Origin of the sequence: Methanobrevibacter sp., assembly GCF_017409525.1 — an archaeon.
Taxonomy (GTDB): domain Archaea; phylum Methanobacteriota; class Methanobacteria; order Methanobacteriales; family Methanobacteriaceae; genus Methanocatella.
This window is the reverse complement of sequence record NZ_JAFQSO010000005.1, coordinates 1-49,849: the sequence shown is the minus strand read 5'-3', so window position 1 is coordinate 49,849 and position 49,849 is coordinate 1. Positions and strand designations below refer to the sequence as shown.

Annotated in this window: 22 protein-coding genes; 18 read left to right on the top strand and 4 right to left on the bottom strand. The window is 32.9% G+C overall.

Annotated features, from left to right (window positions below; translation table 11 throughout):
- Positions 1-239 precede the first annotated feature (239 nt).
- Positions 240-872: a DUF1847 domain-containing protein gene (locus IJE64_RS02770; RefSeq protein ID WP_292781712.1), complete on the top strand. Its 633-nt coding sequence runs from the start codon at positions 240-242 to the stop codon at positions 870-872.
- A gap of 9 nt (positions 873-881) precedes the next feature.
- Here the strand turns inward: IJE64_RS02770 and IJE64_RS02765 are convergent, their stop codons facing one another.
- Positions 882-2,312: an MBL fold metallo-hydrolase gene (locus IJE64_RS02765; protein WP_292781710.1), complete on the bottom strand. Its 1,431-nt coding sequence runs from the start codon at positions 2,310-2,312 to the stop codon at positions 882-884.
- A 514-nt stretch (positions 2,313-2,826) separates the two neighbouring features.
- On the opposite strand from IJE64_RS02765, the gene IJE64_RS02760 reads away from it, so the two are divergent.
- The 8 genes from IJE64_RS02760 to IJE64_RS02725 all read left to right on the top strand — a co-directional run bounded on the left by IJE64_RS02760 (position 2,827) and on the right by IJE64_RS02725 (position 24,814).
- Positions 2,827-5,001, top strand: a complete 2,175-nt coding sequence (locus IJE64_RS02760; protein WP_292781707.1) for a right-handed parallel beta-helix repeat-containing protein — start codon at positions 2,827-2,829, stop codon at positions 4,999-5,001.
- Between the two features lie 83 nt (positions 5,002-5,084).
- A complete protein-coding gene (locus tag IJE64_RS02755; RefSeq protein WP_292781704.1) occupies positions 5,085-6,173 on the top strand; it encodes a heparan-alpha-glucosaminide N-acetyltransferase domain-containing protein in 1,089 nt (362 codons plus the stop codon).
- A gap of 397 nt (positions 6,174-6,570) precedes the next feature.
- The gene (locus IJE64_RS02750; RefSeq protein WP_292781702.1) at positions 6,571-7,770 is read left to right on the top strand and encodes an ATP-binding protein; all 1,200 of its coding nucleotides are present in this window, start codon (positions 6,571-6,573) and stop codon (positions 7,768-7,770) included.
- A 134-nt stretch (positions 7,771-7,904) separates the two neighbouring features.
- Complete coding sequence (locus IJE64_RS02745; protein WP_292781700.1) at positions 7,905-8,384, top strand: GNAT family N-acetyltransferase; 480 nt, start codon at positions 7,905-7,907, stop codon at positions 8,382-8,384.
- Between the two features lie 402 nt (positions 8,385-8,786).
- Complete coding sequence (gene dltA / locus IJE64_RS02740) at positions 8,787-22,022, top strand: D-alanine--poly(phosphoribitol) ligase subunit DltA (protein ID WP_292781698.1); 13,236 nt, start codon at positions 8,787-8,789, stop codon at positions 22,020-22,022.
- A gap of 443 nt (positions 22,023-22,465) precedes the next feature.
- A complete protein-coding gene (locus tag IJE64_RS02735) occupies positions 22,466-23,854 on the top strand; it encodes a DHA2 family efflux MFS transporter permease subunit (RefSeq protein ID WP_292781694.1) in 1,389 nt (462 codons plus the stop codon).
- 284 nt (positions 23,855-24,138) lie between these two features.
- Positions 24,139-24,444 (top strand): nucleotidyltransferase domain-containing protein, encoded by a 306-nt coding sequence (locus tag IJE64_RS02730; protein ID WP_149732498.1) that lies wholly within the window; start codon positions 24,139-24,141, stop codon positions 24,442-24,444.
- A complete protein-coding gene (locus IJE64_RS02725) occupies positions 24,437-24,814 on the top strand; it encodes a HEPN domain-containing protein (RefSeq protein ID WP_188118149.1) in 378 nt (125 codons plus the stop codon). The genes IJE64_RS02730 and IJE64_RS02725 overlap by 8 nt, the downstream gene beginning before the upstream one ends.
- Before the next feature lie 33 nt (positions 24,815-24,847).
- Here the strand turns inward: IJE64_RS02725 and IJE64_RS02720 are convergent, their stop codons facing one another.
- On the bottom strand, positions 24,848-25,234 hold the full coding sequence (locus IJE64_RS02720) for a helix-turn-helix domain-containing protein (RefSeq protein WP_149732496.1): 387 nt from the start codon (positions 25,232-25,234) through the stop codon (positions 24,848-24,850).
- Between the two features lie 80 nt (positions 25,235-25,314).
- Between IJE64_RS02720 and IJE64_RS02715 the strand changes: the two genes are divergently transcribed.
- The 3 genes from IJE64_RS02715 (at position 25,315) to IJE64_RS02705 (ending at position 40,953) form a co-directional block, all read left to right on the top strand.
- Positions 25,315-26,160, top strand: coding sequence for a methanogenesis marker 8 protein (locus IJE64_RS02715; RefSeq protein ID WP_292781682.1), 846 nt, complete (start codon positions 25,315-25,317; stop codon positions 26,158-26,160).
- 535 nt (positions 26,161-26,695) lie between these two features.
- Positions 26,696-39,259 (top strand): non-ribosomal peptide synthetase, encoded by a 12,564-nt coding sequence (locus IJE64_RS02710; RefSeq protein ID WP_292781679.1) that lies wholly within the window; start codon positions 26,696-26,698, stop codon positions 39,257-39,259.
- A gap of 11 nt (positions 39,260-39,270) precedes the next feature.
- A complete protein-coding gene (locus IJE64_RS02705) occupies positions 39,271-40,953 on the top strand; it encodes an MATE family efflux transporter (protein ID WP_292781676.1) in 1,683 nt (560 codons plus the stop codon).
- Positions 40,954-41,231: 278 nt separating this feature from the next.
- On the opposite strand, the gene IJE64_RS02700 is transcribed toward IJE64_RS02705, so the two are convergent.
- Both IJE64_RS02700 and IJE64_RS02695 read right to left on the bottom strand, forming a co-directional pair.
- On the bottom strand, positions 41,232-41,825 hold the full coding sequence (locus tag IJE64_RS02700; RefSeq protein ID WP_292781673.1) for a stage II sporulation protein M: 594 nt from the start codon (positions 41,823-41,825) through the stop codon (positions 41,232-41,234).
- Between the two features lie 220 nt (positions 41,826-42,045).
- Positions 42,046-42,342 (bottom strand): STAS domain-containing protein, encoded by a 297-nt coding sequence (locus IJE64_RS02695; RefSeq protein ID WP_292781670.1) that lies wholly within the window; start codon positions 42,340-42,342, stop codon positions 42,046-42,048.
- Between the two features lie 187 nt (positions 42,343-42,529).
- Here IJE64_RS02695 and IJE64_RS02690 point away from each other — a divergent pair, with 187 nt between their 5' ends.
- The 6 genes from IJE64_RS02690 to IJE64_RS02665 all read left to right on the top strand — a co-directional run bounded on the left by IJE64_RS02690 (position 42,530) and on the right by IJE64_RS02665 (position 49,607).
- Positions 42,530-43,306: a hypothetical protein gene (locus IJE64_RS02690; RefSeq protein ID WP_292781667.1), complete on the top strand. Its 777-nt coding sequence runs from the start codon at positions 42,530-42,532 to the stop codon at positions 43,304-43,306.
- 589 nt (positions 43,307-43,895) lie between these two features.
- Positions 43,896-44,285 carry a helix-turn-helix domain-containing protein gene (locus tag IJE64_RS02685; protein WP_292781665.1) on the top strand — a complete coding sequence of 130 codons (390 nt, stop codon included), beginning with the start codon at positions 43,896-43,898 and terminating at the stop codon, positions 44,283-44,285.
- Positions 44,286-44,300: 15 nt separating this feature from the next.
- Positions 44,301-44,738, top strand: coding sequence for a cyclophilin-like fold protein (locus tag IJE64_RS02680; protein ID WP_292781664.1), 438 nt, complete (start codon positions 44,301-44,303; stop codon positions 44,736-44,738).
- Positions 44,739-44,759: 21 nt separating this feature from the next.
- Positions 44,760-45,725, top strand: a complete 966-nt coding sequence (locus IJE64_RS02675; protein ID WP_292781661.1) for an alpha/beta hydrolase — start codon at positions 44,760-44,762, stop codon at positions 45,723-45,725.
- A gap of 99 nt (positions 45,726-45,824) precedes the next feature.
- Positions 45,825-45,947 (top strand): hypothetical protein, encoded by a 123-nt coding sequence (locus tag IJE64_RS02670; RefSeq protein ID WP_292781659.1) that lies wholly within the window; start codon positions 45,825-45,827, stop codon positions 45,945-45,947.
- Positions 45,948-46,097: 150 nt separating this feature from the next.
- Positions 46,098-49,607 carry a C1 family peptidase gene (locus tag IJE64_RS02665; RefSeq protein ID WP_292781656.1) on the top strand — a complete coding sequence of 1,170 codons (3,510 nt, stop codon included), beginning with the start codon at positions 46,098-46,100 and terminating at the stop codon, positions 49,605-49,607.
- Positions 49,608-49,849: the final 242 nt, after the last annotated feature.

Genomic DNA, 49,849 nt, shown 5'->3' with positions numbered 1-49,849 from the left:
TAATATTTATTCTCCATTTTACTATATATAATTATATATTGCTTATTTTTTCTAATCGATGTGAAATTTCAAGTGTAAATCTTAATACAGAATAATTAGACAATTTTAATAGATTATAAGTAAAAATAGAAATAAAAATAAATTTTTAAAAAATTTTTGCAAAAATCAAATAGGATTTCTACAAAGCCGAAAAATTAAAAAAATAATATTGGAAATAGAATAATCATTGAGGAAATATCATGAAAAATTACTCATGTAGCAATTGCGGAATTATAAACTGCAAACACCAAGATTCAGAATATCCTAAATTCTGTCCAACAAAAGAATTAACACGTGATGAAATAATAGAAATTGAAAAACTCTACAATGAAGACAACAACAAAGAGATATCACGGATATCTGCAGAAATTGAAGAGGAGTTCTACTGCAAATACACGAGAGTAGAAGAAATCATAGAATTTGCCAAAAGACTAAAAATGAATAAAATAGGAATAACTGCCTGTGTGGGGCTAATGGAAGAAAGCAGAACATTTGCTAAAATCCTTGACAAACACGATTTTGAAGTGTATTCCGTAGCATGTAAAGTCGGAGCAATGAAAAAAACAGAAATAGCAGGTGTTGATGATAAAAAAACAAATATAACTGGAAATATAATGTGCAACCCGATACTGCAGGCAAAAATACTCAATAATGAAAAAACAGACCTTAATGTAATAATAGGGTTATGTGTAGGTCATGATAGTCTTTTCTATAAATATTCTGATGCCCTATGCACAACACTTGTAACAAAAGACAAAGTGCTCGCACACAATCCTGTGGGAGCGTTATACCAAACAAACACCTATTATAAGAAGCTGATGAAAAGGGATTAGGTCAAATCTTTAATTTGATTCATATGTCCTTTTACTACCATGGCCTCCGAAGATTTGCCATTTTCCAGTGTTTAATTTATTAAATAGATTATTTCTTTCTTCTCGACAAAGGTCAGAATCAAAATCAACAGATGTCATTAAAATTGGAGCATATCTATTATATTCCGCCTGTTTAGGAATCATGTCTTTCATATTTATAAAAATGTCTCCCGTAAATGCAATTTTATGTTCAAAATCAATTAAAACAGATTCGCCAGGAAGATGGCCTCCTTTTCCTTCATAAAGACTAAAATGCAATTCACCAAAATCAAAAACTCCAGTTTGTTCAAGGGATTTTGTTATTGTTCGTTCAGCTCCTACAACTTGAATTTTTTGAGGGGAAACGGGGTTATATGAAGTTAATATATTGCAAATACGAATATATGGTTTGTGGAGTGGATTTTTTTCACGGAAATTGCTTTCATGGTTATATTCTGATTTCAGTGATTCTGCACTTTTGTTGCTGGCATAGATAATGTCAAAAAGGGGCAACAGTCCGCAGTGGTCAACGTCGGCATGGGTTATGAATACTTCTTTTGAAGTATTGTCAAAATCAGGGATGATTTCCTTGATGATTGAAAGCATTTCCGCTTCATAGCAGGCATATCCGGTATCAATGAATAAGTACTTGCCATAGCTTTTTATGATTGCAATGTTGCTTCCGCAGGGAGGTTCGATAAGTGTTATTTCGCTATTTTCGGTTATTTTATGCTTTGTTATTCTTGGTGTGAAATTCTCTCCTTTTGAAGCTGCAATTATTTCTGTAAATCGGCTTATGCTGTCAAAGGTATGGAACGGCAAAACTCCGCTTTCGTTAAGCATTTGCATCACAAGGTTTGTATTGATAATCAGTTCATTTTTGGATTCATCTGAGATATCCATTGTGGAGGATATCTGATTTACAAAGTTGTTGTAAAAAAAGCTATTGTCATAAATCTTATTGGCGTAATCTGAATTAATTACTTTAATTGGACATAATTCGCTTGCTTTTTTGATGAATGTGTTGACATTTTCTTGGTTTTCAACAACGAGACCCATCTTAAAGAACTGGAATTCCTTATCTGTCTGTTGAGAACTGATATATGTAATGTTGAAATTAAAATCACTGATTAGCTCTAAAATTGGTGTAACAGCACCGGGAATATCTTTAAGCTTAAATTCAAGTAGAACTACATCGCGATGATCCAAATCATGGCGGATATAACCTATTGACATTAGTTCCTGAGTCGCTTTTTCAAGACTTTCCGGACTGCCTTCAACATCGATAAATAATAAATGGGAATCCACAGATTTATTATAACTCACACGTGTAATGTTTATTCCCAAATTGGACAAGCATTTGCTTGCTTTTAAAAATGCACCGATATGATTGGGCATTTTTGTAATGAATGTCTTATTCATGTCACCACTGTAAAATATTTTTACTTTTATTTTATATGATTATTAAAAATCTTTTTTACAATAATATGTATTTTAGTTATTATTGTTAATGGTTTGTATGTATTTGTTTAATGTTCATAATGCAATTTCTTTATACGGGCAGTAACATTAGAGGTAGTTTAGATTGGGAAAAATTTCGCGACATTGAAATTCCAATTCTCTCATTAGAAATACAAGAAAAAACTTACTTTTGTATTTCATTAATTGATTTGATTTAATTTTATAATGATGAGAACTAAAGCTAGCGAAAAGCATGTTGCTTTTTGGTTGTTGGCTTAATTCAGATAATGAATATATATCTACAATAAATTTTAAATATTCATTGAATAAAGATATTTCATTATAATGTTGGTGCAGAATAATCTGATGACTTCTGTATACTATTGAATAACAAATCATGTTCAATACATCAAATAAATGAACATTAACTAAAATAAAATGGAGGGTTCTTATACTGACAAAGAATAAACTGCTGATGGGATTTATAGTATTGCTGATATTACTTGTTTTAATAGGTGGTGTAAGTGCTGCAAATAATGCTGCATCAGGTCAAGATGTCCACAATGAAATAAGTCAGGAAGAAATTTCAACTGGAAACGATGATTCTAAGTTAAACGAAATGGAAAACAACGAAATATTAGATACCTCTGTTGGCGGAGATACTTTTGCTGACATTCAAACGGCAATATCTTCTGCAAAAAGTGGAGATACAATTGAACTCGATGGGATTTATAACGGATCAGGAACAGCAATAATAATTGATAAAGACAATTTAACAATCATTGGAAATGATGCGATACTGAATGGGCAGGGACAGTCTAGAATACTCAACATAACCTCAACTGGAATCACATTGAAAAATATAAAATTCATTAATGGTAATGTTACTGATAACGGCGGTGCAGTCTACTGGGGTGGAGATAATGGAACAATAGACAACTGCAGCTTCACAAACAACATAGCAACACAAATGGGGGGTGCAATTTATTGGTTTGGGGCTAATGGAGCAGTAAACAACTCCAACTTCATTAACAATACGGCAACAAAAAAGGGTGGTGGTGCAATCTACTGGATGGGGTCAAATGGAACAGTAAGCAACTCCAGTTTCACTGACAACATTGGAACACAAAAGGGTGGTGCAATCTGCTGGTGTGGAGTCAATGGAACAATAAGCAACTCCAACTTCAAAAATGACTCCTCTTTCGGTCAGGGCGGTGCAATCTTCTGGGACCCTACTGCTAGTAATGGTGCTGTAAATAATAGCAGTTTCATTAACAATACGGGAACAGAGGGTGGTGCAGTCTACTGGTTTGGAGAATATGGGATAATGAACGGCTGCAATTTCACAAGCAACACGGGATCCAATGGTGGTGCACTCAACTGGCAGAAAAAACATGGGTGCGTAAATGGCTGCAACTTCATAAACAACACGGCGCAATCTAATGGTGGTGCAATCTACTGGGAGGGGTCAAATGGAACAGAAAGCAACTGTAATTTCACAGATAATCTCGCAGCAAATGGGGGTGCAGTCTACTGGTACGCAAATAATGGAACAATAAGCAACACTATCTTTTCCAACAACAGGGCAGAATCTAATGGTGGTGCAGTCTACAATGGGGGTAAAACAATCATAAACTGCTCCAATTTCATTGAAAACAATGCAACCGTGGGCAGGGCAGTCGAAACCGCAGCCGATATGATAATCAGCAATTGCGAATTCATGTGCAATGGTGAAAATTGCATTGATGTTGGATCAGGTGCTAAATTAACCTTAAATAATGTTTCAAGTGATGCTCCATTGGTAAATGATTCAATTTCTATGGAAATCCTTGAAGCTGAAGATGTTGTTTACGGCAAGGACGTTAACATTAAAGTTCTAGTGAACAGCAGTGCCATATATCCATTGAACAGTGGCAAGGTGGTTGTTAAGGTTAATAATGTTGTATATGATGCTGATGTAAAAGATGGAATCGCAACACTTATTATTCCTAAATTAAATGCTGGAACTTACAATGCTGATGTTGCATTCATTGACTATAACATGTCAAAAGCAGATATTCCGGTCAGTTTCACTGTAAATAAAAGGAACATCACAATCAATGCTGAAAATGAGGCAGTTGTCATCAACTATGCTAAAACATACAAAGTCAGCTTCAAAAATGTAAATGATGGTGTTAAAGTAGCATTTACACTAAATGGCAAAAAGATTGGAACTTCCACTATCAAAAATGGATTTGCTTCAATAAAGTTAACTGCAAAAATCTTAAAAACTGCAAAAACCGGTAAAAAGAACATGATTATTAAAATTGAAAATAGTAATTACAGTCCAATAAGTAAAACTGTCAAAATTGCCGTCAACAAGGAGAAAACGAAAATAACTGCTAAATCAAAAACATTCAAAAGAACTGCAAAAATCAAAAAATACACAATAATCCTGAAAAACTCTAAAAGTAAAGCAATGAAAAAAGCAAAAGTTTATTTAAAAGTCAATGGTAAAACGTACTCTGCCAAAACCGACTCCAAAGGCAAAGCAACGTTTAAAATTAAAAGATTAACTAAAATAGGCAAACACAAAGCAAGCATTAAATTCAAAGGAAACTCCCTCTACAGGCCAGTTTCCAAAAGCGTAAGGATAACTGTCAGGAATTGAAAATCCTTATCTTTTCAATTCTTTTAAGTGGAATGTTTGTGTAAGATTTAGCTGAGAGCATATGACAACAATTAAGTGATAATATGTATTTTGATAATTTATTTTCTAAGGAAAATGTCAATACTGGTCGGCAGGTTGAATTGGATATTGCTAAGGCATTATCCATTATTTTCATGGTCTTTCTTCACACCATGTGGGTGGTTATGAATTATAATTCTGCCCTTAGTCCAGTTTACGAATTTGTTGTAGGTAATATTTTGGGCAGGCCTTATGCCGCACCTATTTTCATGTTCTGTATGGGTGTGGGCATCGTTTATTCAAGGCACAGCCAAGGGGATGTAATGATAAAAAGAGGGGTAAAATTATACCTCTTGGGCATTTTGGTAAACATATTTGAGTGGTTCATACCTCATTTCCTCTCTGGAACTCTTTTAGGCAATTGGGATGCTTTCCCTATATATGGAGGACTTTTGCTGTTTTGTGTTGATATCCTTGCATTTGCCGGTTTGTCATTCATTGCCATGGGAATCCTGAAGAAATTCGAGGTTTCAAACAAGAAGCTGATAGTCATTGCAGTTGTCATGTCCATAATCGGAACATTATTGAAAGAGACTGATTTGGGCATTCCTGTTTTAAACTTGATTTTCGCTAACTTCATCGGTACTAAAGGAGGATTTAGTGCTTTTCCACTATTCAATTGGTTTATATTTCCGGTTGGAGGATATATTTGGGGACAGTACTTTATAAAGGCTAAGGATAAGGGAGATTTCTTCAAATTCTGGCCAATTTATATAGTAATTGCTTTAATATACTTCTTCGTATCTACAAAGCTATGGGGAGGAATTCTGTCTGATGACATTCACTTATATTACTTCATGAATACTTTGGATGCGACATTCTGTATAATCAATGCCCATGGAGTGATTGGTCTGTGCTATTGGCTGGTTAAATATGTGCCTGATGCAGTTATTAACGTATCTAAAATTTTAAGCAGCAACATCAACAATATTTATATAATTCAATGGTTCTTTGTACCGGTAACAGGAATTCTGATAGCCTACTTCTTCAAGAACCTTGTGATGAATGATTTGTTGAGTTCCGTACTTGCTCTTTGCATGATAGTATTGGCTACGCTGCTTGCCTTGGGCATTAAAAAGTTAAGAACCGTTTAAAGTAACTAAATCAATGTATCCATTGAAAATTTCACTAAAAAGTAGTAGATAATTTATCTACTTTTGATCATTTTTTTCGTATTGTATCGAACAAATTTCACTAAATGTAGTGGATAATTCGATATGTATTATGCAAACGCCAACATGAAGCTGGTCAAAAGGAACAAAAAGTTGCATAATCCTGATTCACCCTTTGCTGATAGGTGATGTTAAAGAGGGGGATGTTGTAAAAGAAGTTAATGAACCTAGCTATATTGATTCTCAACAAAGATTATTTTAATTTATTAACTTATACTACAATAATTTTTATATAATAAAATCAATATTTATATATGTTTATAATTTTTATTTTTAAAAAAACATAAACTTATATGTTAATAATTTCATAAGTATAATTATGGTAAAGAGAGAGTTGTATTTGAATAGGATTTCTTCATTGATTGATAAGGATATCATTAAAATCATTGTTGGCGTAAGGCGATGCGGCAAGTCTTACATGTTTAATTTAATTATAGAAGAACTGCTTGAAAGAGGAATAAGTAAAGATAATATTCTTTTAATTAATTTTGAAAGTGCAAAATACAGGAATGTTTCAAATCCTCGTGAATTGGATCTGCTTGTAAGGGATTTGACAAAAGATATGGATGGTAAAATCTACATGTTTTTTGATGAGATTCAAAATGTTGACGAATGGGAAAAGTCAATCAACAGCTTTCGTGTAGATTATGACTGTGATATATACTTGACAGGTTCCAATTCAAAACTGTTGTCCGGAGAATTGGCCACTCATCTCGCTGGAAGATATATGGAAATCAAAATGTATCCGTTTTCATTTAAGGAATATCTCGACTATAAAAAAATACCCCCTAATAAAAAGGCATTTGCTGATTATTTGATTTATGGAGGATTTCCATTTCTGCTTTCTCTCGAATCTGAAATCGATAAAACAGAATATTTAAATGATATTTTTAATTCAATATTTCTAAAAGACATTATTGAAAGATATAACATTCGAGATACTGGATTGCTTACAAGAATAGTTGATTTTATCCTTGATAATACTGGAAAAATAGTTTCTTCAAAAAGCATTTCCGATTATCTGCGCACAAAAGAGAAGATAAAGGTTTCTCCAAAAACCATATACAATTACTTGGATTATCTTACAAATGCTTGTCTCTTGTGTAAAGTTCAAAGGGAAGATTTGGAAGGTAAAAAAATAATTTCCATTAATGAAAAGTATTATTGTGTCGATCAGGGATTCAACCAGGTGCGCATAGGCAGAAATCAGGTTAATAACAGCAGAATAATGGAAAATATTGTCTATTTTGAACTTTTAAGAAGAGGATATGAAATAACTATCGGTTGTGTTGGAAATTATGAGATTGATTTTGTCTGCAAAAAAATGGGTGAAAGAATCTATGTTCAAGTAACAAGGGAACTGTCACACGAGGAGACAATTGAAAGGGAATTCAGACCCTTGCTTCTGGTTAAGGACAATTATCCGAAATATGTCATATCAACCGATGAATTTGACATGTCCCAAGATGGAATAAAACATATGAATATATTGGATTTCTTATTGGGTGATGAAATTTAGTGAATATTACGTACTATCAGTTGGGGGAATGATATGGAATAATTCTCATCAAATACTTTTCAAAAACAAGTTTCATATTGTAAATAGAGGTTGTTGATGTAAATTTTATATAACATTATTTTTAAATTTACTAAATGATGATTATTAGAGGATTCACCAAGGATGATTTGCCTGAAATGATTTCAATCTGGAATGAAATTGTAGAGGAGGGCAATGCATTTCCACAAGAAGAAGCACTGACATTAAAGACTGGTTTTGCTTTTTTCAACAGTCAAAGTCATGTTGGAGTTGCATTTGACGGTGAAATTCTCGGACTGTACATTCTCCATCCAAATAATGTGGGAAGATGCAGTCATATTGCCAATGCTAGCTATGCAGTGTCTTCAAAAGCAAGAGGAAAACACATTGGCCAAAAATTGGTTTCGGATTCTATTGAAAAAGCAAAAGAACTTGATTTTCTAATTCTTCAGTTCAATGCAGTTGTTGAAGATAATTTATCTGCAAGACACCTGTATGAAAAGTTAGGATTCAAACAACTTGGCGTCATTCCAAAAGGATTAAGATTAGATAATGATGAATTCGCTAATATATGTCCATATTATATTGAATTATAATGTCTTATTTTTTTTGAAATAAATTTAACTAAAAAGTAATAGATTATTCATTTACTTTTTAATTTTTTTATTCGTATTGTATCGAACAAATTTCACTAAAAGTAGTAGATAATTTAAAGTGCGTCACGCCAACAGCAACATGAAGCTGGTTAAAAAGAACCAAAAGTTGCACAATCCAGATTCACCATTGCTGATTGGTGATGTTGTAAAAGAGGTTAATGGACATAACTATATTGATGCACAACAAAAATTATTAAGGATATTTCATCAATGGCAATAAAAATAAGGTAACATGCAAGTTTTTGAAAGGGTCAAATATTCTTTTTAGTAAAAATTTATATGATGATGATGTCAATATTATATTGATAATCCTATTGGAGGGTTCCTTTTTTGAATTATTGTATGATTAAATTTAAATTAGATTATAAGAATAATTTAATAAATGATGTTTTTGATAGAGCTAAATATTTATTGAATTTTCAATTTGATAATGATTCTAATCTGTTTTTCATTAATAATTCTGATGTGAATTATCAAATTAAGGATGTCTCCAATTTAAATTCCGAAAATATTGAAAGCATTATAAATTCTTTTTTTAATTATGAATTTGAAGATACCGTAAATGTCTTTTTATATAAATTCCTTGTTTTAAAGAATAATGAAAAATTTACACTATTGGCAATAATTCACCCGTCAATATTCAATTACTCCTCACTAAATGATTTTTATAATGTTGAAGATGTCCGTGGTGAAAATTATTTAACTTGTTATTATGAATATGTTAAAAATTACTTGAATTCTTCTGATTATGATGAGGATTCTGCATATTGGAGAGACATTGGTTTAAATGCAGGCGATTATGTAAAATTCCATAATTTAAAATCTGGTGATTATAAACGTCACAAAATTGAGATTGATAAAGAATCGGTTTCAAATTTCATTAAAAATCAGGATTGTTCAATATTTAATTTTTATGCCAGCGCCTTTTCACTGTACCTATCACGTATAAACAGACAGAATGGTTGTCTGCTGAAAACGGACATTCCATTAAAAGGATCGAGTTTGAAAACAATTTTAAAAATGGATTTAAACAGCACTGACTCCTTCACTGATTATTTGCATCAATTTAATTCTATTTATGATGGGGCGGTCAGCCATACTAAAGTAAGTATAGAGAATTATGTGGATGAAGATTTGTCTTATTATTCCATTTATGATTTTTCCGACTTAAATGAAAACATATGCATCTATAACGGTTACGATTCCGCCCTGACATTGAATATATATAATAATCATTTGGAAATTGTTTATAATGCAGATTTATTCTCAGACATTTACATTCAGCATATGGCGGATAATATCAAATCCATGATTAATAATGTCGTGGAGTTCCCAAATCGTCTTTTAAAGGATGTGAATATTCTTTCGGAGGCTGAAGAAAAGCTGCTTTCCGATTTCTGCAAAGGTGAAGATGCCGATGTTGATGAGGATTTGCTGATTTCCGGATATTTCCGCCGTCATGCGCTTGAAAATCCCGATGCAATTGCAGTTGATGATGGTGTAAATCAGGTCAGTTATGGAGAACTGGAAAAATCCAGCAATTCCATTGCAAATGATTTGTTTGAAAATTACGATATTTCTTTAAACAGTCATGTAGGTCTGATATTGCCCCGTAATTATCATTTTCCTGAATTGGTTCTTGCTTTAAATAAGCTTGGGGCGGCGTTCATTCCAATAGATACCATATATCCTGTCAATCGTATTGAGCATATGTTGGAGATTTCCGAAGCGGAATGTATAGTTACAACAAAAGACATTGCAGGCAAACTTGATTTAGATTTTGATATAATTTGTATTGAAGATTTAAATTCAGATGATGATGTCGATGTTGAGATAGTAGCTGCCGGCGAGAATCTGTTTTCCATCATGTTCACATCAGGCACCACAGGCCTTCCTAAAGGAGTAAAAGTTACCAATCACCAGCTGGCCGGATTATTCGAGTCCTTTAAAAATATTTTTTCCTTTTCCTATGGTGACCTTATTGGATGTTATTTGAGTTTTAGTTTTATTGCATCTTATGTGATCTTTCTTGCGTTTCTGTTTGGCGGCGGCTGTAGGATATTCAATGAAAATGAGCAGAAAGACATTTTGGCATTGATTAAAGTTCTTAAAGAGAATCCTATGAACAGTCTGTTTTTACCTCCGACCCTTGCTGTTCCGATTATGGAAAATGAGGATATAAAATTGGATTATCTTGTTTTGGCAGGGGGAAAATTAAAGGAATTAAGCAAAAGGCAAAGAAGCACCCAATTAATAAATTTTTATGGTACGACTGAGATTGTATTTGGAGTTACCAAAGTTTATGATTTTGAAGACATTGATGATGATAATTTGCCTATCGGCAGGCCGGTTACAAATACAAATGTCTATATTTTAGATGAACATTCCAATCAAATGCCTATTGGCGTTCCCGGTGAAATTTGCGTTTCAAGTGAGTATATAAGTCCTGGATATTACAATAATCCTCAATTGACAAGTGAAGTTTTTGTAGATAACCCTTATTCTGACGATGAAAATAATAAAATAATGTATCGCACAGGAGACATTGGTTTTTATAATTTTGACGGAGATATTGAAATCATTGGCCGTGAAGACGACCAGCTGTCTGTTAGGGGATTTCGTATTGGATCCGGTGAAATCCTAAATATTGTTAATAGCATTCCCGAAATTGAAAACGTTTATCTGGATGCGGAAAATGATACTCTCTCATTATATTACACAACCAATGCTGAACTCGATATCAATCTTATTAAAGAGAAGTTAAAGGATGAATTGCCTAGTTACATGGTTCCATCACTTTTCATGGAATTGGAAGAAATTCCCCTAAACATGAATGGCAAAATAGACAAGGCAAGATTAAAAAGGATGTCTGCAGTAAACGCTGAAATGGATATTGAAGATGATGTGCTTGCGGGTGTTGTTGGGGCATTCAAAGAGGTTTTGGATAATGATTTGGTTTTAGTTGATGATGGTTTTGTCGAATTGGGTGGAAATTCACTATCAGCAATGAATTTGCAGATTTTATTAAAAGAAAAATTCGGTGTGACCATTTCCTCACAGGAGATGATTGAACTTTCAACACCGAATAATATTGGTGAGTATATTAAATCTAATTTTAAAGGCACGTCGTGTATTAATGAGCTTAAATATACTTTTGATGAAGGATGTCCATTGTCAGAATCTCAATTAAATGTTTATTTGGATGAGATGACTCATGATATGGGAACAAGATATAACAATCCGTTTATAATCGAATTCAAGAAAGGATATTCTGCTGACCAAATCAGAAATGCTTTAAATAAATTGTCTGATGTGCATCCTATTTTAAAAGGAAGAATAATAATTAAAAAAGATGAAATGCCGTCATGCATTTTTGATGCAAAGCCGGAAATCAAAGAAGGGCCTTTAAAGGATATTCAATCTTTTGTAAGGCCTTTTGATTTGGAAAAATGTTTATCCAGATTTTTAATAATTGGTGAGGAGGATTCTACCAGTTTATGCATGGACATTCATCATGTTATTTTCGACGGTTCGTCCATAAATATTCTGTTAAATACTTTATATTCCATATTGGATGGTAAAAATGTTGATTTTGTTGATGATGGAATTTTAAGAGAAATTTCATTTGAGGAAAATCTCTCTTCAGATTATATGGATGAAGCCAAAACTTTCATGTCCAATATGCTGGCTGATAGGGATGAAGTTCAGGAATTACTGCATAGTATTGGCGGGGATGAGGAATCTAATTATATAAATACATTTGACATTGATGAAGATGAATTGACTGGTTTTTTAAAAGATCATTCCATTACCCGTAATCAATTTTTCTCAAGTGTTTTTGCATATACATTGTCCAGATTTACCGGATCTTCAAAAGTCCTTTTTAATATTCTTGAAGATGGTAGGGGCCATATTAATCATTCACAATCTGTCGGGATGTTTGTAAAAACATTGCAGATACTCATGGATTGTAAAAATCAAACTGTTGACTCCTATTTGGAATATTCCGGCAGTTTGGTAAATACCGTAATGAAGAATGATTTATATCCCTTCCGTTTGTTGGCTAATGAATTTGACCTGAAATTTGACATTTCATTCCAATATGCTCACAATCTGTTTTCCACTTTACTGGATAAGGACGAATCCGGATATTGTGTAAATGAGTTGGAACATGACTCCGAAGGTGATTTAACATTCTTTATTTTTGATGTTGGTGAGGACAAGTTAGGAATCAGAATTTTATACTCCGATAAGTTCTCAAACACTTTTATTGAGACGTTTACTAAAACATACATGTTAATTCTACGTGAAATGCTCAATGTTGATAAACTTGGAGAGATTAATTACATTGGAAATGATCATTTAAATATTTTAGATAGTTTTAATCAGACAGAACATGATTTAAAATATGATTGTGTCCTGGATGCTTTCAACAGACAGTTGACTGAGAATCCAGATAATATTTTAACACTAAGTGATTATGCAAGCTACACATATTCCCAAATTGCATATATTGTAAATAGTTTAAATTCATTATTAAAGCAACATGAAGTTAGGGATAATGATATTGTAACAGTTTTTGTCGACCGCAACCATTGGACACTTATAACTGCATTAAGTTGCTTATCCCAAGGTATTACTTATGTTCCAATTGATGAAAATCATCCCGATAAGCGTATTGAGTTCATGATAAGGCAGTCAGAATCAAAAGCAATAATTGTAACGGACACATTCCAAAAACGTGTCGAAAAAATTGATGATGAATCAAATGTGAATTTAAATATAATCAACATTTCCTCTTTATTGGATGATGTAAAAACATCAAATCATGTGGATTATGTTGATTCATCTGTTAATGATGTGGCATGTATTTTTTATACTTCAGGAACAACAGGAAATCCTAAAGCGGTTCAAATGACAACTGTAGGTATCTTAAATCTTATAGAGTATTATGTTGACAGCACTGGATTTGAATCAGATGATGTTTTGGGAATTTTTGTATCTGTTGGTTTTGATGTTTCTTTAGAGCAGTTTGCATCAGTATTTACTGGAGGATCAGTAACATATGTTCCAAATGACATTAGACTAAATATTTTCAAATTAAATGATTATTTTATCAATTATGGAGTGACACATACATTAATTACAACACAAGTGGCCAAATTATTTGTTAATACTGTATCTGAAACTTCATTGAAGTATTTACAAACTGCCGGTGAAAAATTGGGTAGCATAACTCCGCCAAAAAATTATATTATAAGTGATGTATATGGCCCAACGGAAGCGAATTATATTTCTTCAATTGAAGTTCAAAATAAAATTGATGATTCATCAGTCGGTATGCTGAACTGGAACACTAAAGCTTATATTTTAGATAATGAACTGCGAAGAGTTCCATTGGGTGCTGTTGGTGAAATTTATTTATCAGGATATCAGACAACCAAGGGATACTTTAAAAATCCTAAGGAAAACGAAAAGGCATTGTTCCAAAATCCGTTCGATGGTAAAATCGAGGGTTATAATAAAATGTATAAAACTGGAGATTTGGGAAGATATTTACAAGATGGAAGCATTGCCATTATAGGAAGAGCAGATTCCCAGGTAAAAATCAGAGGAAACCGTGTTGAACTATCTGAAATTGAACAAACAATAAGACGCATTGATGAAATTGAGGATGTGACTATTCAAACCGTTAAAAACGGTCCAAATAATGAACTAGTTGCATATGTGGTTGTTCCTGACTTTGAAGGAGACGTCGTCGAATATATTAAAGATTATATGGGTCAATGCAAACCAGAATATATGGTTCCTTCATTCGTTGTTTCAATTGATAAAATTCCTTTAAATGTAAATGGTAAAGTGAATAAACGTTTATTACCTGCAGTTAATGTTGATAATTTAGGAAGCGAATATGTAGCGCCAAGAAATAAGTTAGAAAAAGATATTGTTGAGGCATTTGAAGAAGTGTTTAATCGGGAAAGGATAGGTATTTATGATGATTTCACACAACTTGGGGGAGATTCCTTAACGGCAATTAAATTATTGGCAATACTTGGAGATTACAACCTTTCTGCAGGCGATATCTTAAGTTTAAATACTCCTCAAGCAATTGCAGATAACATTAATGAAAATAATGTTGAATTTGATTTGGATGTTTATTCTATAGATTCAGGATGTCCTCTAAATGAATCCCAATTGAATATTTATCTTGATATTGTTGTAAATGAGAAAGCAGATGCATATCTTCTTCCAATATATATGGAATTTTCAAAGGGTCATAATTTAAATGAAATAACCGATGCATTAAATAAAATGTTTGAAGTCCATCCTATCTTAAACATGTGCATTAGTGATGAATATGATGTTCCATATCTGATAAGAAATTCCAAACCGCAGATTATTGTCGAGTCTGATGTTGATGATGATTTTATTATAGAATTCTTAACCCGATCATTTGACCTGCATGACAGTCTTTGCAGGTTTTTGGTCATTGAAAATGATGGTTCATATGATTTCTACGGTGCATTCCACCATATCATTTGTGATGCAAAATCATGTGCTACATTCAAAGAGAATTTGCGGGCAATACTTAAAGGACAAACCCTTGAAGTTGATGATTCGTTTCTAAAGGTTTCAGCATTTGCACAGAAAATTCAGGAATCTGAACTTTTCCTTAAAGCTCATGATTTTTATGATAATATGCTTGTTGAATGTAATGGGGCAGGAATATTATTGAATAGCATTGGTGCAGACGGAGCGGGCACAGCTCAAATCGACTTGGATTTGGATGGCAGCATATTCTTAAATCAGCCACACATTAATGAAAATATGCTGTTTACAAGTGTTTTTGCTTATACATTATCTCGATTTACAGGCAATGACAAAGCATTATTCAATATTATAGATAACGGAAGGAGCAGGTTTAATAATTACGATGCCATGGGAATGTATGTAAATACACTTCCATTATTGGTAGATTGTAGTAATAGAGATATTTCATCATTTATTGAATACGTGACTTCTTTAGTTTATGATGTCCAGAGTTACAACTATTATCCATTCAGATTACTTGCAAATGAACATGATATTGATGCCAATATTCTATTCCAATTCGTTCCGGAATGGATAGATAATGATGATAATAATGTGCGTGAAGTTTATGAAAAATTAGGTATTTTAAGGAATATGGATGACTTGAATGCTGATTTAACATTCGAAGTCCTTAAAAAAGACAGTGCATACTATTTAAATGTAATCTATTGCGATAAATATTCCTGTGATTTTATCAACCATTTCATACAGTCATATAAATTGATTTTGCATGGAATACTTATTGCAAATAAGCTAAGTGACATTAATTATACTTCTAATGAAGATATTAAATTGCTGGATGATTATAACAATACAGAATATAATCTGGTTTATGATGATGTTTTAGATGCTTTTAATGATAATCTGGCCCAATATCCAGATAGTCCGCTTGTGTCTATGGACAATAATATTTATAGTCATGCTGAGTGTGCTTTTATAGCATTCAAGATTGCTGAATTATTAAAACAAGCTGAAGTTAATGTTGATGACTGTGTTGCCTTTGTATGTGAATGTTCTGAATGGTATTTGTTCAATGTTTTATCAATATTGTCTATTGGTGCCGTTCCTGTTCCTATAGACAATAATCTTCCAGATCAAAGAATTGAGTTCATGATAAAAGATTCAAATTCAAAAGTTATCATTACAGACAATGAGAATTATAATCATTTACATGATTTGTTTAACGATAGGATTTTTGTGAATGTTTCTGGTATTGTTGAAGAGAGTATTGGTACTTTATCATATTTGCCTGTCGTTTATGGCAATTTGGCAGGTATTCTTTATACCAGCGGTACTACAGGTATACCAAAAGGTGTAAAAATCACTAGAAAATCTGTTCTTAATTTAGCTGCTCATTATGTGGATGCTCAAAAATTAACCCATGATGATATTTATGCACTGTATCCGTCAATTGGTTTTGATGCAGGATACAAATCAATATTCAAAGTTTTATATTCTGGTGCTCAATTAGTCATCATACCTGAAGACATAAAATATGATATGGATAGATTAAACGAGTATCTCATTGGAAATAATGTGGGGCATGTATTCATAACTACTCAAGTAAGTAAACTATTCATGCAAAATGTTAATAATAATTCATTGAAGGTTTTATCAGTAGGGGGAGAGAAATTAGGCAAATTCGAAAGTCCAAAAAACTACATTGTAATGGATGACTACGGACCAACAGAAGCATTTGCATTTATCACATCAATAGACATCTCCCAAAAAACTGATGACACATCAATCGGTATTTTAAATTACAACTCCAAAGCTTATATTTTAGATCAGGAATGTAGACGTGTACCCTGTGGTGCAGTAGGAGAATTATACTTGGCAGGCCATCAGATCGCTGATGGATATTTAAACCGTGAAGAGGAAACAGTTAAATCATTTGTTGACAATCCATTTGATGGTGGCATAATGTATCGTACGGGGGATATGGTAAGAATGTTGCCAGATAATACATTAGCTATTGTGGGTCGCCGTGACAGTCAAGTTAAAATCAGAGGAAACCGTGTGGAACTGTCTGAAATTGAAACGTTAATTCGTGAAATAGATTATGTTGAAGATGTGACTGTTCAAGCAATTAAAAATGGGGATAATAATGAATTGGTAGCATATGTTGTAGTATCTGGTGAAACTTATGGCCTTAAAGACAATATCTGCAATTATGTTGGAGAATATAAACCAGATTATATGGTTCCTTCATTTGTTGTTCTATTAGATGAAATTCCTTTGACTATTAACGGTAAAGTGGACAAACGCGCTTTGCCTGAAGTAAATCTGACCAGTTTGCATGCCGAGTATGCGGCTCCAAGAAACATGGTAGAAAAAGATATAGTTGAAGCATTTGAAAATGTATTCAATCATGACAAAATAGGCATTTATGATGATTTTATACTGATTGGAGGGGATTCTCTAACTGCAATCAAATTAGTGTCTGTTATTAAAGATTATAATGTATCAGTAGCGGATATTTTGAGTCTGCGCACCCCTTATGATATTGCAAAAAATATCATCAAATCAGACATGCAGTTTGATTTGGATATTTATTCTGTGGATTCAGGTTGTCCTTTAAATGAATCTCAATTGAATGTTTATTTGGATATAATGGCAAATGATAAGAAAGATTCCTATTTGATTCCATTATCTATGAATATTTCTGAGGAATATGATATTGATGACGTTAAAAATGCTTTGGATGTGATGTTGGAGGTTCATCCAATTTTAGGCATGTGTGTTAGTGATGATTTTGATGTTCCTTATTTAGTTAAAGGATCCAAGCCTTCAATTACAGTTGAATCTAATGTTAGTGATGACTTTATCAATAATTTAGTTGAACCTTTTGATTTGCATGACAGTTTATGCAGGTTCCTGATTGTTGAGAATGATGATGGTTTCAGTTTATTTGCTGTTTTCCACCATATTATTTTTGATGCATTGTCAGATAGCGTATTTAAACAGGATTTGCAGTCTATTCTTGACGGTAATGCTGTTGATTTAGATGTTTCATTCTTAAAAGTTTCTGCTTTTAGTCAACAAATTGTTGAAACCGGTGCTTTTGTTAAAGCTGATGAATTTTATGAGTCCATGCTGGCTGATGTTGATGAAGCTGGTGAGTTATTGGATAGTGTATTGTCTGATGGTCAAGGTTCTGTTTTAATAGATTTGGATTTAGATCAGGATATAATAAATTCATTTTTGGACAAGCATAATGCTAGTCAAAATCTTTTGTTTAGTGGTGCTTTTGCTTATACATTATCCAGATTTGTTGGCAGTGAAAAGGTATTATTCAATATTGTTGAAAACGGTCGTGACAGATTCGCAAATTATGATTCAATAGGTATGTTTGTTAATACATTACCTTTATTGGTAGACTGTAAAAATCAAAATATAGACTCTTTTATGAATCATATGTTTGATAGAGTTTATGGTGTTATGAGATATAATTATTATCCGTTTAGGTTATTGGCTAATAAGTATGATATAAATTCAAATATTCTTTTCCAATTTATCCCCGAATGGATTAAAGATACCAGTAATTTTGAGGATATTTATGATAATGAGCTGTTAAGCAATATGGATGATTTAATTGCTGATTTAACTGTTGAAATTATTCAAAGAGATAATAATTATATTTTAAGCATTCTTTATTCAGATAAATATTCCAGTGATTTTATTAATCATTTTATTGAATCATATAAATTAATTTTGAAATGCATGGTGAATGTTTCTAATTTAAGTGACATTAGTTATATTTCCAGTAGGGATTTGGTTGTTTTAGATGAGATTAATGAAACTAGTCATGATTTATATTATTCTGATATTTTAGATGCTTTTAATGATAATTTATCCAAATATCCGAACAATAATCTTGTTTTAGCCGATAATGTTTCATATACTTATGCTGAAGCAGCTTTCTTAATAGATAAAATTCAAAAATTGTTAATTGATAATAATATTGGATCCAATGATACCGTTTCTGTATTTGTTGAGCGTAATCATTGGGTATTGCTATCTAATCTTGCCGTTTTATCAGTTGGCGCTTCCTATGTCCCAATTGATGAAAACCATCCTATTAACCGTATGAAATATATGGTTGAAAATTCCAACTCAAAAGCAATCATTACTACAAATCATTTCCAAAATCGTGTGGATGAGCTCATTGAGGAATTGGATTCAACCCCAACGGTCATTAATGTTTCATCATTATCTGAGAGTGTGGGAGAATTAAATAGCTTAAATTACCATAATCCAACAGATAATGATGTGGCATGTATTTTATTTACTTCAGGTACAACTGGAAATCCGAAAGCTGTGCAAGTTGGCAGACATTCAATTGCTAATATGGTTTCATACTATCAGCATAATTCCAATTTCACTTCTGATGATGTCTATGGCGTTTTTGCATCAGTCGGTTTTGATATTTCCTTACAACATTATGTTGCTCTTTTAACTGGAGGATCTGTTATTTGGATTCCAAATGATATTAAATTAAATATTAGAAAATTAAATGAATATTTCATTAAGTATGGAGTAACTCATACAATTATTACCACTCAGGTTTCTAAATTGTTCGTTCAAAGTATTGATTATACATCCATCAAGAATTTATGTGCAGTAGGGGAAAAATTAGGTGCCGTAACACCTCCGGAAAATTATGCCTTTATTGATGTCTATGGTCCAACAGAAGCGACATCATCTATGACTTCAATTAATGTTAGAGATAAAATCGATGATTCTTCAGTGGGTGGTCCGGATTGGAATACAAAAATCTACGTTTTGGATTCACATCAAAGAAGAGTTCCTTTCGGTGCAGTAGGAGAATTATATATATCTGGTTATCAGGTAAGTAAAGGATATTTAAACAATCCTGAAGCAAACAGAAAAGCATTCTTCACCAATCCGTTTGATGGTGAAATTCAAGGTTATGAAACAATGTATAAAACAGGTGATGTCGTACGTTTATTGCCTGATGGAACTGTTGGCTTTATTGGAAGAAATGATTCGCAAGTTAAGATTAGGGGAAACCGGGTAGAACTGTCTGAAATAGAATCGACAATTCGTAAAATAGACTATGTCACTGACATTACTGTACAAACAATAAAACACGATGCAAATAATGAAATTGTTGCTTATGTTGTTGTAAACAATGATTTAGATGAAATTGAGTTGAAAAATTCAATTTGCGATCATGTTTCTAAACATAAACCGGAATACATGGTTCCATCATATGTTGTCAAATTAGATGAGATCCCATTAAATGTTAACGGTAAAGTAGATAAGCGTGCTTTGCCCGATGTTGATAGGGATAGCTTATATGCAGAATATGTGGCCCCAAGAGATGAAAATGAAAAAGAAATCGTTAAAGCTTTTGAAAAAGCATTGGATTTAGATAAAATTAGTATATATGATGATTTTATTCGTTTAGGTGGAGATTCATTAATTGCAATAAAGCTGTTAAATTATATTGAATCTGATGATATTACTATAGCAGATATCTTTACTTTCCGAACTCCCGAAGCAATTGCAAGAAATATGTCTGAATTTTCTTTTGATTTGGACATTTATTCTTTGGAAGCGGGTTGTCCATTGAATTCAGCACAAATCAATGTATTTGCTGATGTAAATATTTATAATAAAGTTAATGCTTACCATATGCCCAACTATATTTCTATTTCCAAGAAATATGGTCTTGAAAAAATACTTGATTCTTTAGATAAGTTATTAGATATGCACCCTATTTTAAGCACACATTTAAGTGAGAGATATGAAATAAATGATAACGATATATCCAATTCGGATTTGCTTAAGGATTTAATAACTACAGTTAAGAAATTCGGAATAAAAGAAATCCTGAATATAATTAAGAAATATGGAATAATGGATGTAAAAGGCCTTTATAAAATGATTAAGACAACTGTAAAATTATTTAAAGAGGAATATCCGTATTTGGTAATGGGAGAAAAACCTCCAATTTTAGTGGAATCTAAACTTGATAAAGATATTCTAATTAATTTCTTTGCTGAAAGCTTTGATTTGTATAATTATCTGTCCAAGTTTATGATTGTTGAATCTGAAGAATCATATTACTTATTTTATATGGTTCATCACATAATTTTTGATGCTGTTTCTGCAGGTGTATTCAAACATGATTTCATGACTCTTCTTGATGGAGGCAGCATTGGTTTCGATGATACCTTTTTAAAGACATCGGCTTTCACTCATCAAATCAAAAACACTGAAAAATTCGATGAAGCGGCTGAATTTTATCATCCTATGCTGTCTAATCTTGATGATGTGGGTATTTTGCTAGAAGATGATTCATCAGCTGAAGGATATAACATGTCATCCTATGATTTGGAATTTGATAAGATAGCATTTAAATCATTTTTACGTAATGCGGGAATTAGTGAAAATGTATTGTTCACCAGTGTATTTTCTTATGCTTTATCCCAATTAGTAAACTCCAATAAAGTCATATTTACAATGATTGAAAATGGGCGTGACAGATTCAGTGAAAATTTCATAGGCATGACATCCAATGTAATGCCGATGGTTATAGACTGTAGAGATCAATCCATTAATTCATATGTAGGCGATGTCGCAGACACTGTTTATGGAGTATTGAGGCACAGTTATTATCCGATTTTATTACTTTATCAGAAATATGATTTTGAAGTAAATATATTATTCCAATATGTTCCAAATTGGATTGCTGATGAGTTTATAGAAGATGTAAACAGTATTAAAGATATGGACTCAGAAGAAATTATGAATTATATCCTCAATAACTTCAGCGATTATCTCACAGAGTTATTTGTTCAGGTTTACCAAAACGGTGATGACTATACATTATTTATCACACATTCAAACAAGTTTTCTGATAAACTGGTTGAAGATTTCAAAAACATGTTCATGTCAATTTTATCCAACATTATCAGTGCAGACATGTCTTCCGATTTGAGCGATACTTTAAAATAGTCAAAACATGAAAATATATCTGCCAATTTTCCAAAAAAGACATTAGATGTGATTGTAACATGTAAAAAGTATCTGTTAATTTGGTAATATTGTCCGTATTTTTAGTTATTATGATGTTATTGGAAGTATTGAAATATAATATTTGTAATGTTTTTGATTAAATTTCACAATAAGTGTTTGACAGTTTCATGCCCATGCCAACATAAGTTGGTCAAAAGGAACCAAAAGTTGTATAATCCGGATTCGCCCCTGCTGATTGGGGAAGTTGTAATGGAAGTCAATGAACCTGGCTATATTGACACACAAACTAAACTATTTTAATTTTTTTATTTAATTTATGTGGATAAAATTGATTTAATAACTTTTCTTGTAATTTTTATCAAAAAATTTAAAAATTATAAGATAATGATAAATTATTATCAAGACAACTATGGAAAAATTGTATGAAATTTAAAAATAGCACTGGTTTAATAACTTTAATTATAATTATACTGGCTTCTTCAATTACTTTAATCTCACAAAGTATTGTAACAACAAGTTTGCCTTATTATATGAACGATTTTGCAATATCTTCTGCAACCGCGCAATGGACATATTCCATATTTCTGTTGGTGCTTGGAGTAATGATTCCACCAACTGCATATATTACAAAAAGATTTAAGATTAAAACAATATTGATAACCTCCCTCATATTGTTCATAATGGGATCAGTGATTTGTTTTTTATCAACAGGCATTGAAATGCTGATTGTTGGTAGAATCCTGGAAGCTATGGGAACAGGTATTTTAATGCCAATAGGTCAGATATTAATTTTCAGGATAATGCCTGAGGAAAAATGGGGATTTTTCATGGGCTTAATGGGATTCCTTGTTGGAATTGTGCCGGCAATGGGACCGACAATAGGTGGATTCATTGTCGATTCATATAACTGGAGAGTTATTTTTGAATTCCTGGCAATAATTGCCGTAGCAATCTTAATTTTGTCAATGCTTTTAGTAAACTTCGAGCTTGAAACAGAAAAGTATCCATTGGATGTTCCTTCATTGATATTGTCAATACTGTTTTGCGTGGGGCTGATGATCGGATTTTCAAATGTTGCAGAGTTTGGATTCAGCTTAACTCATGTAATTTTACCAATTGTTGTCGGAGCAATTTCATTAATAATCTTTGTCAATCGTCAAAATAAGATTGAAAAACCGTTGGTCAACTTGAATGTGCTGAAAAATAAGTATTTTGTATACGGGACTGTTTTTGCAGCATTGCTATACTTTATAATGTGCGGAATCAATGTAGTTGTGCCTTTGTTTGTTCAAAACGTGGCATATTACTCTTCAACAGAATCCGGACTCATATTGTTCCCTTCAGCAATCGTTATGATAGTGTTTAACTTTATCGGTCCGATATTGGCAGATAAAATTGGAATAAAGCCTGTTTTAATAGCTTCATCAGTTATAAATATAATTTGTTTTGCTGCCATGATGAATTATAATATGAATTCCTCATTCGAATATCTGTTAATTACTCAGATAATCAGGGGAATCGGCTGCGGACTCGGTCTGTCACCGGCCATTACATGGGCAATGAGTGTTGTAGCAGGTGATGTTGAAGATGCAACGGCAATCAACAATACTGTAAGGCAGGTTATAGGAGCTATAGGTTCATCCATTACAGTCGTGATAATGCAGATATTGGCAAATGGAAAAATTACTCATAATCAGCTTTCCGTCAATTCATTCAGCTTAACTTCCTTAATGATGATAGTAATTACGGTAATATTATTAATAATAACAGTAGTCTTCATAAAAAATAAAAGTGACATTGTAGATGGTTAAGATAATTCAGATTTTGATTTAACATTGTTTGTTGTTGCCAACGTTACTGAATCTATGGGATAATTGAACCTCTACGGTTGTAGGATCCGGAGATTCTTAGACCATGCCTACTGTGACTGATTGGTGATGTTGTAAATGAAGTCAATGAACCAAGCTATATTGATACACAAACTAGATTATTTTAATATTAATTAATCAAGTTTTTCATAAAGTCGCAGTTAGTAAATATTTATTATTGATAAAATTTAAATTAATTATTATCTAATAATCTATGGTGGTTATTAATGTATAATAGAGTTGAGATTGCTCGTGAGTTTGCAAATGCAATTAACAGTGATAAAATTATTAAAATCATATTATTTGGTTCTGTTGCTCGTGGTGATGATCATGAGGAATCAGACATTGATATTCTAATAATTTCCAATCATCGTGAAGATATAGATGATATTATTTCAGAGGAAATTGCATGGATTATGTATGATAAACAAGAACTTATTTCAGCTCATGTAATTAATGAAGACTTATTCAATAAAACTAAAAATTTCTCATTTTTAACTAATGTTTTAAAGGATGGTGTACCAATTGGATAATGAAGAGGTACTTGCTTTTATTGTTAAGGCTGAAACAAAATTAAAACATAGTAAAGCTTTATTTGAAATTGAAGGTTATGCAGATTCAGTTAGTTTATCTTATTATTCAATGTTTTTATGCGCTAAAGCGTTATTGATTAAGAAGGAATGCAATGTCCCTAAAACTCATCAAGGTTTGATTCAGTTGTTCAGTTTAAAATATGTTCATGAAGATGAATTCAGATATAATGTGTATAAATATTTGACTAATGCTCAATCAGACAGGGAAGATGCTGATTATTCTGCAATAGACTCTATTGGGGAAGATTTAGCTAAAAAAAGAATTAATCAGGCAGAAGAATTTTTAAAAGAAACTAAAAAATTTTTATAATTTTCTAATATGTTATGAGAATAGTCGTTAAAATTAATCATTGATTTTAAAAAGGACTTCATACTCATTTAATAATTCTTCTTTTTGTTTTTCAGATAGATTTCCGCTGTTTACTTCATTGAGGCCGTATTCCAGCATATTATAGAGAATTTTGTTTAGATTGAATCCTTTTTGTGTTAGTGAATATTCAGTTTTGATATCATTTTCAAAAACTTGTTTTGTAATTAAATCATTGTCTTCCATAAATTTGAGTGTGTCTGTCAATACTCTGTTGCTCAATGTTTTTTCTTCTAAAAATTCGCTGAATTGCTTTTTTCCTAAGAATATGTCTCTGATGATAAATATCACCCATTTTTTGGATATCAATTTCAATGTATCATCTATGGGGCAATTGTCATCGTAATCTTTAATTTTTTTCATCTTTTTGACCTATTGTGAGTTTTTCCTTACAAAATCTATTTAAAAAGCATTGTATATAACATTTGTTATCTGGTGATTGTATGAATGACAGACATGTAATTGAAGCATTAGGAAAAGCTGAAGTCGTAATAGAAAACGGAAAAATAACCTACATTGGAGAACCGGTAGTTGATTACTGTTCCATATTTGACAATGGTCAGCATAATGGTGATTTGACAAAAGAATTCATCAAATCCAACATTAACAAAAGAATAGATGAATTTGGAATGTGCACTCCACAAAGGTCAATTGATGTTGAAGACACAATGAGCTTTGGAACCAGCGAAACATTAAAAACCAACATGATCAATGGCAATGTTGATTGTGTGGTTGGAGCATGTGAGGGAGTAGGGACATTGCTGATTGATGACGCTGAGCTTGTTCAGGGAGTTGGAGGAAGAGTTTCCGCATTGATAAGCACCACTCCAATTGATGAGGTAATGGATAAAGTTGGAAGAGAAAATGTTTTAAATCCTGAAACTGCAGAGTTAAATCCATTAAAAGGTCTTGAAATGGCAATTGAAAGAGGATATAAAAACATTGCAATAACAATTATCCCAACAGAAATGGTTAGAGATTTAAGGCAACATCCAAAACCTGATGATGTCAAAATTTTTATTTTCGTAGCACATACAACCAACGTTTCCAAAAAAGAGGCGGAGATGTTATTTGATTATGCTGATGTGATTTCAGGATGCTCTTCCATAAACATACGGGAAATTGCTGAAGAAAGAAAACCATATTATGCTGGAAAAAAAGTTCCATTGTATGCAGTAACCGAAAATGGAAAAAGATTGCTCAATGAAAGATTGGAATATATTGGATATGAGTTATGTGAAAAAAAGTATCCTCAGGATTTCACTCAAAGTCCTAAGCCATTAATCTAATTTTTTAATTTTTTTCATTTATCAATTTGAAGTACTTCATTTAGATGTAGTTAATACTGTTACTTCAAATAAATGAAGTATTATTTAAAAATGAAGGATAAACTTTAACTTCAGATTAAATGATAAATTTGCTTGTCAATTGATGGAACTGGGTTGATTTACTTATGAAACAAAATTCATTAAAATAGTAGTAGATAATTCACCTACTTTTCAAGCATTATTCGTTCGTAATGAATGAAATAAAAATCGAAAAAGTAGTAGATAATTTCTATACTGTTATGCCAACAGCAACATGAAGTTGGTTAAAATGAATCAGAAGTTGCATAATCCGGACTCACCATTGTTAATCGAGGATGTTAAAGATGGTGAAACCGTAAAGGAAATTTCAGAGCCAAGCTATATTGATACTCAAACTAGATTATTTAGATTAATAGTTTTATCTAATGCTATCTTTCACGGAATAATAATTTTTTTTGATAAATTATTTATTATCTTGTTTAGATATTATTTATTAGTTATAATTTGAAGGTTTGATATGATGGAGGATAAAACTAGCGATTTTTTCAGTGAATATTTGTCAGGATTGTGTTGGGATTTTGATGAATCAACTTTAATTTCTCCGAATGTGAATGGTGAAAAAGAAAAGGGCATAATCGAAAAATCTGAATATGAAATTAAGAAAGAGAGTTTAGTTGGATTTGCTGAATCCAATTCGATTTCAATCAATGAGCTTTTATTGGCAAGTTTGATTTTAACACTCAATAAATTCAATTTTTCAAATGAAACCTTAATTTTCAATCAGAATAATGTCCCATTTGCCACAAAATTTGAAAACAGACAAATTTCCATTAGGGAATTTCTAGAAACTATTCATGAGAATTATATTAAAGTGTTGGAATTTGATGAATATTTCAATAATGATGATCTTCTTTTAAAGCCGGAATTCTATTATACGTTTGATGAATATTTAAAATCAGATGCAGAGTATTCCAATTATCTAAGCATTGTTGAAAATGATGAAACTGTTTTATTGTCCTTGTTTTATAATGATGAATTATATACCAAAGATTTCATTGATTTATTCTTATCAAGCCTTGAAAAAATCGTTGAAGAAATAGCTAATGCTAATGTTGATAAAACAAATATCTGCGATATTGCTCTTGTCAGCGAAAATGAACATGTTGTCTTCTCTGAAGTTGAAATGCCTTTGATTCACAAGCGCTTTGAAAAACAGGTAATGAATAAAGGTGATGAAACTGCTCTTGTTGCAAGTGACGCTACATTGACCTACAGGCAGTTGGATGAAAAAGCGAATGTTATTGCAAACGCTTTGATGGATAAAGGAGTCAAGCCGAAAAGCAATGTTCTAGTCATGCTTTCAAGAAACAGCAATTTGATTGCTTCCATTTTGGGTATTCTTAAGGCGGGTTGTGCATTCATTCCGATTGATCCGGAATATCCTCAGGAGAGGATAAACTATATTTATGAAAACAGTCAGGCGGATTACATTATTGCCGATGAATCAGGAGAAAAATCTTTAGACATTGAAGAACTGCTTAAAGAAGGCAATTCACAAAATCCTGACGTTGATGTTGGTTCTGATGATTTGGCATATATGATTTACACTTCAGGATCCACTGGCAATCCTAAAGGTGTAATGATTGGCCATGAAAACATTTGTAATCAGGTTTCAAATCCTAAATCCGCTTATGATAGCTTGCTTTGTATTACAACCATTTCATTTGACGTGTCTGTTGATGACATATTGACTTCTCTTTCCAATGGTTTGAAATTGATACTTGCTGATGATACTCAAATCAAAAATATTCCTGCTTTAATAAAGTTAATCGATGAAAATAAACCTGAAATTTTAGACATCACTCCTTCAAGGCTTGCTTCCTATCTTGAGGTAAAAGAATTCTGCAATGTTATGTCCTGCTTGAAGTGTATTTTCATTGGTGGGGAGAAATTTTCAGCAAAGGTTTATGAAGATTTGAGAAAATACAGTGATGCTGTTGTCTATAATAGTTATGGTCCAACAGAAACAACAATCACCTCAAACAACAAAGAAGTCACAGACGTAAACGATTTGACAGTGGGACTTCCTCATACTAACTATGTCACTGATGTTCGTGATATTGACGGTAAATTGGTCCCTGATGGTGTAATGGGTGAATTGTACATTGGAGGTACCGGTGTAGGTAAAGGATACTACAACATGCCGGAAAAAACTGAAGAAGTGTTCCTGACTATCAATGACATTCCATATTACAGAAGTGGAGACTATGCTATTGCAACAGTTAATGGTGAAATCGATATTAAAGGAAGAATAGACAACCAAATCAAACTCAGAGGATTAAGAATAGAAATCGGTGAAATAGAATCAAACATTGGACAATATCCAAATATCAAACAAACGGTTGTTGTAATCAAGGAAATCAACAACAACGACCATTTATGCACTTATTATACTGCTGAACGAGAAATAGACACTGAAGATTTAAAAGAATTTTTAAAAGGCCGTCTTACTCGTTACATGGTCCCGACCGTGTTCATGCAGCTTGATGAGATGCCACAAACACCAAACGGCAAGACAGACTTGAAACAACTGCCAGAACCTCAACTTAAATTGTCATTTACGCTACCGGAAACTGAAACTGAAATAATGGTGCATGAAATTGCTTCATCCATCAGCAGAACAAAGGAATTCGGTACTACTGATGATTTGTATGCTGTCGGATTTACTTCATTGTCTCTGATGAAATTAAATGCAAGGATTTATGAGGAAATGGGTGTTAATTTAGATATTATTTCGTTATTGAATGATCCTACAATTAAAAATATTGCAAATGAAATAGAAAACAATGATATTCTAGATTTGAATAGTGTAATTGAAGCATCCAGGGATATGGTTTATTATCCATTGACAGAAAATCAAATGGGAATCTATTATGAGTGCATTCAAAGTGGTGATGTTGCACAGTATAATCTTCCGTCAGTTATAAGATTCGGCAGTGAAATTGATGTTGACAGATTACATGGTGCTGTCATTAAGACAATTGAAGCATATCCTTATCTTAAAACCAGAATTGTGGTACAAGAAGGTAAGGTGATGTTGAAACGTGATGATTCAATCGATATTGAGGATATTCCAATTGTTAATGTTGATACTATTTCCGATGAAGAAATCGAAAAAGAAAATGTAAAACTATTCGATTTGCATAATGACCAATTATTCAGATTTAAAATCTATAATACTCCTAGTGAAACAGTTTTATTCTCAGATGTCCACCATATAATTTCCGACGGTGAATCATTGGACAAGCTGTTCACAAATATTTCCAATGCCTATCAGGGAATTGAAATTGAAAAAGAAACAATTAATGGTTACATTAACAGTATAATTGAAAGTGAAAATGAAAACAGCGAAAAATATGAATTGTCCAGGGAATTCTTCCATGATAAATTAACTCAGGAAGTTGATTCAACTGTACTGACTCCTAATTTGAATGGTAATTTTGAAGAAGGAATTTTAAAATCAATTTCCAAAAATATCGACCCAGTATTGGTTAATAAGTTTTGCAGCGAAAACAGGATAACACCTAACGTCTTATTCATGGCTGTAACAATGCTGAACTTGAATAAGTATACATTCAATGACAAAACTTTGATTACAACTATTTTCAACGGAAGGTCAGACTCATCATTCATCAACACACAGGCATTTCTTGTTAAAACGCTTCCGATTGTTTCAATCAATGATGATAGGACATTATCATTTAAAGAATATTTAAATTCAGTCAATGATGTCTGGATGGAAACCATTAGTCATTCTGATTATCCTTATACTAAGATTTCTGAAGAGTTCGGATTGAAACCGGAGTTTTTCTATGCATACAATAATCTTGACGCTGAAAATATTGAGATTGATGGTAAAACTTATAAAGTAAAATATCTGAATTCACTCGAAGTTAACTATAAGATATCTTTGGAAGTCAATGAAACTTGGGATAATATTGAATTATTCCTTGAGTACAATGACCAATTGTACAGCGCAGATTACATAGATACATTCTTAAATTGCATAGTCAGTGTAATAAATCAATTAATTGAAGCAGATATTGAAAAATTAAGCATTGGTGAAATAGAATTGGGTGAAAGTAAAGGGACACCTACATTCACACATGTTGATATGCCGATTTTACATAAACGCTTTGAAAAACAAGTGGCTGACAAAGGTGGCGAAACTGCTCTTGTTGCAACTGATGCCACATTTACATACAAGCAGTTGGATGAAAAGGCAAATGTTATTGCAAATGCTTTGATTAAAAGAGGAGTCAAGCCGAAAAGCAACGTTTTGGTAATGCTTTCAAGGGACAGCAATTTGGTTGCTTCCATTTTAGGTATTCTTAAAGCCGGTTGTGCGTTCATTCCGATTGATCCGGAATATCCTCAGGAAAGAATTAATTATATTTATGAAAACAGTCAGGCGGATTATATTATTGCAAATGAATCTGGAGAAAAATCCTTAGACATTGAAGAACTGCTTAAAGGCGGCAATACAGAAAATCCTAACGTTGATGTTGGTCCTGATGATTTGGCATATATGATTTACACCTCAGGTTCAACAGGCAATCCTAAAGGTGTGATGATTAGCCATGAAAACATCTGTAATCAGGTTTCAAATCCTAAATCCACTTATGACAGTTTGCTTTGTATTACAACTATCTCTTTTGACGTGTCTGTTGATGATATATTGACATCACTTTCAAATGGGCTGAAATTGATACTTGCTGATGATACTCAAATCAAGAATATTCCTGCTTTAATCAAGTTAATCGATGAAAACAAACCTGAAATTTTAGACAGCACTCCTTCAAGACTTGCTTCCTATCTTGAAGTAAAGGAATTCTGCAATGTTATTTCCTGCTTAAAGTGTATTTTCATTGGTGGGGAGAAATTTTCAGCAAAGGTTTATGAGGATTTGAGAAAATACAGTGATGCAGTTGTCTATAACAGTTACGGCCCAACAGAAACAACAATCACCTCCAACAACAAAAATGTCACAAACGTAAACGATTTGACCGTAGGAATTCCTCATGATAATTATATAACTGATGTTCGTGACATTGATGGAAAATTGCTTCCTATTGGAGTAATGGGTGAATTGTACATTGGTGGTACCGGTGTAGGTAAAGGATACTACAATCTGCCAGAAAAAACCGAAGAGGTGTTTTTGACCATTGATGACATCCCATATTACAGAAGCGGGGACTATGCTATTGAACTTCCGAATGGTGAAATTGACATTAAAGGAAGAATCGACAACCAGATTAAACTCAGAGGATTAAGAATCGAAATCGGTGAAATAGAATCAAATATAGGTCAATATCCAAATATCAAACAAGCAATAGTTGTAATTAAGGAAATCAACAACAACGACCATTTATGTGCTTATTATACTGCTGATCGAGAAATAGACGCCGAAGATTTAAAAGAGTTTTTAATAGGTCGCCTTACTCGTTATATGGTTCCAACCGTGTTCATGCAGCTTGATGAGATGCCGCAAACACCAAACGGCAAGACAGACCTGAAACAGTTGCCTGAACCTCAACTTAAATTGGCTTTGGTGATGCCTGAAACTGAAACTGAAGAAAAATTATATGACATCGTTTCATCAATTGCAGATGTCGATGAATTTGGTATTACAGATGACTTATACGCCATTGGTTTTACTTCATTGACATTGATGAAATTAAATTCCATAATCTATGAGCAATTGGGTGCGAATTTGGACGTTTCAGTATTATTCAATGAGCCGACAGTTAAAAACTTTGCAATAGAAATCGATATCTCATCTGAAAAAGAGTCTGGTCTTCAAGAGCTTATTGAATCAGCCAAAGGCATGGATTATTATCCATTGACTGAAAATCAATTGGGTATTTACTATGAATGTAAGCAAAATCCTGATGTGATTAAATATACAATGCCTACAACTGTAAGATTTGGCACGGATGTTGATGCAGATAAACTTAAACAGGCAATTATTGATACTATTGAAGCACATCCATATCTTAAAACAAGAATTGTAAATTATGATGGTGAATTGAAACAGAAAAGATGTGACGATGTGGCAATCGATGATATTGAAATTGTTAAAGTCGATAGCATTAGCGATGAGGACCTTGTTAGAAATGATGTTCGCCCAATCTCTATAGAGGACAGTCAGCTGTTCAAATTCAAGATATATGAAACTCCTGACGAAGTTGTCTTATTCACAGATTTCCATCACATTATTACTGATGGGGTGTCACAAAACAATTTATTTAGGGATATAGCGGATGTCTATGAAAATAGAGGCATATCTGAAGAAATAATCGATGGTTATACTTACAGCATTCTGGAAAAAGATGCAGAAGAAAGTGAAACATATCAGTCTGCAAAGGCATTTTTCGATGATAAATTGACACAAGGAATAGAATCCACTGTTCTAACTCCAGATTTAAATGGAAATCCCGATGAGGGTAAAATAAAAAATGTTTCTGATACTATTGATTCAAAATTAATTAATGAGTTCTGTAATGACAATTCCATAAGTAAAAATGCTTTGTTTATGGCAAGCACCATTTTGAATCTAAACAAATTCACATTCAGTGACAAAACATTAATTACAACAATATTCAACGGAAGATCAAGTCCAAGCTACTTCAATACTCAAGGATTTTTGGTAAAAACTGTTCCGTTTATAACCCATAATGAAAACAGGCAGATGTCAGTCAGAGATTTCATCAAATCCGTTGATCAAACCTGGAAAGATACTTTAACAAACAGTGCATATCCATATATTAAAATTGCTGAGAAATATCAATTGAAACCGGAATTCTTCTATAATTATCATGAATTTTTGGGATCAGATGAAATGATAATAAACAATAAGGAGTATATCCCACAAGAGTTGGCCGGGTTTTATATGGTTACAGTTGAATCTAAAATCAATTTGGCCATTTATGATAATGGTGATGAGTTTAATGTTGTCCTGGAATATAATGACCAGCTCTACAGTGAGGGTTATGTAAAAACATTCATACAATCCATGAAGAGGATTTTAGTTCAATTCCTTGAAAACGACATTGACAGTTGCAGAATCCGTGATGTAAAATTAAAAGATGATATGGAATCACATGAATTTATCGATGTGGAAATTCCATTTATCCATAAGCGCTTTGAAAAACAGGTTGATGAAACTCCGGATAACATTGCATTGGTTGCAAGCGACGGTTCATTGACTTACGGTGAACTTAACCAGAAAGCAAACCGTGTTGCCAATGCCCTTATAAGCAGGGGAATCAAGGCTAATAGTAATGTGTTAGTAATGCTTCCAAGGGATAGCAACCTTATTTCTGCCATTTTGGGTGTTTTAAAAGCGGGATGTGCATTCATACCTATTGATATAAACTACCCTAAAGGCAGAATTGATTATATTTTTGAAAACAGTCAGGCGGATTATTTAATAGCGGATGGAGTGATTGAAAATTCAATCGACATCAATGAACTGCTTGAAGAGGATAATGACTCAAATCCTCAAGTGGAAATCAATCCGGATGATTTGGCCTATATGATTTACACTTCAGGTTCTACAGGAAATCCTAAGGGAGTAATGACCAGCCATAAGAATATTACAAATCTGTTCTCAAAAAGCGAGGATAGCGTAATCTATAATGCATATTCAAAAATGAAAAAGACACTTGCACTTTCAACTGTTTCCTTTGACGCATTTTTACTGGATTTCATGCCGTTGACCTTCGGTTTGGAAATGGTGCTGGCTAACGACAGCGAAATAAAAAATATTAAGGAATTGGCTGAGTTAGTTGAAAGAGAAAAACCTGATGCACTTACATTTTCCGCACCATCAAGATTTAAACAGTATTTGGAATATGAGGAATTCGCCAAAGAAGTGCCTAACTTCAAGTATATAGGTGTTGGTGGAGAAATGGTGCCTCAGGACCTGATTTCACGGCTTTTAGAGTATCCTGATTTGGAAGTGTATAATATTTACGGTCCGACTGAAACAACAGTAACATGCAATACCCATAAACTTACCAGTGCAGAAAATATAACTGTTGGAAAAGCTCTGCACAATTGCATAACTGAAGTTAGGGATATTGACGGTAAATTGGTGCCTTCTGGAGTAATGGGCGAGCTATACATTGGAGGAAATGGTGTAGCTAGAGGATATTACAATCTGGAGGAAAAAACCAAAGAAGTGTTCCTGCATATTAATGATATTCCATATTACAGAAGCGGAGACTATGCAATTGAACTTCCAAATGGCGAGTTGGTAATAAAAGGAAGAATTGACAACCAAATCAAATTAAGGGGGTTGAGAATAGAACTTGGTGAAATCGAATCCAATATTGCCAGATTCCCAGGCATTAAGCAGATGGTTGTTGTAATTGAAAAAATCAATGATGTTGAACATTTATGCGCTTATTTCACAGCAGATAAGGAAATAGATATAAATCTCCTGAAAAGGTATTTGGGAAATAAATTAACTGAATATATGGTTCCAACTGTATTTATGCAGCTTGATGAGATGCCAATATCTCCAAACGGTAAGACTGACATTAAAAGACTTCCAAAACCAAAATTAAATCTGGATTATGTTGAAGCGGAAGGTGAAACTGAAGAAAAATTAGTTGAAATGGTTGCATCAATTGCAAATACAACTAAATTCGGTACAACAGATGATTTATATCAATTGGGTTTCTCTTCTTTAACATTAATGAAATTAAACTCAATGATTTTCAATGAGATGAATGTGAACATTGATGTGACATCTCTGTTCACAAATCCAACAATTAAATCGCTTGCAGATAAAATTGACAATCATGTGGAATCCGAAATAGACCTGGATGAAATTATTGAAACTGCAAAGGATATGGAATATTTCCCATTGACTGAAAACCAAATGGGAATCTACTATGAGTGTATGCAGACCGAAAAAATCAAATACACAATGCCTTTTGCATTAAGGTTTGAAAGCAGCATTGATCCTAATAAACTTAAAGATGCGGTTATTAAAACTGTTGAGGCACATCCATATCTTAAAACAAGAATTATTAATACTACTGATGGAAAAGTATTGCAAAAAAGATGCGATGATGCTGAAATTGATGAAATAGAAATTGTTGAAATAGACTCTATTAGCAATAGGGAAATAATGGATAGGGACATAAAACCGATTCCATTAGACAATAATCAATTGTTCAGATTTAAAATCTATAAAACACCAGCAGAAACCATATTATTCGTTGATTTCCATCATATTATTACTGACGGAGTGTCTCAAGGCATTTTCTTCAATGATTTGGCCAAGGCATATAATGATGAAGAAATCGAAGCTGAAAAGATTAACGGATTCGAATACAGTCTGATTGAAGAGAAAACTTCTGTTAGCGAGGTTTCCGAGAAATTCTTCAAAAAACAATTTAGCCAAGACATTGAATCAACAGTTTTAACTCCAAATATTAATGGTAATCCTGATATTGGAAATATTAAACTTGTTTCAGATCAAATGGGCTCTAATTTTATCAGGCACTTCTGTAAAGACCATTCAATAAGTCCAAACGTTTTATTTATGGCCGCTACTCTTTTAAGCCTTAATAAGTTTACATTCAGTGGCAAGTCATTAATTACAACAATCTTTAACGGTAGGGCAAACTCTAGTTACTCCAATACGCAGGGAATGCTGGTTAAGACATTGCCTGTTATTGTAAATGGTGAAAATCGTGACATGATGGTAGAAGATTACATAAAAATTGTTGATAAAGCATGGAAAGATGCATTAATTCACAGCGATTATCCATACACAAAACTTTCAGAAGACTATCAGTTAAAACCGGAATTCTTCTATGCATTCCATGAATCCATAAAGAATGATCTTGAACTTGAGGGCAAATCTTATGAAGCAATTGACCTTGACGGTACTGTTTCAACAGATTATAAAATAAACATGGACATTTATGATGATGGGGAACTTATTACTCTGTATCTGGAATATAACGACCAAATCTATACTGAAGAGTATGTAAATCTGTTCGTGCGTTCAATTAAATATATCTTATTCCAATTCTTCGTAAACGATATGGATAAGCTAAAACTAAATGACATTGAACTGATTGAAGGGGAAACTCCAGAATTTGAAGAAATTGATAATCCTATTTTACATAAACGCTTTGAAAAACAGGTTGTTGAAAAAGCAAATGCTGTGGCATTGGTTGCAAGTGATGCCACTTTAACTTATGGTGAATTGAATGAGAAAAGTAATATGATTGCTAATGCATTAATCAGGAGAGGCGTAAAACCTAAAAGCAATGTCCTTATTATGCTTAAAAGGGACAGCAATTTGATTTCTTCCATTTTGGGTGTCCTGAAAGCAGGCTGTGCATATGTTCCTATTGATCCGGAATATCCTCAGGAAAGAATCAACTACATTTATGAAAACAGTCAGGCAGATTACATCATAAGCTATGAGACTTCTGACAACTCCATTAATGTCAATGAACTTCTTGAAGAGGAGAATACCGTTAATCCTAATGTGGAGGTTCTTCCAGATGATTTGGCATATATGATTTATACTTCAGGATCAACCGGTAATCCTAAAGGAGTAATGATTACTCATAAAAACATCTGCAATCAGGCTCAAAACCCTAAATCCACTTATGATAGCTTGCTTTGTATTACAACTATCTCTTTCGACGTTTCTGTTGATGACATATTGACATCTCTTTCAAATGGATTGAAATTGATATTGGCTGATGATGTTCAAATCAAGAACGTCCCTGAGCTCATTAAATTGATTGATGAAAATAAACCTGAAGTTTTAGAAATTACTCCATCAAGAATCGGATCATATCTCGAATTGGAGGAATTCTGTAATGTGATTTCTTGTTTAAAATGTATTTTCCTTGGTGGAGAGCAATTTTCAGCAAAAGTCTATGAAAATCTAAGAAAATACAGTGATGCTATTGTCTATAACAGTTACGGTCCAACAGAAACAACAATTACTTCCAACAACAAATCAGTCACTGATGTAAACGATTTGACTGTTGGTCCTCCTTTAAGAAACTATGTCACTGACGTTCGTGACATTGACGGTAAATTGCTTCCTAATGGAGTAATGGGTGAATTGTACATTGGAGGTATGAGCGTTGGAAAAGGATACTACAACATGCCTGAAAAAACCAAAGAGTCATTCTTAACCATCAATGGCATTCCATATTACAAGAGTGGTGATTATGCTATTGAACTTCCGAATGGTGAAATTGACATTAAAGGAAGAATAGACAATCAGATTAAACTCAGAGGATTAAGAATCGAAATAGGTGAAATTGAAACCAATATTGGCCAATATCCGAACATAAGGCAGGCTGTTGTTGTAATTAAGGAGATTAACAATGTTGATCATTTATGTGCATATTACACTGCCAATAGCGAAATTGACACTGATGATTTAAAAGAGTTCTTAAAAGACAGACTTACCAATTATATGATTCCGACAGTGTTCATGCAGCTTGATGAAATGCCTCAAACACCAAATGGAAAAACGGATACTAAACAACTTCCTGAACCAAAAATGGACTTGAATTATGTGGCTCCAAAAACAAAACTTGAACAGGAACTTTGTGCAATATATTCATCCATATTGAATATAGAAACTGTTGGTGCAGAGGATAATTTCTTTGAGATTGGTGGAACATCACTTATTGCATCAAAACTAATTATTGAACTGCTTAAACAGGGATATACTGTCAGATATGATGACATATTCAGGAAGAAAACTCCTAAAGCTTTAGCTAAACTGTTGTCTGGAGAAAGCGGTTCGGAAGAGAAGTTGAATATAGAAGAGGATCTCATTAAAAACTACGATTACAGTGAAATCAATGAACTTCTCGAAGAAAATACCTTAGAAAGCTTCCTTGAAGGTGAAAAGATGGAATTGGGCAATGTCCTATTGACCGGAGCTACCGGATTTTTAGGAATCCATATCCTATACGAATTCATCAAAAATGAGGAAGGAAACATCTATTGTATGTTGAGAAAAGGCAGTTTTGATTCATGTGAAGAACGGTTAATTGATTTGATGGATTATTACTTTGATGAAGATTTCACTGATTTAATAGGGTCACGAATCATTGCAATCGAAGGGGACATAACTGATATTGATGACTTTAAAAAGCTTGAAGATGCACCTGTCGATACAATAATAAATTCAGCGGCACTTGTAAAACATTATACTGCCGATGATTATATATTCAGGGTAAATGTCGACGGTGTAATCAATGGACTCAAGTTTGCTCAAACAAGGAATAACATAAAATATGTCCAGATATCAACTGTCAGCGTTCTTTCATCCTACTCTTTGAATGAAGAGGCATATCCAAATCAGGAATTTAATGAAAGAACATTGTATTACGAACAGGATCTGGAAAACAAATATGTATGCAGTAAATTTTTAGCTGAAAGAGCAGTTCTGCAAGCGGCAACCAAAGGGCTTTCAGTAAAGATAATCAGGGTAGGAAACCTGATGAGCCGTTACTCAGACGGTGTGTTCCAGAAAAACTATGATACAAATGCATTCTTAAACAACATAAAGACCATTAAAAAATTAGGAGCAATGAATCCTGCAATGGCCAATGAAAAGGTTGACATGAGCCAAATCGATTATGTTGCAAAAGGAATACTTGCATTGTGCAGGACTCCGGACAAATCCAGGGTATTCCACTGTATGAATAATCATTATATTTCCCATAGGGAGATTGTCGATGCATTGAATACATACGGCTATGGAATTGCTGAAGTCGATTTCGATGAATTCAAACAGATTTACGAACATAACATTAATGAGAATATACAGGGAATTATAACTGCCGATTTCTCAATTGATGACTTTGATGAGGAAGATGATTTCGAAGAGAATGTGGAAATCGAACAGACTGTTGATATTCTTCATTCATTAGGATTTGATTGGCCTGAGGCTGATGAAAAGTATCTTAAACGATTGTTCGATTATCTGAATAAATTGGATTATTTTGAATAAAGGTGAATAGCATGTCAAATGAAATTATTTCTCATAAATTCCGGGAATTGTTGCTGCCGTCATTACTTATAGCGATGGCATTAAATATAGCTTCAGTTGTTGATGCAAGTTTTGTATCAACATTCATCGGACACAATGCACAAGCGGCGTTACAGGTATTAGAACCTTTGGTATTGTTAATCACAATATTTGAATGGTTATTTGGATTGGGAGGTCAAATTTTAGCTTTAAATAAAAAGGCAGAATTTGATGAGGATGGAAGCAATCACTATTTCACAACATCTATGCTTGCAACAATAGTTCTCTCAGCTTTGATTTTAGTGGTGTGTTTTTTATTTAAAGATTCCTTAGTTAATCTATTGCACCCAACTGCCGGAGCATTACAATATGTAAATGCATATAGTCCATTTTTATTCATCAGTTTCCCGATTGCAACTATCCTGGGAGTTTTATGCCAGTTCATTCGTGTTGACGGACAGCCAAATTTCGCTTCAGGAGTGATTATTTTGGTAAATGTCATCAATATAATCTTGGATTATTTGTTCCTCGGCGTTTTTCATATGGGCATTGAAGGGGCATCACTTGCAATGCTGATAGGTTATGTAATCGGATTGTTGTGTACTTTAAAATATCATTTTGATTCAAAAAGAACTTTCAGATTCGTTTTATCCAAATTGAAATTCAGGGCTTGGATAACATCAACAATCGAAATAATTAAAATAGGCCTTCCGGGCGCAAGTATGGGCTTTTTTAATGTATTGTTGATCTATATCATGAATTTGATTGTTGGAGGAATTTTAGGAGAGCTGGGTTTGGACATATTCAACGTATGTGTGGTCGCATTGTTGCTGATAAGTATTTTAATCATGGGATTCGCCGAAACATTATCTTCCATTGTTCCTATCTATTATGCGCAAAATGATTTTTATAATCTGCATCATATTGTGCGAAATTCAATTTTAATTACATTAATCAGTTCAGTGATATTCACTGCATTCCTGTTGGTATTTCCTGACGGATTATTAATGTTTTTCAAACTTCAGCAGGTGCCTAATGACGCACTGGTGGAAAATGCGATTAGGATATACTCACTGGCATTCATACCTATGGCTTTTTCAACTATGCTGCTGTTTTACTATGAAGGAATTGAAAGAACAGTGGAATCAGGAATCATTACAATAATTTCAGAATTCCTGGGACCGTTAATGTTTACATACCTGTTATTCCCTTACATTGGCATCACCAGTGTCTGGTTATCTTTCCCGTTAGGTTTTATCCTATCGATAGTTGTTGTTGCCATTTATGTAAAAATAGTTGAAAGAAATGACACAGAATATTCCGGGCTGTTTTTCATTAGAAAGGGATTGATCGAAAAAACTAGAGATTACACTTTGGAAAGCAAAAATGATGATGCGGAATCTGAAATGTTCAATCATTTGGAGAGTTTGAATGTGGATAATTCCTCCATTGAAACATTGGATAAGATAATAAACACAATTTTTGATTCAAACAATGAAAATGTGCATGTGGAAATATTATTGATTGACTATGGGGATAAAATAACCATCAATATGAAGGATGAAGGAAAAAGGGAAGTGCTGAAAGATATTGAAAAATCATTTTCACAGGATAACATCAAAGTCAGTGAGGTATTGGGATTTAATAATATAGAATATGTAATTAATCGTAACTAACTAATTTAGCTTTTTTGGATTGAAAATTTGTTAATAGGGATAGTATAAGAATTTCTTTTAGATTTTGGCAAAATTTCGATTGAAATATCTTGACTTCTGTAAGTCGGGAGTTTTTTTTCTATCTGAAACAAATTTCACTAAGTTGTACATAATTTCACTGCTCCTTGACCATTTTCACAAGGAACGAAACAAAAATCGATAAAGTATCTTTTAAAAATTTATTTGGTAAAAAAAATAAAAAATTTAAAAATTACTGCAGTTTGATAAGATTATTTCATCTAGATTCCAAAAACTGATGAAACGATTCCTGGTGTAACATGAGCCTCTATGAAAGCGGCAATTGCCAGAAATATTATATCCAATACCAATAGAATCACTATGTCTTTCAAATCGGTTTTTATGCCGTCAAAGCTTCTGGTTTTAATTATGTTTATTTCCCTGCGTGTTATGATGAACGCTATGGTTAAGGCAAATACTGTGGCCATATATTCAATAATTCCATGTGGGAGTGTTGAAACAAGGCCGAATACAAAATCCTGTCCTATATAATGGCCTGCAATGAAACTGCTTGACAATACATTCCAAACAGAGAATATTGAAAATAATATTCCTCCAATCATTGTAATGATGTCTACCATGAAATTATGGACAAAATATTCAGAAGCGCTTGTGGCATTTTCGCTAATGCTCATATTTGTTTTGATATTGTGTTCATGGCCAAATGCAATCATTTCACTCATCTCGCCATAACTGTCTCCAGCTTCAAAATATCCCACAATGCTTCCGACGATTAATGATCCGAATACAATTATGAATGCTATTAATAGCAATTTTTTATTTCTATTTAAAAATTCCTTGTCAATAAAGTTCATATTGTTAATATATGTTTCAACAGGTAAAAAGTATTTACCATGATTTCAAAAACATTATGTGATTATTCTTCAGTTCATAGGTTGGTTGAATTAAAAAAAATTGAGTAGTTCCAGTGATGATTTGTTGTCGTATAATCCAAAATCTTTCGATACCTTTTTTTGGATGTTAAGAAGGTGGAGGTACTTTTAATTTGAATAGGGAGTGTTTCTCCCATCAATTTCATTCGATATCCAGAACCTTATCAAGGCCGGACATTACAAAAATCTCTTTAATGGTATCATTAACTTTAATTGTAACAGGAATGTTTTGAGAATCTAATTTCTTTTTAGAGCTAATTAAAACTCTTAAACCTGCACTGGAAATGTATTCTAAATCATTAAGATCGATAATTAATGAATCGAATTTGCCCATTTCGTCTATTATTTCATTTTCAAAATCAGGGGAAGTGATTGTATCGATTTTACCTTTAACAGTTATTGTTAAATCTTTTTCATTATATTCCTTTGTTAAATCCATGTTATCACATATTTTTTCTTATATTCTTAATTAAGCTGATTTTATATTTAAATTTATTGTGCAAGAATTCTCCGACTCTTTCAAAAACTTTGTTGATTTGAAATTTTTTGATGAAATTAGTTGTGAATTTTTAATTTTATCTAAAAATAGTTAAATTTAATAAATAGGTGGAGTAAAAGTTTTTATTATGCCTAATCAAAAAACAAATACTCCAAATAGTATTTTAGATGTTAAACAATATATATTTTGCGATTCTAATGGAGGATTAGTCCTTTCAGATCCTCGTTTTGTGAAAATTTTTAAATCCTGTCAAAAAGCTCTGAAATCTTTTGATTTAAGTTTTAAAAAGGATGTTCCTTATTTTAAAATGAGTTTAGCTAGATGTCCACATTGTGGAACTCGTCATGTTGTTAAATATGGTTTTACAAAAAGAACATTAGTATTTAAAGAAATTGGTAAAACTAATGTGAAGGTTCAGCGTTATATTTGCAAACGTTGTGATAAAACCTTTCAAACAGATTTAACAAGCCTTGTTGATAAAAACAGCAATTTTACGAATGAATTGAAAAGTGAATCAGAACATTTAATTTCAGATTATCTGGGAAGCTTAAAAAATGTTTGTAAATCATTTAAAAAATTCTTTGGAATCACGGTTTCACATCAAACAATTGAAAATTGGCTTTTTGTTAATGAAAACATTTTAGAATTTGATTTAGGGCGTTGCTCGGGTTATTATGTCTTTGATGTAGAATGGATAAAAATCAACGGAAAATGGAAATATCATCACACATTACTTGATTCTATTTCAAATTGCATCGTAGCCGATGCAATTTACGATACTGAAGATGATACAACTGAAAAGTTTTTAAGAGAATCTACAGCAAATAAAAATAAAATTGCAATCACAACAGATTTAGATAAAAAATATGCCTCAATTATCCCAAAATTAGGTTTTAAACATTAATTGTGTATTTTTCATACTAAAAAAAGTTTAAATAAACAATTAAAAACTTTTAAAGATAAAAATCGTATTTCTGACGAAGAATATCAAGAATGTCACAAACAACTGAAAATAATCAAAGATTTATTCGATTTAAATGATTATAATGAATTCAAAAATGAAGTACAATCTTTAATTTATCGTAAAGATGATTTTCATCCAGTGATTTATAAAATAATCAGAAAATCAATCACTCCACGATATAAAAAGCTTCATTTATCACTTAAAAGATAAACGAATTGAAAAAACAAGTAACAAAATTGAAAATGCATTTCAAAAAACAATGCCAAAATCAAGAAAACGAACATTCAAGACCAAACGAGGCGTTTTAAAACGAATCTATCGCAGAGATCTCATTTGGAATGACAATCGCAAAAAGGATTTTGAAAATCAACAAAGTTTTTGAAAGAGTCCTGATAAAGCCAATGTCAATACAATAAGGATTTGGGAAAAGGAAATGAAATAATTTCTTTTCCTTACTTTTTTTAAGAATGCATATTGTGGCATTTTTGCCACTATAACTATTAAAATATTAATGAACAAATATTTTTTCATGGCTCTTGAAGAAAAATTGTATGGCAATCAATTTGAAAGAAACATTGTGGGCAGTGCAATTAAATCCATAAGCAATAAATGGACTTTTTACATTTTAAAAGATTTGTTTTTGGGAAAAAAGCGTTTTTCACAATTTCAGGAAAACCGTCCAAATCTGGACAATAAATCTCTTGCAAGATGCCTTAAATCAATGGAAAACAATAATCTAATTGAAAAAAAGATAAATAATCATGAAACTGAATATTTCTTAACTTCAAAAGGAATGAAACTAAATAATGTATTATATGAATTAATTATTTTTGCTTTGGATACTCATGAGGGAGATTTTTACACAAATGAAGAAATCATCTTCATAAAAGAAAAGTATATTCATATTCTTAATTTATAATTTTGAGGCGATACAATGTCTTTTATTAAAAAATCCGGTTTAATAATTATATTGGGTTTAATTGCTTGTACTGCGGTTAGCGGGGATGACAGTATGGATGATTTGGTTAAAGTCAAAATCAATGATGAGGTATTTGATGTTAAATTGGAAAACAATTCCGCTACACAGGAACTGGTTAAAGAAATGAAAAAAGGAAATGTCACAGTTAATGCATCCGAGTATGGTGGTCTTGAAAAAGTGGGAGATTTAGGCTTTTCACTTCCAACAAGTGATGAAAATATTGGTACAAATCCTGGAGATATTGTATTGTATCAGGGAGACAAAATATCCTTGTTTTATGGTTCCCATTCATGGAGCTATACAAAACTTGGCAAAATAGATAATGTTGACTCCAATAAGCTTAAGGAAGTTCTGGGATTCGGTGATGTTACATTGGAGTTCAGTTTAAACTAATCTAATTAATATGGTGATATTATGGATATTGAGATAACAACAGAATGGGATAAGGTTTTTCCCAAAAGCGATAAGGTAAATCATGAAAAGGTAACATTCAAAAATAGATATGGAATCACTTTGGTTGCAGATTTATACAAGCCAAAAGATTCAAAAGATAAATTGCCTGCTATTGCATGTGCAGGACCATTCGGTGCTGTAAAAGAGCAGGTTTCAGGTCTTTATGCACAAACATTGGCTGAAATGGGATTTTTGACAATAGCTTTTGATCCTTCATTTACCGGTGAAAGTTCGGGCGAGCCTCGTGACATGGCATCCCCAGACATCAATACTGAAGATTTCCAGGCCGCAGTTGACTATCTTGTCACATCAGATGATGTTGACGGCGACAGGGTCGGAATTTGTGGAATCTGCGGGTGGGGAGGAATGGCTTTAAATGCAGCTTCTCTTGATACCCGTATCAAAGCAACAGTTACTTCAACAATGTATAATATGACTCGCATTACTGCAAAGGGATATTATGATGCGGATGATAATGCCGATGCAAGATATGAAATGAAAGTTGCCCTAAACAATCAAAGAACAGAAGACTTTAAAAACGGAGAATATGCAAAAGCCGGAGGGGTCATTAAAGAGGTGACAGATGACCTGCCACAATTTGTAAAGGATTACCATGACTTTTACATTGAGCCTTTAGGATATCATCCAAGATCTCCGGGTTCAAATGATGGATGGAATGTAATAGGATGCATGTCATTCATATCTCAGCCGATTATAGCATATTCTGATGAAATCAGAACACCAATTTTAATGATTCATGGGGAAAATGCACATTCCAGATATTTCTCAGAAGATGAATTTGCAAAATTGACTGGGGACAATAAGGAATTAATGATTATTCCGGATGCGGTTCACACTGATTTATACTATAAAACTGATGTAATCCCATTTGAAAAGATTGCAGAATTTTTTAATGAAAACTTGTAAGTTACTTTAAATAGTAACTTTTTTTTTTGTTTCGAAAACGATTTTTCACAATATGTATTGCAGTAATTTAGCTGTTATTATGCCAATGCCAACATTAAGATGGTAAAAAGGAACCAGAAGTTGCACAATCCCTTTTTGCCATTGTTGATTGGAAATATTGAGGATAGTGATGTTGCAAATGAAATTAATTGGCACAGCTATATTGACATGCAACAAACTTAAAATTGTTACAACAATGAATATCCTCCAAAAATAACTATAATGTATATTATATATGACAAACAAAACTTAACAATGTATAAAAATATGGAGGAAAAAATATTGAAATTTCATAAGATAGGCATAGTCTTTCTATCTTTATTGATAATGACAATGGGAGTTGTGTGTGCTGAAGATGCAAATCAGACAGTTAAAGACACATTGCAAGTGGATGACACACAGGATGTTATTTCCGATGCTTCTGAATTGTCATATGATGATTTATCAAAAAAGATAAATGAAGCAGATGATTCAATAACGTTAGAAAGTGATTATAAATATAAGGATACTGACAATATCAAGATAATTGAATTTAAAAATAGGGTATTGACCATTGATGGAAATAATCATGCAATCGATGCCGACGGCAAAACTGCCGTGTTTAAAGTGAATGGTGGAAATTTAACATTAAAAAATCTTGTATTTAAAAACACCAATGATACTGCAATACTACTGCAAGGTTGCACATTGAATACTATCAATGTCACATTCATAAATGCCAATTCTCAGGATTACGGAGGTGCAATATATGCCGACAATAGTAAATATTACAGTACCAACGATAAATTCACTGACAATTCCGCTAAAGAGGCTGGATCTGCATTATTCGCAAAGTCTTCCATAATGGATATAAAAAATGCAACATTTACAAACAAAAATCCTATAAGATGGAGTTTGATTTATGGAATCAGTTCTCAAATTATTGTTTCAGACACTATTTTTGCAAACACCACCTCAAGATATGCAACTGCAATATATAATTCATACTTCACAAATATCACAAGATCAAAATTCATTAACTTAAGTGCAATTGCAACTGGAGGCGCCGTTGCAGTAAAAGCCGATAGTCAAAAGATGTTTCCTCAATTATTAATCAATGACTGTGAATTTACAAACGTCAGTGCCGGAAGAAATGGTGGAGCTATTTTTGCAGATATCGCATCCGATAGTGATACTAAAGGCAAAGGATTTGTTGTAATCGAAAATACTCTGTTTAACAAAAACACTGCAGAATTTGGAGGAGCAATTGTTCAGCTTGGAGGAACCCTCGGTGTGCTAAACTCCAAGTTCACAGACAATATCGCATCTGAAAACGGAGGAGCAGTCTTCACATCAGGGGCAAATGTTGCAATCAGCAATGGCACCTTTACAAACAACAGAGCACATGAAATTGACGGATACGGTGGAGCCGTATATCTTGACTTTGAAGAGGCAATTATTGTCAATTCCACATTTGCAGATAATGTCGCAGGCACAGGAGAAGCGATTTACAGTTATACCTCTACTTACAAAATCAATAATACTCAGTTCAAAAACAATAATCTATTCACCAGATTCGATGACATGGGCTGTGAGATAACAAACTGCGGAGAATACTCAGCCACAATAAACGACAAGCAAATACCTTATCTCATCAGACACAACGGTGAAGAAATTATATTGAACCCGCAGTATATTAACGGTTCCGCTAAAGATTCTTACTTCAATCTAAATGATTTGGGATTGGTCACTCCTGTTAAAAACCAGGGCACAATGGGTTCATGCTGGGCATTTGGAGCAGCAGGCGCATTCGAATCAGCATACTTAATTGCAACAGGAATAGAACTGGACCTTTCCGAAAACAATATTCAAAACCTCTGCCTGCCTTATTCAGAATACGGACAAACAGCTACAACTGAGTCTGGAAACATGTTTATGTCTGCCGGATACTTTGTAAGCTGGCTGGGAGCAATCAACACAACTGATGATTTTTACGATGAGCTTGGAAAAGTGTCCACTTTGCAATATGGTCCTAATGCAATCCACACAGTAAATGCTGTTTTTATAAATATAAATAACAAGAATGCCATTAAGGAATACTTAACAAAATATGGGGCAATGAACCTGTTCGTATATGGTGCAAGTTCACAGGACAGCTCTTACAGTAACGTGTACAAGTCAGTTTACAACAAGGAATACTTCGGAAACCATTACGTTACATTAGTCGGATGGGACGATAATTTCTCAAAAAACAAATTTTCAACTAAAGCTCCGGGCAACGGTGCATGGATTTGTAAAAACAGTTGGGGAAGCCAATGGGGAGACGGAGGATATTTCTATCTTTCCTATTATGACAAATCATTAGTTACAGATGCAGTTGGATTCACATTCGACAATGTTGAGTACTATGAGACACTTTATCAAAATGAAGCCGTTGGAAGGTACACATTTCTTGAATACGATACATACGGACAGAAATATATCAGCGAAAACGGAGACATAATTGCTGCTGTCGGAACCTACTTTGAAACTGCCGGCAGTCCATATACCATTTCAGTATATGTCAATGATCATGTTGTTTACAGCCAAAGCGGAAAATCTGGTCATGCAGGATATGAAACAGTTAAATTGAACAAGTACATTGCAGTAGATTCAAATTCAACATTTGAAATCAGAATAAAATCCGCGTCAGTGCCGATTTCCACAACAACAAGAAGCATTCCAGTGCCTAATGTGAATTATATAATCAGTAACGGCAAGATAATTGACCTTGCAGGCCAAGATAAAATTGCTCCGGTTAAAGTATATACCTATCACAGTCCGGAAATTACCAAAACTATTGAAAAAGATTATAATCAAAATGAAACTATATTCACAGTTTACAATGTTTTTGAAGCCGACAGCATTCGCGCTAGCTTCAACAATACCAATTACACTATAGACATTGTTAATGGAACAGGAAGCATTTCACTAGGAGTTTTACCGAAAGGGGGATACCTGGTAACCATAACCTACAAAAACCAAACATTTTCAAGTGCGGTCATTGTAAATCCAAGCATTCGCGTTGTCGACGAAAAAGCTTTGACATGGGCATATGATGCATCAGGCTCTTTATCTCTAGAGGTCCTTGATTCAAATGGAAAACCTCTCAATAACGCTGCCATATCTGCCAAATTCGACAATAAAAAAATTTTCGGAGCAAAAACCAATGGAAAAGGTATATTAACCATACCAATCAAGGCAAAAAATTCAATCGGAAAACACTACCTTGACCTTGTAAATCCAAATACTGGTGAAAAACTAAGATTTACAGTCAAAATCGTTTCCAGATTCGTTGGAAATAAAAATCTTAACATGTACTATTACGACGGACATAAATACCAAGTGCGAGTAAAAGATGACAACGGAAATTTTGTCGGCAAAAACAAAGGCGTAACCATCAAAATAGGCAAAAAGTCATTTAAAGTAAAAACCAATGCCTACGGATATGCAACCTTGAAAATACCTTACAAGATCACTCCTGGAAAATACACAATTTCTGCAAAATACAAAGGTCAAACTGTAAAAAACAAATTAACTGTTAAACAGGTATTGAAAACCACAAAAACAGTTAAAGTCAAAAAGTCAGCCAAAAAACTTGTATTGAAAGCAACCCTCAAGAAAGGAAAAACAGCCATAAAAAGCAAGATTGTCAAATTCAAGGTCAACGGCAAAACCTACAAAGGAAGGACAAGCAAGTACGGAATTGCTAAGGTAACCATCAAAAAGGCTGCCATCAAAAAACTCAAAGCAGGTAAAAAATACACAATCAAAGTAAGCTACTTGAGTGATACTGTAAAAGCAACTTTAAAAGTTAGACGTTAGAGATCTAATCTCTAACCCATTATTTTTTTTTTAAGGATATGAGTGTTGGCAGAAATTATTAGATTTTGAACATTTTTCATTTACTCCATTAGATTTTTTAATATTTTGGCTTTGTAGAAATCCTCATTTTTATTGAATTTGAGTTGATCGATAGATGTTGTGGATTGTATTTTTGAGTTTTGTTTCTTTATTTGATAATTGTAGGCTTCTGCTTCGGTTTGTTCCGTTGAATATTCTTTTTA

Excerpts from the sequence above, each read along its gene's own strand:
- IJE64_RS02750 (WP_292781702.1), top strand. The coding sequence starts at position 6,571 with ATGGTAAAGAGAGAGTTGTATTTGAATAGGATTTCTTCATTGATTGAT.
- IJE64_RS02670 (WP_292781659.1), top strand. The coding sequence starts at position 45,825 with ATGGTAAAAAGGAACCAGAAGTTGCACAATCCCTTTTTGCCATTGTTG.
- IJE64_RS02690 (WP_292781667.1), top strand. The coding sequence starts at position 42,530 with ATGCCTAATCAAAAAACAAATACTCCAAATAGTATTTTAGATGTTAAA.
- IJE64_RS02770 (WP_292781712.1), top strand. The coding sequence starts at position 240 with ATGAAAAATTACTCATGTAGCAATTGCGGAATTATAAACTGCAAACAC.
- IJE64_RS02755 (WP_292781704.1), top strand. The coding sequence starts at position 5,085 with ATGTATTTTGATAATTTATTTTCTAAGGAAAATGTCAATACTGGTCGG.
- IJE64_RS02705 (WP_292781676.1), top strand. The coding sequence starts at position 39,271 with ATGTCAAATGAAATTATTTCTCATAAATTCCGGGAATTGTTGCTGCCG.
- IJE64_RS02715 (WP_292781682.1), top strand. The coding sequence starts at position 25,315 with ATGAATGACAGACATGTAATTGAAGCATTAGGAAAAGCTGAAGTCGTA.
- IJE64_RS02730 (WP_149732498.1), top strand. The coding sequence starts at position 24,139 with ATGTATAATAGAGTTGAGATTGCTCGTGAGTTTGCAAATGCAATTAAC.
- IJE64_RS02695 (WP_292781670.1), bottom strand. The coding sequence starts at position 42,342 with ATGGATTTAACAAAGGAATATAATGAAAAAGATTTAACAATAACTGTT.
- dltA (WP_292781698.1), top strand. The coding sequence starts at position 8,787 with ATGATTAAATTTAAATTAGATTATAAGAATAATTTAATAAATGATGTT.
- IJE64_RS02720 (WP_149732496.1), bottom strand. The coding sequence starts at position 25,234 with ATGAAAAAAATTAAAGATTACGATGACAATTGCCCCATAGATGATACA.
- IJE64_RS02680 (WP_292781664.1), top strand. The coding sequence starts at position 44,301 with ATGTCTTTTATTAAAAAATCCGGTTTAATAATTATATTGGGTTTAATT.
- IJE64_RS02745 (WP_292781700.1), top strand. The coding sequence starts at position 7,905 with ATGATGATTATTAGAGGATTCACCAAGGATGATTTGCCTGAAATGATT.
- IJE64_RS02760 (WP_292781707.1), top strand. The coding sequence starts at position 2,827 with ATGGGATTTATAGTATTGCTGATATTACTTGTTTTAATAGGTGGTGTA.
- IJE64_RS02700 (WP_292781673.1), bottom strand. The coding sequence starts at position 41,825 with ATGAACTTTATTGACAAGGAATTTTTAAATAGAAATAAAAAATTGCTA.
- IJE64_RS02710 (WP_292781679.1), top strand. The coding sequence starts at position 26,696 with ATGATGGAGGATAAAACTAGCGATTTTTTCAGTGAATATTTGTCAGGA.
- IJE64_RS02665 (WP_292781656.1), top strand. The coding sequence starts at position 46,098 with ATGGGAGTTGTGTGTGCTGAAGATGCAAATCAGACAGTTAAAGACACA.
- IJE64_RS02685 (WP_292781665.1), top strand. The coding sequence starts at position 43,896 with ATGGCTCTTGAAGAAAAATTGTATGGCAATCAATTTGAAAGAAACATT.
- IJE64_RS02675 (WP_292781661.1), top strand. The coding sequence starts at position 44,760 with ATGGATATTGAGATAACAACAGAATGGGATAAGGTTTTTCCCAAAAGC.
- IJE64_RS02735 (WP_292781694.1), top strand. The coding sequence starts at position 22,466 with ATGAAATTTAAAAATAGCACTGGTTTAATAACTTTAATTATAATTATA.
- IJE64_RS02765 (WP_292781710.1), bottom strand. The coding sequence starts at position 2,312 with ATGAATAAGACATTCATTACAAAAATGCCCAATCATATCGGTGCATTT.